Source organism: Rossellomorea arthrocnemi, assembly GCF_904424705.1.
Classification (GTDB): Bacteria; Bacillota; Bacilli; order Bacillales; family Bacillaceae_B; genus Rossellomorea; species Rossellomorea arthrocnemi.
In genome coordinates this window covers 171,943-229,613 of the sequence record NZ_CAJGBF010000005.1, presented here as the reverse complement: position 1 = coordinate 229,613, position 57,671 = coordinate 171,943, and the positions used below count along the sequence as shown (strand labels likewise).

The following is a 57,671-nucleotide window of genomic DNA, read 5'->3' as shown; positions in this document are numbered from 1 at the left end:
CCGATTCAAAATCATCGCCTTCAAGAAATCTTCATAACGGTCGTATTTTGCATCCAAAACTTTATTGAGATCCCGGATCACAAATGGGGCGATCAGTTTGGCCATCGTAGGGGATACAATCGAAAGAAGCAGGTCCTTCTTCGTTTTGTAATGCCGGAAGATGGTCCCTTCAGCGACGCCCGCCTTTTTTGCGATCTGGCTGGTAGAGGTGGAGGCATAGCCTTTTTCAGCGAACATTTCGATAGCTGCCTCCACGATTTTCTGTTGTTTTTCTGTCAGTGTTTCTTCCTGATCGAATAACTGTTTAAATATATTCTTTTCCTCAGACATTTTTAAACCCCTAACTTGTCGTTCTTTCCTAACCTATATTTTACGGTATTTTCGAAGGGCTGCAACATTGAGAACGATAAAGAGCAGAGAAAAACCAATCAGCACTGATAGATTAAAGAGCAAATCCCCAAATGCATATCCCCGAATCATGACATCCCTTAATGCATCAGCCGCATAATAAAGCGGGGTGAAGGGTCCGATCCAGCTCAGCCACTCGGAAATGGTATCTAAATTGAATAGTCCCGAAAAGAAAATCTGAGGAACCACCACAATCGGAATGAACTGCATCATCTGTAATTCATTCTTAGCAAAAGCAGACAGCAATATTCCCAGAGTAAGGGCAGTGAACGATAACAAGACGATGATGATCAATACGTTGAAAAAGCTGCCCTTCATCATCATATCCAGAATATAAATCGAGTACCACGAAATCAAGGACGCCTGGAGGAGCGTCACGATGCCGAAGCCGATGACGTAACTGATGACCATTTCCCAAATTTTAATGGGGGAAGCAAGCAGTCTCTCGAGAGTCCCTGTCGTTCTTTCTCTTAAAAAGGAGACCCCACTGATTAAAAACACAAAGAAGAAGACAAAAAATCCAAGAAGGACAGGTCCAAAGGAGTCAAACATCTCCATGTCCTTACTTCCATGGACATACTTCACTTCATCGGAAAGATTTTGTGAACTGGAAGGAAACAGGGTCTGAATCTTCTTCATAACAGCACCGTTGACAGTGGGATCACTGCCTTCTAGAACAATGGATGGTGACGTGGGATCTTCAAATGAAATATACCCATCCAGTTCTCCACTTTTAGTGTCCTTCAAAGCCTTATCGGTATTGGCATAGGATTGGAAATCCTGTGTATCGAACTTCGCTTCCATTTGTTGCGGCAGATCCACGATGGCAACTTTGGCTTCATAGTCCTCAGAGTTAAACACGAGAGAAAGCATGCTGAGAATCAACAATGGTGCCAGGAACATTAAAGCCAATGTCCGTTTATCACGAAGGAGCTGCTGAAGAATACGGATGACAAATCCTCTAATTCTCAATGGAAACACCTCCATTTTTCAAAAATACATCTTCAATCGAAGAAACTCCGTACGCATCTTTAATCCCGGCAGGTGTGTCGCTGGATATGATCTCTCCATGCTGGAGGAGCCCGAGCTGGTCACACCTTTCTGCCTCATCCATGACATGGGTCGTAATAATCAGTGTCCTGCCTTCTTCTTTGAGCCGGTGGAAGCTATCCCAGATTTCTTTTCGTAAGACGGGATCGATCCCAACCGTCGGTTCATCAAGGAATAGGACTTCAGGGTCATGAAGGAGAGCGATCGCAAGGGAAAGTCTTCGTTTCATCCCACCTGAATATTGATGAACGGGCTTATTCAGGTGTTCCAGAAGATCAACGGTGTTCATCACTTTTTCTATTTGTCCTTTACGTTCGGCTTTTTTTAACCCATAAAGGGATGCCATGAAAGATAAGTTCTCTTTTGCAGTCAGTTCATCGTAAAGGGCATCGGATTGGGCCATATATCCAATGGTGGGGTATAGGTCACTTGCTTTTAATTCGTTTCCTTTGAAAGATACAGTTCCCGACGTGGGCGTTTCAAGTCCGATCATCAGCTTGATGAGCGTTGTTTTTCCTGAACCGGAAGGACCTAATAAACCATAAATATGTCCTTTGGGAATGTGGAGAGTAATATTGTTTAATACGTCCTGTGAGCCAAAAGATTTTGAGAGCGCACTTAATTGGATAATGGAGTCCATGTGAAATCACACCTTTCTAGTGGTAGTGAGTGATTACTCACTTATAATATAAGGTATGTGCGTCTGTTTGTAAAGTGAGTGATCACTCATTATTTTATTCTCTTTGTTTATGGCTATTTTCGCAAACTTTGTTGTTTTTTAATTAGTGAGTGCTAGTTGATTTCCACTCCAGGTGCTCGCTTTCCGCGGGGCGTGAGTTGAGCCTCCTCGGGCTTTGCCCTCCGGGGTCTCAACTTTCCCGCTATTCCCGCAGGAGTCGAGCACCTTCCGTTCCAATCACCTTTCTAAGTGTGTGTGTCTGCAATAGACATATATAAATCCCTTACGTTTTAACTCTAGCTTCTTTCTAAGTATTGAGCGATTCAACGTCCTGCTCTTTCGATTGCCTCGTGTCACTAGTATGTATTTGTTACTCAAATCGCGTTTAACGGCGAGGTGAATTGCGTAGACTCCGGAGGGGATCGGGTGTGCCGATAACGCCAATCGTTTTAGCTGATGAAGAAGTTCGTCCCATTCACCCAACACCGGTTGACATATTTCAAACATCAATTGTTCAAAAAGCAACAATCTTTACGAAAAGAGCCTTGTTTATATATAGAAGAATCTAAATAAAAAAAGAGCATGAGCAATGGCCCAACACTCTTTTTAACTCATTATTCAACCTTGTCATTTTCCCACTGGTAGCTCCAAAATCGTTCGACAGTCACCCATTTTAATGAATCAGGGTCATTCTGCTGAATGCCTTTCTCAAGATCCTTCAGCATCCATGCCGTTTGAGAGATATGAGCCTTCATGGCACCGATTTTCTGATCTTTCACCTGTTTGATATCAACCAGGATATCAGGCTTGCCGAGTACTTCTTCACAATTCTTAGAGAATGCCAGGCAGTGAAGCTTCGGTCTTGATTCTTTAGGAAGGCGTCGAACGGCGCGAACGACGGCTCTTGCGGTTGCCTCGTGATCCGGGTGGACAGAATAGTCGGGATAGAACGTGATGATCAGAGACGGATTTAATTCTTCGATCAGCTCCGTCACCATGTTTGAAAGCTTTTCATCATTTTCAAATTCAAGGGTTTTATCCCGGTATCCCATCATACGCAGATCCTGGATTCCCATCACATCAGCGGCTTTTTGCAGTTCTTTTTTCCGGATTAAAGGAAGGGACTCCCGGGTCGCGAAGGGTGGGTTCCCTAAGTTTCTTCCCATTTCCCCTAATGTGAGACATGCATAGGTGACGGGGGTCCCATTGTTTACGTGTGTGGAAATGGTCCCTGATACACCAAATGCTTCATCATCCGGGTGAGGAAAGATGACAAGTACCTGTCTTTCTTTTTCCATGTTGACCTCTCCTTTATAAATAGGTTCAAGTAGTTTAATTGAAAGGTGTAGGACTGACTTCAAGGGCAACGGCGAGTTTCCCGTCACCACCATGTCCTGCAAGTAACAGACGGCCGTGTTCATCGAATTCATAGTGAGTCAGTCCCTCGGCATAAATCCAGCCGATTTCGATCTTCAGACCGACACGGTAAGGTCCGTCCCCAATGATTTTACCAAGCTCATAATTGACTTTCGCATTGCGGATATAGGCTCCGGCCGAGAAAAAGCCCTCATTGAAGTGTGAAGCGTAGGCTCCATTGGTAGTTTCTAAATGTATATAAACGTCCTGACGGGCAAACTGGGTGATTATCCCCTGCACATCGGCAATCTTGATCGGTTCCATTCTTTTTCCTCCTTAAATACAGAAAAGACTCTTAACCATTATGTACTATCTTACTAAAATTCATGAGTGAATGCGAAAAGTATGATTGGGAAGGGGAAGCTTGGAGAGGGGACTTATTTCTATTCGATTCCGGGAGTTCCGTGGCTCATTATTAAGAGGTCCGTCTCTCAAAAAAGTGCCAGGCACCAAATGGTTGATTGGTGCCTGGCACGAGACCGGTGGTTTATTTTTTATGGCGGTTGTATGCTCCGTGCATGACGGGTCCTACGTATTCGTTCAGTTTGAAGCCGTGTTTGATGGCTGCTGTGACGAATGTTTTGGCGTTTTGTACCGCTTCTTTCACGTCTTGTCCGTTGGCCAGGTTCGCGGTGATGGCTGCTGCGAACGTACATCCGGCTCCGTGGTTATATGTCGTTTCCACTTTTTCCTCTTCAAGCAGGGTGAAATCGTTTCCGTCGTAAAATAAATCAAGGGCTTTGTCATGTTGTAATTGCTTTCCGCCTTTAATAACGACATTTTTCGCACCGAGGTCATGAATTTTCCTGGCCGCTTCCTTCATATCGTCAATTGTTTTGATCGGACCTGTCCCGGCAAGCTGACCAGCTTCGAACAGATTAGGGGTAACAACAGTTGCGCGCTGCAATAAGTGTTCTCTCATGGCATCTGTTGTTTCAGGGTTAAGAACTTCATCTTCTCCTTTACATACCATGACGGGATCGATGACCACTTTATTTAAACCGTATGCATCGATTTTTTTTGCCGCAAGCTCAATGATTTCAACTGTTCCAAGCATTCCGGTCTTCATGGCGTCGATTCCGACAGACAGGACCGTTTCCAATTGCGCTTCAAGAGTATCGATGGATAATGGATGAACATTGTGATGCCAATGGTTGTTCGGATCCATCGTCACAACAGTGGTAAGAGCCGTCATCCCATAAACGCCATGCTCCTGGAATGTTTTAAGGTCGGCTTGGATCCCGGCGCCTCCACTTGTGTCGCTTCCCGCGATCGTGAGTGTTTTTTTCAAAGTCATGGTTGCATTCCTCCTATGAAAATAGTTCGTTATCATCGTAAAAGTCTGACTAAAGAATATAATATCACGTGGGTAAATACAAATCCTTTAGACTTTAGATGACGGCAAAAAAGACGTCGAATGTGAAATCATCGACGTCTTTTCAGTGAGTGTTAAACAAATCTAGAATGGCTTCGCATTATTATCCGTTGCTTCTTTGGAAGCGACGATGACAAGCTTGCCTTTATCCAGTTCTTCTTCATAGGCATCTGCCTCTGCCTGGTTCATCCCTACTGACTTCATTTTCGAACGGAGCTCATCTCCACGGCTGTTGAATACATTCCCCATGGATTCAATGATTCCCTGTTCTTTTATACCTGTGGATTCCGTATGGGTCGCCTCGGTAATGTGCTTAGAGCGATGTTTGTCATGTGCGAAAACATAAATATCATCTTTAGTGAAACCTTCACTTGTGAACATTTCAATTTCTCTCTTAGCCTCTACCACATTTTCAGCTGTTTGAACTTTATACATGATTATTACCTCCCATAATTAATTTAATGTCTTGTCCTTTCTTTTCCCGGTCGTACAAAATTCAAACTTTCCAAAATATAGAAATGCCTTTTGGGAGAATAATTGTTTCCAAGATTCTACATTATTCCTATAATAGAAGAGAGGAAGGTGAAACCATTGACAAGTCAATACAAGAAAATACAAGAAATGGAAGCGATCCTGGCAGATTTGAAAGCGACTGAAAGAGAAACTAGTGCCTCTTTGGCCATTGATAATAGAAGCAGTAGACATTGGGGATTGACACATAAACTCCTATCATTGTGGAAAAGAAGAGTCATATTCATCCTGCTATTGGTCTTGCTGGCGGTGGGAGGAGCCTCTATAGGAGTTTATTCTTGGTTATCCGGCTCTACCTTTACAGAAGAGAAGGGGTCATTTGTCGAACGGATTCAAGAAATGAGCTCACTGGCTACAGCTCAGGGGTTTGTAAAAGCCGTGATCGAGCAGGAGGATAATCAATTGTTCGGGAAAGAGATCAATGCAGATCTTCCGGGAACGAAACGTAAACTTCTGATGGTCGTTCCCGGAACCGTTCTCGCAGGGGTCGATTTACAAGGGATTGATGAGCAGGATATAGTAGTGAATGAAGAGAAGAAAGAGATTCAATTAACACTGCCGCGTGCTGAGATCCTTCAAGAGCCGTCGATTGATACGGACAACATCAAGACGTTTTCTGTAGAAGGGATCTTCAGGAATGATGTGGACTGGAATGAAGGCTTTGCCCTTGCGGAAGTGGCAAAGGATCAAATCAGTGAGGAAGCGATCGAACAGGGAGTTCTTCAAGCAGCTGAGAAAAATGCAAAAAAATCACTGAAGGGTTTCTTTGAACAATTAGGTTATGATGTGACGATTGATTTTCAAAACTAGAAAGGGTGTCTACCAGTGTCGGCAATTTTTCAAAATGATTGGGCACACGTTCTGGAAGATGAGCTTCAGAAGGAGTACTACCATAATTTAAGGAAATGGCTGAAGGATGAGTATGAAACGAACACACCTCATCCTCCCATGTACGATATTTTCAATGCTTTCCACTATACTGCATATGAGGACGTGAAAGTGGTCTTATTGGGACAGGATCCGTATCACGGACCGAATCAGGCAGAAGGGTTAAGTTTTTCGGTGAAGAAAGGGGTTAAAATCCCTCCATCCTTACGAAATATGTACAAAGAGCTTCAAGATGACTTAGGGTGTCCATTTCCCGCCCATGGATCATTGGTAAAGTGGGCTGAACAAGGTGTCCTCTTATTAAATACGGTGCTGACCGTCGAGAATGGCAAAGCCAACTCCCACAGGGGGAAGGGGTGGGAGCGGTTCACCGATCATGTCATCTCTTTATTGAATGAGCGGGAAAAGCCGGTGGTGTTTGTGTTATGGGGGAAGCCTGCCCAGGCGAAGCAGTCGTTGATTGATTCATCAAGGCACTACATTGTCACGGCACCACACCCGAGCCCATTATCGGCCCACCGTGGATTCTTTGGAAGCAGACCTTATTCAAAAACAAACAGGTTTCTTCGGGAGCAGGGGATGAAAGAAATCGACTGGTGCCTGGAGTAATGGGCGAGATGTTTCACGTGAAACACTTAGGGAGGAACATTGTGTGAAAAAGGAAGAAAGGATCAACTGCTTTCAATGTCACTATTTTTACACGACGTGGGAGCAGGCTCATCCGAGGGGATGTAAAGGCTACGGTTTCAAAACAAAAGCGATGCCTTCCATGGTGGTTTTTCAATCCTCAGGAAGTCCGTGTATGAAATTCAAACCGAAACAACGATGATATTTGCGAAATCCTTCAATAAGACTTAGGATAAAGACGTACATATTGTATGAGAGATCTTGTGGAAGGAGTCAACCATTGTGAATATCCCACATCAATCATTAATCAAAAAAATTGAACATGAACTCGGTAAAGCGAAGACGGCAGAAAAATCCCAACAAATCCGGGAGCATGTTTATTCCATAAAGGCACTATGTGAAGTATTGCTGGAAGAAAATAATGTGGCATCTGTCTCACAGACGTTTTCACAACCTCAGCAAACGTATTTTCAGGAATCACAACCGGTCCAAAAGCCCGTTTCCATTCAGAAGGACGAGCCCCTTGAAACGGATGACGGAGCCAACGGCAATTCATTATTTGACTTTTAAACAAGAGTAGGAGGTTCATCATGAAAACATTTATCATTATCGGTGCAATCAATGCCTTTTTATCCGTTGCACTTGGAGCTTTCGGCGCCCACGCCTTGGAAGGGAAGATTTCACAAAAATACATCGATACGTGGAATACAGGGGTTCTCTATCAGATGTTCCATGCAATTGGAATCATCATCGTCGGAGTGCTGATGGGTAATGTTACACCAACATCCCTGCTTTCCTGGTCGGGGTGGCTGATGCTTATTGGAACCGTTCTTTTTTCAGGAAGCCTTTATGTATTGAGCATTTCTGGAATTAAAGTGCTCGGGGCGATCACACCACTTGGAGGAGTCAGCTTCCTCGCAGCTTGGATACTCCTGATTGTATTTGCAGCGAAAACGTTATAAACATGAAAATACCCTGTAAGGAAGTGGGTTTCCTTACAGGGTGTTTTCATTATCGCTGGGAATAGCCTGGCATAGATCCGCCAGCACCGTATGGATATTCATACTCAATTTCTTCATCAAATGTAATGTAATCTAGATAAATCATTGGAATGAGGTACCGTGTCCCGGTTTGAGGATCGCTCAGGATGAGATGATCCCGACCAGCGGCTTCAATGATTCCTTTGAATACTTTCGCATTCCATTCTTGATTGTTTTCAAAGGTAGCATACACTGTCGCTACCTTTCCTTTATTCAACCGAAGAATATTCTCGATATATGACTCCTCAATCGGGAGCATTCCCGGAACATTTTGAGAAGGTGCCGGAGCATTCGTCGGGGAAGGTATTTGATAACCTCCACCACCTTGCTGCTGTGGAAAATACTGTCCCTGACCTTGCCCCCCGCCGTAATACTGGCCATAAGGATTATACGCAGATTGATTATACCCTTGCATATAAGGGTTTGATTGTTGGTTCGCCAAACCGAATACCTCCTTTGAATGATATTAATATACTTTCGGACAATCGCCTTTGGTGGGTTGGTAGAAACAGTGGGACTTGAACCGCCCCGAGTTAGACTGGTTATACCATTGATCCGGGCAGTTGCCGGCAGGCTTAAAGAACCAAAGGGAATAAGATGCGGGGTGGTACCTGCTACCTTTAATGGTCTTCCGCGCCAAATCGATTTCCTTTTGCCGGGCTCGTTGGTAAAAGTACCCTTTTTGGGGTGCCTCGAATCCACCTGGACTTTGATAAACCATATCTTGAATACTAGCTAATTTCTTAAAGTCAAGGCAGTCGGATCGTACACGATTCACACCGACATTCCCGACCATAAGCATGCCTTGCTGTCCATCACCTTCGGCCTCAGCCCTCATCAGTCGAGCCAGAAGTTTCACTTCCTTCTCGTTATAAGGAATAACAGCCATCTTCCCACCTCACTTTAGAAGATGCTATGTCTCACTATTTCATGTCTATGTTGTGGGGGATTAATATATTCTTGTGATTTTTGAAGGAAGGGGGGGGAATGGTTTGTTAAAATAAGTGGTTGTTTTGAAAGTGGACCGTTCCTTTCCGCTTCAGGCACTTGCTTTCCGGCGGGGAGGAAGTCGAGCCTCCTCGGGCTTGCGCCCTGTGGGGTCTCGACCTTTCCTCTATTCCCGCAGGAGTCAAGTGCCTTCCGCTTCAATTCACTCTGTGCTTTTACGTATGTAGTGCTTTCTTTTCCCCTCACACAACTTTACGAAAGGAAGTGACAAAGCTTACAAATGAGGAAAGAAGGTCTGAAAGAAAACATTCGTTCTTCTTCTATAAGAGCCAAAATCGAACACAACGCATTTTGATAATGCTTTTTTCTCATTTTCAAATAAGTACTTATTTTGAATTGCGAATAAGAAACCCATGCTTGAAAAGTTGATTGAAACGTAAGGTGCTCAACTCACGCCCTGCGGAAAGCGAGCAACTGGAGTGGAAATCAACCAACACCATTCTGATAAAAAAACGACAAGCCACAAAGACTTGTCGTTTGTCGTGTATTTAGTTCACTTGAAGGAATTTTGAGATGCCTTCTTCTTTTAACAGGTTTCCTACGTAGAAGGCACCGAATTCACCGAAGCGGGCGCTTACTTCATCAAAACGCATTTCGTACACAAGCTTTTTGAATTGAAGCACATCATCGGCGAATAGGGTAACACCCCATTCGTAATCATCGAAACCAACAGAACCTGTTATGATCTGTTTTACTTTTCCTGCGTATTGGCGACCGATCATTCCGTGGCTTCTCATCATGTCACGACGCTCCTCCATCGGCAGCATGTACCAGTTATCATTACCCTGGCGACGCTTGTCCATGGGATAGAAGCAGATATGGTTCGCTTTCGGAAGGATCGGGTAGATACGTTCCTGTACATATGGATTCTCGTAAGGGTCGCCCTCTGAAGGCATATAGTTACCAAGTTCCACGACAGAAACATAGGAGAATGTCGGGATCGTGAATTCAGCAATTTTCAGTTTGTTGAATTCATTTTCCAGCTCATTTAATTCTTCCATTGTCGGACGAAGGATCATCAGCATGAAGTCCGCTTTTTGACCTACAATCGTGTAAAGAGCATGACTTCCTTCTTTTGCTTCCTGAGTGCTGTTCAATCGATCTAAGAAACGGTGGAATTCTGAAATCGCCGATGCTCTTTCTTCACTCGGAAGCATCTTCCATGAAGTCCAGTCCATCGCACGAAAATCATGCAGGGAATACCAACCATCTAATGTTTGTGCCGGTTCTGCCAACGTAATCACTCCTTAAAGTACTTTTTCCAACTTTACTATATCATAGTTTGACCTAAGAGTAAGATTACAAAACCCAATGTCGCTAAAATGGCACAAATGTTGGATAGGCGGTGGATTTCTGGAACACACTATCTTGGTAGATTGTTATTTAGGCTTAGGGAAGTAGTGGACAGGGTAAAGGAATTATTAGAAAACAAAGACTTTTACAGTGAAACCGGTATCATTTCTCCTTTTCCTTGAATTCCTATATGAGAAGAGTATTCTAAGATTGGATATGTATAAATCAAGGAGGTTCCTCTATTGAGCAACTTATTTACCACATTAACAGATAAAGTAAAAGGCAAAGAATTAAAAATCGTTTTCCCAGAAGGGACAGATGAGCGTATTCTGACAGCGGCATCCCGTTTAGCGAGTGACGGCATCTTAACTCCTATCGTCGTTGGAAACATAGATGAAGTTAATGCGAAAGCGGATCAGCTAGGTGTGAAGCTTGACGGATGTGACGTTGTCGACCCGGCATCATTTTCTGGAATGGACGAGCTGGTGAAAGCCTTCGTCGAACGCCGTAAAGGAAAAGCATCAGAAGAAGATGCAAAGAAAATCCTGTTGGACGGAAACTACTTCGGAACGATGCTTGTTTATACCGGCCAGGCTCACGGTCTTGTAAGCGGGGCAGCGCATTCAACAGCTGACACGGTTCGCCCGGCCCTGCAGATCATCAAAACAAAAGAAGGCGTCCGTAAGACATCCGGTGTCTTCATCATGGTACGTGAAGACGAGAAGTATGTATTCGCAGACTGTGCGATCAACATTTCACCTGACAGCCAAGACCTTGCTGAAATTGCGATCGAAAGTGCGAAAACAGCAGAGATGTTCGACATCGATCCACGCGTTGCGATGCTGAGCTTCTCTACAAAAGGTTCGGCAAAATCACCTGAAACGGAAAAAGTGGTTGAAGCCGTTTCTGCCGCAAAAGAAAATGCCCCGGAACTGACTGTCGACGGTGAATTCCAATTCGATGCTGCCTTCGTCCCGTCTGTAGCGGAGAAAAAAGCACCTGGTGCCGACATCCAAGGCAATGCCAATGTTTTCGTATTCCCAAGCTTAGAAGCCGGAAACATCGGATACAAAATCGCCCAGCGCCTAGGAAACTTCGAAGCGGTTGGACCGATCCTTCAAGGGTTGAACGCACCTGTGAACGATCTTTCACGCGGATGTAACGAGGAAGATGTGTATAAGCTTGCGTTGATTACGGCAGCTCAGGCTCTGTAAACGTTACAGATTTATTGGAAAGCCGGATCCTTTAGGGGTTCGGTTTTTTTAGTGTGTTCAGTTGCCTGTTAAATATCATTCTGATTTTGACAGGTAAATGTCAAGGGATATTCCTCTGTCAAAACAACCGCCATTTTTAACAGGCAAATAAATCACAATATTCACCTGTCAAAAAATCCGCATTTCTTAACAGGCAACCAATCTAAAAGGATTGCCCACCTCTATTTCAGCAACCCCGCCATTCTATGATATAATGGGCTCGCATGTTGTAAGTGAAGGAGAAGCGTTATGGATAAGGAAAAAGCATATGCACTGCTTCGTCAAGAACGATGGAGAGTGATTGATCAGTCGAGTTTAGGACCGATGTTTGGAGCTTTGCAGTCGTTTGCCATGGATGATACATTGTGTACGGCAATTGGAGCAGGTCAGTCTGACCCGACGGCACGCTCATGGGTTCATCATCAAACGGTCGTATTGGGTATACAAGATACAAAGCTGCCGTTCCTTTCTGATGCCTTGAAGGGATTGGAAGAGCAAGGCTATCAATATATTGTACGAAACTCCGGGGGCCTCGCGGTTGTATTGGATGGAGGAGTATTGAATCTATCATTGGTCTTCCCAGATTCTGAAAAAGGGATCGACATAAATCGTGGCTACGATGCTATGTGGTTACTGGTTATGGATATGTTCAAGGACTTTGATGTGGAGATCGAAGCGAAGGAAATCACCCGGTCCTATTGCCCCGGAAGCTATGATCTCAGCATCAATGATCAGAAGTTCGCGGGGATCTCCCAGCGGAGAATCCGGAACGGAGTAGCTGTGCAAGTCTACCTCTGTGTCAATGGAAGCGGTTCTGAGCGGGCGACGCTGATTCAACGGTTTTATGAGACCGGGTTAAAGGATGGGACGACGAAGTTTACGTTTCCTGTCATTGATCCTGAAGTGATGGCTTCTTTATCGGAGCTCCTTGGGGTCGAGTTATCGATTCAAGACGTGATGCTCCGCTTTCTGCAGTCGTTGAAAGGATTCAGCGGTGAATTTTACAGCAGTGCCCTTCAGGGGGAAGAGTACGCCATGTACGACATGTATTACCAGCGGGTTGTTGATCGGAATGAGAAGGTGTTGGGGTAGAAGGATAGGAAGACTGGGCTTCGGTTAATAGGGAGGTCCGGTTTTTTTATTGGGTTAAAAGAGTAAAATACGCAATAGATGAAAAAATGACCCAATCGGGTTCCTTTCCTTAACTAATGAGATATATTATTCATTCACTCACAAAATCTATAAGCTATGTACACTCCATTTCCCATACTAAAAACCAGTACACCCACAGGCATACTGGTTAGGAATCACTCTATTCAGCCACTTTTTCTAAATTACCGTTACGATCCATTTTGAAACGGGGTGCCTTCGCATCGTCCTCATCGAACAGGACCAGCTTTCTGGCACGGTTCATAATTTGCATCAGTGTTTCGTAGTCTTCCTGCATTGTGACGGAGTTGTTTTCAAGGGCTTTGACTTTCTTTTCAAGTTCAGCATTTTCTTTGCGGATGTCGGAAATCTCCTGCTTCAATCTCTGATTCTCAATTTTTACGTAGTCGGAGTTCATGTTGGTTTGAGCGAGGTTCTGCAGGAAGGCAATGACTTTCTCAAGTGTCACTTCACCTTTCAGTCCTGATGGCTTTAGTGTATGGTTTGCTTCAGGTGCCTGCTGTGGAACGTAGATTTGTTCCTCGCTTGCTTCCACTTCATAGTTCTTCGATGCTTCTTCGGTTTCTTTCGTCAGTTGTTCCGTTTCCGGTACGTAATTTTCATACTCGGCGAACTCCATTTCTTCTTCCGCTTCAGACATTGATAGAGACATAGCATCTAAATCTTCGAATGAAGGCGTAGGTGGCTGATACAACAGCTTTTTCTTGCCGCCCTGGTCTTTTCCAAGGATGCGGTGGCGCTGTTTGCGTTGTTTTTTTGCTAGTTGAAGAGCTTTCTCGTATTGGTGTCGCACGACGGCGTTCCAACGGAATCCACATGCGGCGGATGTGCGGTTCAGTTTGTCCCCAACTTCTTCAAAGGCGTTTAATTGTGTGCTGCCTTCACGGACATGGCGCAGAACTGTTTCGGCTAATAATAGATCATTTTCTTCCGTCCAGGCATCCTGTCTTGTTTTCATCATCATTTCATCTCAACTCCCAAAGTTTTCTTAAATGATTCGTTGATTAAAGGATGGACCATTTTCAAGGTTTTTATACGAATATGTTAAAATTATTTTCTGTCTGCTAGTTTCGTTGTATCAGTGATGCTCTCCACAAGATGGAAACGATGTTCACTTGCAAAACATGACAGAAGACTGTATTCTATAACTCGATGTTTCCAACGAATGAAATCCATTTCAATAGATAGAAAGGGTTGTTGACAGATGGCAAACGAATTTCGTGTTTGCGATGATTGTCAGGCCGTTAACCTAAAGACCTTGATTCCAAAATTAAAAGAAATCGACCCGGATGCACCGATCGATATTGCGTGCCAATCCTATTGTGGTCCAGGACGCAAGAAAACATTCGCATTTGTGAATAATCGTCCTGTAGCGGCGTTGACTGAAGATGAACTCATGGAAAAAGTAATCAAGAAAATAAAGAAATAAAGGGAAACTTCCGTGTAGGGAGTTTTTTCTTTTCTGTTTAAAAGACTCTTTAAGCAAAGATTATGGCTTTTGAGGAAGCGAGTGGTGGTTGATTACAGCGAGAGGTGCTCGCTTTTAGCGGCACGTGAGTTGAGCCTCCTCGGGCGGGGTCTCAACTTGTCCAGCTCCGGCGGCTAGGGTCATAAGCTAAATGGTCCAAGAAGGCAAAGAACGCCTTCTTAGCCCATTTAGCTTATGCTTGTCGGGACTGAATGAGCCGCCTCCGCTTTTCTGCCTTCCCCCCGCAGGAGTCGAGCACCTTCCGTTCCAATCAACTGACTATGTATGGTTTCTTTATTTGTGTGAAAATATAACTTTAAAAAAATTGAATTGCTTCATTTGAAGTCTATTAAAGAAATTAGTGTCTCGACTGATTTTAATCTTTTAGCTCTATCACGCCAAAACTTTTAAGAGGGAGAGGGGAACGGCGCAGACTCCTGCGGAAAACGGGCGTGCCGAGACCCCGGAAGCGAAGTTGCAGAGGAGGCTCGGTCGAACGTCCGCGGAAAGCGAAGCAGTTCCCCTCTCCCTCTAGTACATTCTGGTGGACAGAGCATGGAAATCATAGTCTTTGTAAAAACTAACAACAATGTTTAATTGAAAAGAGCAGTAAAAAAAGTTTGTACAAAAACGGAAAAGGAAACTAGATAAGGGGTAGAGAAATAATGAGGAGAGGTTTTTTGTCAAGTGTTTAACTTTTTTTGAAGGAATTGGAACAGTTGGGACTGATCATTCAGAAGCCAAATACCTATTTTTTTCGACAAATTTCGAGATGAATACCAGGACACAAGTCGCTATAATAGAAATATGCTAGTTTAGGAAGAGGGTAGAAGATGGAGTATGCCAAGCAGAAATTACATGAAGAAAAAGTATTTAAAGACCCTGTTCATCGATATGTTCATGTAAGGGATCGCGTGATTTGGGATTTAATTGGGACAAAAGAGTTCCAGCGACTCCGCAGGATCAGACAGCTGGGAACTACCTACTTGACCTTTCATGGAGCGGAACACAGCCGTTTCAATCATTCCCTTGGCGTATATGAGATCATCCGCCGCATCGTGGATGACGTTTTCGTCGGCCGTCCGGAATGGAATCAGGATGAACGATTACTGTCCTTATGTGCTGCGCTACTGCATGATCTCGGGCACGGACCGTTTTCCCACTCATTTGAAAAAGTGTTTCACCTCGATCACGAGCATTTCACTCAAGCCATCATCTTAGGGGATACAGAGGTGAATGGAGTTCTCAGAAAAGTGGGGCCGGATTTTCCGAAGCATGTAGCCGAAGTGATTGCGAAGACGTACAAAAACAAATTGGTCGTCAGCCTCATTTCGAGCCAGATCGATGCGGATCGTATGGATTATTTGCAGCGCGATGCCTATTTTACAGGAGTGAGCTACGGGCATTTCGATATGGAACGAATTCTTCGCGTGATGAGACCCCGTGAGGACCAAGTAGTGATCAAACAGAGCGGGATGCATGCAGTGGAAGATTACATTATGAGCCGCTATCAGATGTACTGGCAGGTTTATTTCCATCCGGTCACCCGAAGTGCAGAAGTGATCCTGACGAAGATTCTACATAGGGCGAAGGAGCTTCATGAAGAATTTTATTCCTTTAAGCAAAGTCCGATCCATTTCTATTCCCTGTTTGAGGAAGAGGTGTCCCTTGAGGATTATTTAAAGCTGGATGAAGCGGTCATCATGTACTATTTCCAAACATGGCAGGAAGAAGAGGATCCGATTTTACGGGACCTTTGTGAGAGGTTCATGAACCGGAATTTATTTAAGTATGTGGAATTCGATCCGGCCAAGGAATATAAGAAGCACAGTGAACTGGAAGCCCTGTTTAAAAAAGCGGGGATCGATCCCGACTATTATTTAGTGGTGGACTCATCTTCAGACCTTCCATACGATTTCTACAGGCCAGGTGAGGAAGAAGAACGACTCCCGATTCATCTGTTAATGAAAAATGAGGAACTGCGTGAACTTTCAAGGCAGTCGGATATCGTCGATTCCATCTCCGGAAAGCGACGGACCGATCACAAATTATACTATCCAGTGGATTTACTATATGACGAATCGACGAAGAAGAATATTAAGAGACAAATAAGGAATATTCTGGAACTGACATAGACGACGCACAAACGTGGATCTGAAATAAGCAATACTAGGAGTAGGAGATGACGTACATTGTTGAAAGATCATGCAAAACTGATGAGTGCCTTCTTAGCCTCGGGTGAAGTGGTGGGAAGGAAAAAGCTTCAGAAGATGATATTCATCGCCAAGAAGCTTGAATTCCCATTTCAGGAAAAATTTCAATTTCATTTTTATGGCCCGTATTCTGAAGAACTGACGCTGCGGGTGGAGGAGCTATGCAATATGGGCTTCATCTCGGAAATGAAAGAGAAAAAAGGTGGGTACTATCAATACCGCTACACCGTTACGAAAGAAGGAGAGGACTTCCTGGAACTTTATGAAAAGGATATGCCTTACCTGAAAGATTGCCTCACGGATATGAACATTCAATCGGCACGCTTTTTAGAGCTTGTTTCGACAGTCTTATATTTTGATAACCTTCCAAAAGAAGAAGTCGTGGAGAAAGTATTCACACTTAAGAGTAAGCAGAAATATACAGAAGAAGAGATTGACGAAGCCTTCGCCTACATCGAAGGATTAAGAATGAAAAAAATCGTTCAGTAGAGAACGTTCTTATATGATTGTGGGGATCATCCGAACCGGATGATCCCTTTTCCATAAAAATAAGTCACCGATAAGCTCAACGTTTCATCTGTTTACTTTGGAGCTTGATCCATTTTTTCGATGATTTGATCAAGCTTTTCTTCAATTTGTTTGTCTTGTTTCCGCTGCTCGAGCCTTCTGTTTCGAAACCCTTTCGCTACGATGAAAGCGGTCACCACAATAGCTAACAGGAAAGCCATCATGAACAGTTGGAAGAGTACATCGCCGAGGTTGATGTCCATTTTACTTCATCCTTTCCATAGGTGTATGGTATATCGTATTCTTCAGATGCAAATGGTACCCATTTTTTGTATTCAAATAGGCGCCGGGAGCAGGACGCGAAGTGAATCAAAGGGGAGAAAATAAGACAAGCCGGTTAAAAGGCAGAGAACACCAATTTATCCGGCTTATCTTATGGTTGTGCCTACTGGTCGCTGAGTCTCTTGCCACCGACTGCATAGTGACCTTTTGTCATTTCTTCAATGAAGACAACGATTTTTTCTTCAGGTGCTCCCGTTGTTTCGCTGACGGCTTCGGTTACTTTTTCGACGAGGGCACGCTTTTGTTCTTCTGAACGTCCTTCGAGCATTTTTACGGTGATATAAGGCATTATGGTTCGCTCCTTGCTTTTGGATTTGGTACAATCTGTGGTAGGCTCGTACATATCTGCCCCCCATTTAAATGTACTGGGTAGGGGATGAGAGAGCAAGTTTGGTATGATGGAAAGAGGAATAGTTTTCTTAGAGTCGTCATGCATGCAGGAATTTTTCTGTATACTATGGAATAAGGAAGTAAAACATTTTTTAAAGGAGTACATACTTTTGGATATATTAAGCTCTCTTTTTGAGTCCATTTCCGTCTTTCGTTTGGAAGAGCTCCCATTTGTCGTCATTGCCCTCGTCATGGCTTTTACGGTTCATGAGTTTGCCCACGCCTTTGTGGCATACAAATTCGGGGATACGACAGCGAAGGATCAAGGAAGACTCACATTAAACCCGATTCAACACCTGGACCCCCTGGGGACCATTTTAATATTAATCGCGGGGTTTGGCTGGGCGCGTCCCGTGCCGGTCATGAGGTCCCGGTTCAAGAATCCCCGTTTGGCGGGAGTGCTGGTATCGGTTGCAGGTCCACTGAGTAATTTTTTACTGGCATTCATTGCATTTGGATTTTTCTATTTCTTTGTAGGGGTGACGGGTGGAGTCGGAGTTCCTCCATTTGTCATTGACCTTTTGCAGATGATCGTTTACTTGAACGTATTGTTGTTTGTCTTCAATCTACTGCCATTTCCGCCACTGGATGGGTACCGGATCATAGAGGATCTGTCCCCGAATCATGTCAGGGCGAAACTGTCCCAGTATGAGCAATACGGCGTTTTACTATTTTTAATTATTGTGATCACCCCCCTGGACGAATACACGATCTGGCCATTATTACAGAGCGGTATGACAGCAACAAACCAGGCATTCAGTGCGATATTCACGACTGTTTTTTCAATCTTTAGCTAGAAGGAGTGAAGTTTCATGGAAAAGAAAAAAAACATTGGATTCAATATCATCAAAAGTGATCCCACTGACGGCCACGGCGGCTACGGAGTAGGATCATTGAGCCTTGACAATGTTTCCCCTGTGATGATTGATGTGGAAGAAGGAGAAGCGACGATCGAGATCGGTGCCTTGCATGCGAGAAGTCCCATCGAAAAAGGGATCAAATTCACAAATAACCGTGAGGACTCGGCTGGCGGTAAGACGTACTGGCTGATATGGGTGACCATCGACCGGATGGAAAACGGCCCGTATTATGCAGGTGTAACAGCGTGTGAGCTCGTCGTAAACCGTGAGAAGCGCAGGGGCTACAAGTCCATGCCGGAGCACGTGAATAATATGGATAAATCCATCAAGCGGAAGATCGTCCTTGATCATTTGGACGACAAATCCAAAGGAATTCTGATGGATTTCTTAAAGAAGCATGATGCCGGTATGTGGGAACGCTCAATGGATGAGCTAAAGGAAGCCTTAAAAATATAAAAATGTCGTTTTGTGAACAAACTGTGACACTTTTTTGAATATGTCGTTCACATCTTGCCCTTATGGAAGAAAAAAAGTACACTTAAATCACAGTTTGCACATAAACTAGGACATGAAAAACCTCGGGTTCGCACAAACCCGAGGTTTTTCGTTTTTTTTATAGATATATAGTGTGTGATTTGGGGTTGGTGCAGCCAAGTAGGAATCCGATATGCCACTTTTGGGTGAACTCTTTCCGCTTTTCTGTTTGTCTAGCTCCAGCGGCTAGAGGCTCGAGGTCATAAGCCAAACCTGCCACAAAGGCAAAGGGCGCCTTTCCGGCAGGTTCGACTTATGCTTGTCGCCTCTTCCCAAGCCGCCTCCGCTTTTCTGTTTGTCCAGCTCCAGCGGCTAGAGGCTCGAGGTCATAAGCCAAACCTGCCACAAAGGCAAAGAGCGCCTTTCCGGCAGGTTCGTCTTATGCTTGTCGCCTCTTCCCAAGCCGCCTCCGCTTTTCTGTTTGTCCAGCTCCGGCGGCTAGTCCCTCGAGGTCATAAGTCAAGAACGTCAGAAAGGCAAAGAGCGCCTTTCCAACGTTCTCGCCTTATGCTTGTCGGGCCTGAACAAGCCGCCTCCGCTTTTCTGTTAAAAAATCCAATCTTTCACTTTGTCATACCAAGATTTTTTTTCTTGTTCCTGTGGTTTTTCTTTCGGCGCTTCTTTTTCACCCAAGTGTTCATGGCAGTATTCTGTCGGTTCGGTTCCTTTAACGAAGTAGGTGAAGCGCTGTACGGGACAGTCTTCTGTGGCGAGCAGTCCGTTGTGGGGATTTACGGCTACGCCGACGACGCCTTTTGTTGGTTTGAAGTTTTTGACGGGTTCATCCTTTAGCGCTTCTTCCATGAAGTGTACCCAGATTTTTTTGGCATAGTATTTATCGTCCACGAGGGAGATTTCCTTTTCTCTATCGTATCCGGTCCACACACCAGCAGTCAGTTGGGGTGAGTATCCGATCATCCAGTTATCCGTATTGGTGGTACCAGATTTGCCTGCATATGGACGTGTCGCATCTTTACGGATTTGGATTCCTGTTACTGTCGAGTAATCATTGAGCTTAGGATCGAATATCCCGGTCAGCATATGGGTCATGACGTAGGTAAGGTCGGGGTCCAGCACCTGCTCTTTTTTCGTTTCCTTTTCATAGATGACGTTACCTGACCAGTCTTCCACCTTTGTAATAAAAACGGGCTTCACTTTGTAGCCGCCGTTGGCAAAGATGCTGTATGCGTTGACCATATCGATGACTCTTGCACCGGATGTACCGAGTGCAGATGAAGGGTACTTTTTCACTTTCGTCGTTAATCCGAACTTCTCTTTTGCCGCTTTCGTCAAGGTGTCCTGACCGATGAAGAGGTGTGTCTTTACGGCGTATACGTTATCTGAAAGAGCGATGGCTTGGGCCAGGGTGATGTCACCACCTGCATATTTATTGTTGTAATTATGAGGGGTGTACGACTTCCCGTTATCGAAGGTGAAAGACGTCAATTCGCTCTTCATCGTCGTGGCAGGCGTAAAGCCCTGCTTTAAAGCCGAATAGTAAAGAAGCGGCTTGATGGTTGATCCAGGTTGTCTGATGGCCTGAACTGCGCGGTTAAACGGACTTTCTTCATAATCCCGTCCCCCTACAAGAGCCGTTACATATCCATTTTTCGGGTTCATGGATACGAAGCCCAATTGAATATCAGATTCTTCGGAGATCTGTTCCTTTACCACTTTTTCGGCGACTTTTTGATGATCAGGGTTGAGAGTTGTATAAACCTTCAAACCGCCCATTTCGATTGTACGTTCTGCAATACCCAGGTCTGAACGGAGGATACTTTTCACAACATCTTGAAAATAAGGAGCGGTCTTCACCTTTTGGTGGGCGTGTTCCCCCGTGATGCGAATCGGTGCTGCTTTAGATGCAACCTGCTGCTCTTTTGAGATATAGCGGTCTTCGGTCATGGACTGGAGTATCAGTTCCTGACGCTTCTTGGCGTTTTCCATATGGGTGACCGGTGAATAATAGGACGGTGCTTTCGGTATCCCGGCGAGCATGGCGGCTTCTGAAACCGTCAATTGATTGGCGTCCTTGCCGAAATAATATTGACTCGCTGCCTGGACCCCGTATGCACCGTGTCCATAATAGATGGTATTTAAATAGCCTTCTAGAATGTCCTTCTTGGAGTAGTTCATTTCAATCCTGATCGTGTAGAGGGCTTCGGAAATCTTTCTCTTCCATGTCTTATCATGAGATAAAAATAGATTGCGAGCATACTGTTGTGAAATGGTGCTTGCTCCCTGCACCTTCGACATGGCTTTAACGTCGGCAATGACTGCTCCTGCCATCCGCTTCAGGTCAAAGCCGTAGTGCTGGTAGAAGCTTTTATCTTCAATGGAGATGGTCGCTTCAATGAGAGCAGGGGAAATGTCGTTCAGGCCTACCCAGTAACGCTTCTCGCCTGTATTCGTTTCTCCAATGACAGATCCATCCTCACCGTAGATCAGAGTAGATTGAGGGACGGCAAGGGGAGGTGGCCCCTGGACCTTGGCGTAGATTAAGATTCCCATGATCCCGACCAATAAGAGGACCGTAACCAAGAGTGCCCCAACCACTGCAAATCTCGCATATTTTTTTGTCTTCTCCATTCGAGCCATCAGTTCCATACCTCTCCCTACTTTCCCTACAGAGGCCCGCATGTTTTGAGGGACGGACCTTGAATTTTTTATATTGGTCATGAATGAACAGCGTGTAGTATTAGTATGAAAAGTTTTACGAGATTTTAAACGTCAAAGGTTTAGAAAAAATTTCACTTGAAATTTTGCTAGATTCCACTATACTTTTTCTCATGTTTGTATTTATCATGATAGGGAAGGATAAAAATGACGTCCGTTGCGGATGTTCTTATAAATAGGAGTAAAACCCGTTATGACAGGCTTTCGCTCAAAAGAGTGACCTGTTTTGCCCTGAGTTGAACGTGGGAAAACTCAAACTAGCGGTATATGATTTTTTACAGCGAAGAGCGGCAACAGAGAAAAAAACGATAAAAAATGAAAACCAGAAGGGAAGTTGAAACAATGAGTGGACTTTGGTACACAGAGAAACAAACAGAAAACTTCGGGATTACGATGAAAATCAAGAAGACTTTACATACAGAGCAAACGGATTTTCAATATCTTGAAATGGCTGAGACAGAAGAATGGGGCAATATGCTGTTCCTTGATGGAATGGTGATGACAAGCCAAAAGGATGAGTTCGTTTATCACGAAATGGTCGCGCACGTTCCATTATTTACTCACCCTAACCCTGAGAACGTATTAGTCGTGGGCGGTGGAGACGGCGGCGTCATTCGCGAAGTGTTAAAGCACCCAAGCGTGAAAAAAGCGGTTCTTGTAGAGATCGATGGAAAAGTGATTGAGTACTCGAAGAAGTATCTGCCTGAGATTGCTGGAGAGTTGGAAAATGAGCGCGTGGACGTGCAAGTGGACGATGGTTTTATGCACATCGCGAAAAGTGAAAACGAATATGACGTAATCATGGTGGATTCCACTGAGCCTGTAGGACCAGCGGTAAATCTATTCACGAAAGGATTCTACGCAGGAATCTCGAAAGCATTGAAAGAAGACGGAATCTTTGTCGCACAGTGTGATAATCCTTGGTTCAAAGCAGATCTTATTCGCCAGGTACAAAGTGATGTAAAGGAAATCTTCCCTATCACCCGCCTGTACACAGCGAATATCCCGACATACCCAAGCGGCCTGTGGGCTTTCACCATCGGTTCCAAAAAGCACGACCCGATCGAAGTGCCGGAAGAGCGTTTCCATGACATCGAAACCAAATACTATACACCGGAACTGCACAAAGCAGCATTCGCCCTACCTAAGTTCGTTAAAGACCTGACAAAATAAATTTGAGGGACGGACCTCAAATTTCAGCGTAAAATCGTTTAAATTCAAGGAGGGACGGACCTGAACCAAGGTCCGTCCCTCTAAAAGAGAGGTTGAAGAATATGCGTTTTGATGAGGCTTATTCAGGTAATGTGTTTATTAAGAGTCATCCTTCTTATGAGGATAGCCAGGTGGTTCTTTACGGTATGCCGATGGATTGGACGGTCAGCTATCGTCCGGGTTCCCGTTTCGGCCCTGCCCGTATACGCGAGGTGTCGATCGGTTTAGAAGAGTATAGTGCGTACCTGGACCGCGAGCTTGAAGAAGTGAAATATTACGACGCCGGTGACATTCCACTGCCATTCGGTAACCCGCAGCGGAGCATTGATATGATTGAAGATTTTATCGACGGTCTTCTTGGGGAAGGGAAAATCCCATTCGGTATGGGTGGGGAACATTTGGTGTCTTGGCCGGTCATGAAAGCTGTTGCGAAAAAATACCCGGACCTTGCCATCATCCATATGGATGCCCATACAGACCTTCGTGAAGAGTACGAAGGGGAACCATTATCTCACTCGACTCCGATCCGCAAGATCGCTGAGCACATCGGACCGAAGAACGTCTATTCATTCGGGATCCGTTCCGGGATGAAAGAAGAATTCCAATGGGCGAAGGAAAACGGCATGCATATTTCAAAGTTTGAAGTGCTGGAGCCGTTGAAGGAAATTCTTCCCGAACTTGCAGGGCGCCCTGTCTATGTAACGATTGATATTGATGTATTGGACCCGGCTCACGCTCCAGGAACAGGAACTGTGGACTGTGGCGGAATCACATCCAAGGAATTACTGGCATCCATCCATGCCATAGCCCACTCTGATGTGAATGTGGTAGGAGCGGACCTTGTGGAGGTAGCGCCGATCTATGATCCATCTGAACAAACAGCGAATACAGCAAGCAAGCTGATCCGTGAAATGCTTCTTGGCTGGGTGAAATAAACGCCCAAAGCCTCTTCTATTTGCAGAAGAGGCTTTTCTTTTACCATAAATCCGCTTACATACCTCCAATAAATGAAAACTCACCCTGTTCCATTGCAATTTCTCACAATACTTCTTATACTTAATTAGTTAGAAGGAAGGGACGTCTATAAGAGGGACGGACCTATCACTTGATCGGACCCTAAAAAGAAAAGGATGTGAGTGGTTTGACGGCAAAAGCAGAATCTACCCCTGTCAAAGTTCACTTGAAAACCAGAATCACTATCGGAGAGGAAAGTGACTCTTTTGAATTGGTATCATTTGGTCGATACTATGAAAAAGGGGATGCCATTTTTCTAAAATACGATGAAGTTCAAGAGGAAGGGACCACTCATACCATCGTCAAAGTCACAGATCGACAGGCCCTCATCCTCAGGAGCGGGGCAGTCAAAATGAGGATGGCCTTCAACGAGCTCGAGGAACAGAACGGATCCTACGAGAGCCAGCTCGGTACCCTCTTACTTACAACGAAAACCAAAACACTTTCACATACACAGAGTGACTCCAAGCTAGAAGGGGATTTCAACCTTTCTTATGAGTTAAAGATGCAGGACAGCCCGGTTGGGGATTATGTTATGTCCATTCACTATAAGGAGGAAGCATAACGATATGAATATCGTCGAAAAAGTACAAGAAAACCTGAAAGCCGAAATCAAAGCAGCGGTCCTGAAAGCGGGACTCGCAACAGAGGATCAGATCCCGGATGTCATCCTGGAGATACCGAAAGAAAAATCACACGGAGATTATTCAACAAATATGGCGATGCAGCTTGCCCGTGTCGCGAAAAAAGCGCCACGAATGATCGCGAATGACATCGTCGCTAACTTCGACCAGTCTAAAGCATCCATTGAAAAAATGGAGATTGCAGGCCCTGGATTCATCAATTTCTATATGAACAATGAATACCTGACAGACTTAATCCCGATGATTCTGGATCAGGATCAGGAATACGGAGAATCAAACGCTGGAAATGGTGAAAGAGTAAACGTTGAGTTTGTATCTGCCAACCCGACAGGTGACCTTCACCTTGGTCACGCCCGTGGAGCTGCAGTAGGTGATTCCCTATGTAACGTCCTTGAAAAAGCAGGGTATAAGGTAACCCGTGAATACTACATCAACGATGCCGGAAACCAGATCCATAACCTGGCGATTTCTGTTGAAGCCCGTTATTTCCAAGCCCTCGGAGAAGACAAAGCGATGCCTGAAGACGGATATCATGGAGCGGACATTATCGGTATCGGGAAGAAATTGGCTCAAGAATACGGCTCGAAATATGCTGAGGTAAGTGAAGAGGAGCGCTACAAGTTCTTCCGTGAATACGGCTTGAAGATCGAAATGGCCAAGCTTCAAAAGGATCTGGAAATGTTCCGCGTTCCTTTCAACGTGTGGTATTCTGAAACATCCCTTTATGAAAATGGGAAAATCGATGCTGCCTTGAAAACGTTGAGAGATAACGGTCATGTATACGAAGAGGACGGTGCGACCTGGTTCCGTTCAACAGAGCTTGGTGATGACAAGAACCGTGTTCTCATCAAGAATGACGGCACGTACACATACCTGACTCCTGATATTTCCTACCACCAGGACAAATTCGAGCGTGGACATGATGTACTGATCAATATTTGGGGTGCAGACCATCACGGATACATCCCCCGTATGAAAGCGGCCATCGAAGCACTGGGCTTTGATCGTGATAAATTGGAAGTAGAAGTGATTCAACTCGTACACCTTTATAAAAATGGTGAAAAAATGAAGATGAGTAAGCGTACAGGGAAGGCAGTTACGTTGCGTGAACTTGTAGAAGAGGTAGGCCTTGATGCGGTCCGCTATTTCTTCGCGATGAGAAGCGCCGATACGCATATGGACTTTGATCTGGACTTAGCGGTATCCCAGTCGAATGAAAACCCTGTGTACTACGCTCAATATGCCCACGCGCGTATTTGCAGTATTCTTCGCCAGGCAGAAGAGCAGGGACTTGCTTCAGAAGACAAGATCAACTTGAAACTGATCGGTACGGAAAAAGAAGTGGACTTATTGAAAAAATTAGGTGAATTCCCGCAAATGATTGCCGATGCAGCTGAAAAACGCACACCTCACCGTGTAGCAAACTATATCAACGACTTGGCATCTGCTTTCCACAGCTTCTACAATGCCAACAAGGTACTCGATGAAGAAAATCGTGAACTGACGACAGCACGTCTCGCTTTAGTGAAAGTCGTACGTGTCACGTTACAAAACGCTCTCGCCTTAATCGGTGTAGCAGCTCCGGAAAAAATGTAAACACAAAAGGTCCGTCCCTCAAAAGGGTGGACCTTTTTCTTATAATTCTCCTGCTTTAACGTATAATAATGGAAGACGAATGGAGGAGAAGAATGTTATGAAAACTGTAGTGTTGGCCATTGTAACCGGGTTTTTAGTTGGGTTTATCTTCGCTTTATTTAAGCTGCCGATACCGGCACCGCCTGCCCTTGCAGGAATTGCAGGAATCGTTGGAATCTATCTTGGGTTTAAAGCCTTTATGGCGATTCAGCCCTGGATCGAATCGGTCTTCAAATAAAGTGTACATATGAAAAACAATCCCCCTAAAGTAGACGGAATTAAATGTGGAACACTTGATGAAAAAAGTCGATCGCATAGGGGATAATCATCAGAAACACGTAAAAAAAGAATTCTGAAGCGGAAATGGACGTTTATTAAAGTTGCTTTCGTAGCGGATGGATTCAGTTTCTATATAAATGAACACACACTCCCAGTGAGTTAGAGTGGTACTTACTGCAACAAAACAAAAAGAAGACGAACACCAAAATGTCCATCTTCTTTATTTACCACTCCAAAGCTCCGCCACTGACCCGCTTCACCCCACGGATGGAAGAGAGATCTTCAATAAGCTTCAGCATGGCCAGGTCCTTGTGCTTGGCTTCGATCATAAAATCCACGTCCTGATTGAAGGTCTTCAGAGTTTTGAAGAATCCTTCCACAAAATCCGGATCTACCTTGTCAGCATGTGAGCGGAAAGCTTTTTCGGATTTGGGGGAGGAGATATGTATTTTCGGAACTAAATCTCTCCTGTCCCATGTGGCGAAAATATTTTCAAGATAATCCTCAAGAGGCTTTTTACTTGGGTTGGCCATGTGATGGTGAATGTCCAGGACCATGGGGACGTCCTCTTTTTGACAAACGTCCAATGTTTCTTCGACCGTATAGGTTTTGTCGTCATTTTCCAACGTCATGACCTCTTTCACATTACCCGGAAGGTTCTTCAGATTCTCATGAAAACGGACTAAGGTTTCTTCCTTATCCCCATAGCTTCCGCCAATATGAATGTTAATGACGGAATCCTTCTCGATTCCCATATACTCAAGCATCCGGTAGTGATACACCATATCTTTTACGGCATTGTCTGTCACATGCTGCTTGGGACTCGTGAACAGGGTGAATTGGTTGGGGTGAAAGCTTGCCCTGATTCCAAACATTTTGATCAGATCTCCAAGTTCTTTCCACTCCCTCTTGAATGGGGAGTAGAAGTCCCACGCCACTTCCGGGTGGGTGGCAAGGGGAACGAGGGAACTGGATAATCTGTACAGTTTAATTTCGTGGGCCGCGCACAGATACAGGATGCGTTTCGTATGTTCCAGGTTTAACCTCGTCACTTCCTTCAGGCGATCCATACGCTCGTTCTTAGGTAATTCAGTATATCGTTTATAAGTCATCGTTTTAGCAGGGCTTGCATCCCATAAAGAAAGGGAGTTAGCCACGAAACCGAGTCGGACTTTCATGCGTCATCCCCCTAAAGTAAGATTGAAATGGAGGAAGCGATGCGTTCCTTTAATCGGGTGAGCATGGAAACCGAAGAGAGGTCGCTTTCGCTTAATAGATCAGATGCCTCCATGTCTTTTTCCATTTCCCTTTTCAACGTTTTGATAAATCCTTTGTCGTAAATCAGATTGTTGATTTCTAAATTGATAAAGAAGCTTCGTTTATCAAAATTTGCTGTGCCGATATCACAGAAGTGGTCATCGACGACCATTACTTTCGCATGGTAAAAGCCGTTCATGAATTGATATACTTCTGCTCCTTTTGCGAGGAGAGGTCTCAAATATGGAAAAGCAGCTTCCTTCACTAACAGATGATCGGCATTATTTGGAATAATGATTTTCAGTTTGACGCCTCTATCCAGTGCACTACAAAGGGCATCCATCAATATCGGAGTGGGAATAAAGTATGGGGTTCCGATAATGATTTCCTTTTGTGCTTCATCGATGAAATTTCCAAAGAATTCTTCGATGTTGATCCCTTCTGTTGGAAAGATCTGATGTTCTATGTTTCCTTTTTCAGCAGGGGGAAAATACTTCGCTTCGTCCTTTAAATCTTTATGTGTAGTTCGAAACCAGTCTATGCAGAACTCTGTCTGTAAATCGTGGACACCCTCTCCTACCAGGTGGAGGTGATAATCCCTCCAAGGGGAGAGTTCGGGCTTCTCATTTTCATCGATATATTCCTTCCCGATATTATATCCGCCCAAATAACCGATCTTACCATCGATAACGGTAATCTTCCGGTGATTACGCTGCTGAGAGGAAAAGAACAGATAGGGAAGTTTGACTATCTGGGAGAAATCAACCTCGACACCAGCATGACGAAGTTCCTTTACCTTCGATTTAGGAAGGTTGTGACTGCCGATCTGATCCATCAACAGTCGGACCTCAATGCCTTCTTTGGCTTTACCTTTGAGTAACTCCAGGAACCTGAGGGCAAAATGGTCATCCTGCACAATATAAAAGGATACATGAATAGAAGACCTGGCTTCTTTCATCTCTTTGAACATTTGATCAAAAAGCTCAGGTCCCCTTGAAAACAATCGAATAGTACTATTCCGTTTTTCGTAATCTCTTCTTGTCCGGGTCCGGATAAAATGACTTCTTCCCAATTTGAAGTCGAGCATTAGCCATCCGATAACAGCGGCAAGGATTAACAGCAGAATTAACCACCACATAAAATCACTCTCTCATTTGCATTGTCTTTAGTATGTCCCGAATTTTATGTACTTTTGCATCCTTTTCTTCTTTTCCCTCGTAAGTCCTTTTGAAACCTGTGGGGGGTACAAATAGTCCTGTTTCTTTTTATGAACTGAATGATCATTCATGAAAAGGTTTTCATTTTTCTTGGGAAAAACCATTGACTGAATGCTCATTCATAATATAATGGAGATAAGAACTATTCAGAATATTAATTTGGTTTGTAAAAGTTTGAACAAAGGGGAAGTTCAATTCAGACCAAATAAGGGGGAGTGTTGTCTATGAATGGGTTACTCATTCTCAATTGGGTTGCGTTTATACTCGTGACCGTTTATGCACTTAGTCTGTTTGTGTATGTAGTAAAGACGAGAATTGAATATATTAAGCTCGGGAAAAAAGTGGAATTCGATAAACGCTTCAAAGAGCGATTCCAGAAAATCCTGGTCAATGTCTTCGGGCAGAAAAAACTTTTGAAAGATAAGAAAAGTGGAGCGATTCACGTGATGTTTTTCTACGGATTCATCCTGGTGCAATTCGGGGCCATCGACTTTATCTGGAAAGGACTTGCTCCGGGAAGTCACTTACCATTAGGTCCATTATATTCTGGATTCACGTTCTTCCAGGAGCTTGTCACACTCATGATCCTGGTAGCTGTCGTCTGGGCATTCCATCGCCGATATGTGGAAAAACTGGTTCGCTTAAAGCGGGGCTTTAAGTCAGGACTGGTTCTCTTATTCATCGGTGGACTAATGCTGTCCGTTCTTGTAGGAAACGGAATGGGACTTATCTGGCACGGAGAAGAACTTGCCTGGACAGAGCCTGTTGCGTCACTGATTGCAGGGGCATTTGGAGGCATTGGAGAAACGGCTTCCATCGCCATTTTCTATGTGGCATGGTGGATTCACTCACTATTCTTACTGGCATTCCTTGTGTATGTGCCGCAATCCAAGCATGCACATTTAATCGCAGGTCCTGCCAATGTTTATTTCAATCGCTTAGACAATCCTGGGAAGCTTAAGCCGATCGACTTTGAAGATGAATCAGCCGAAAGCTTCGGTGTGGGAAAAATAGAAGAATTTACACAACACCAAATGATCGATTTCTATGCTTGTGTAGAATGTGGTCGTTGTACAAATATGTGTCCGGCAACAGGAACAGGGAAAATGCTTTCCCCGATGGATCTCATCGTCAAGCTTCGTGATAACCTGACCAATCATGGTGCAGTCGTTACACAGAAGAAGCCTTGGGTTCCGACATTTGCATTCAATGGCACAAAGGGGAATCAGTTGGCAATGGCAAGTGCCACTCAAGCAGCAGAAGAAGCAGCTGCTGGTGCTGCATACAGCCCGAGCCTGATCGGCGATGTCATCACTGAAGAAGAGATATGGGCATGTACTACTTGCCGTAACTGTGAAGATCAATGCCCCGTTATGAACGAGCACGTAGATAAGATCATTGATCTTCGTCGCTACCTGGTTCTGACAGAAGGAAAGATGGATGCGGATGCACAGCGTGCCATGCAAAACATCGAGCGTCAGGGAAATCCTTGGGGATTAAACCGTAAAGAACGTGAAAACTGGCGTGAAGCGAGAGAGGATGTCACCATTCCTACGGTAAAAGAAATGAAAAAAGCAGGGGAAGAATTTGAATTCCTTTTCTGGGTGGGATCTATGGGGTCATTTGATAACCGCAGCCAAAAAATCGCGTTATCCTTTGCCAAGCTGATGAACGAAGCAGGCGTGAAATTCGCAATCCTTGGAAATAAAGAAAAGAACTCCGGTGATACACCGCGCCGACTTGGAAACGAATTTCTGTTCCAGGAGCTTGCCGGTCAAAATATCGCAGAGTTTGAAAAGCATGAAATCAATAAGATTGTGACGATTGATCCTCATGCCTACAACATTTTCAAAAATGAGTATCCGGACTTTGGTCTGGAAGCTGAAGTGTACCACCATACCGAACTTCTGCATCAGCTGGTACAGGAAGGGCGCCTGAAACCGCAATACGAAGTGAACGAAACGATCACCTTCCATGACTCCTGTTATCTGGGACGTTACAACGAAGTATATGACCCACCGCGTGAAATCCTGAAATCAATCTCCGGCGTGAAATTGATTGAAATGGAACGAAACCGCGAAAAAGGCATGTGCTGTGGTGCAGGTGGAGGACTTATGTGGATGGAAGAAGACGCAGGTCACCGGGTCAACGTTTCCCGTACCGAGCAGGCACTGGCTGTCAGTCCATCGGTTATCAGCTCAGGCTGCCCATACTGCCTGACCATGCTGTCGGATGGAACGAAAGCGAAGGAAGTGGAAGAAAATGTTTCCACTCTGGATGTGGCAGAAATTCTCGAGAAAGCTGTTTGTGGTGATCCAAAGGACCAGTCGGCTGCTTCGTGAAAAATAGTATCAGATTAATAATGAATCGTCCGCACATTTGATAGGAACATTCAGGAGTAAAACAAAATAGTCTCTATTTCGTTTTACTCCTATTGTTTTTCTACAATAGTAAATATAATAGAAAAATAAAAACTTTCTAAAAAATCAATGCGTTCGACCTGAATATGGAGTACAATAAAGATATATAAGGGACAAAAACTGTCCCTTCTCTTATGCGGAACAGGTGAGCGAGCGTTCAGTCGAAAAAATTTTAGGTGAAATTGAAAGCGTATACAATGTTGCTTTTGTCGAATCAAATCTTTCACATATAAAGGAGAGCGATTGTGATGGGGAAAACGGTTATTTTAGATGGAGCCAGAACGCCTTTCGGTAAATTTGGAGGAAGTCTGAGCAGTTTTTCAGCTTCTGAACTCGGAGGCTTTGCTGTGAAGGAAGCCTTGAAACGAGCCGGTGTAAGTGGAGAAGAGGTAGAAGAAGTTATCCTCGGATCTGTTTTACAAGGGGGACAGGGGCAAATCCCATCCCGACAGGCATCTCGCCACGCAGGGTTACCTTGGAATGTCAAAACAGAAACGATCAATAAAGTTTGTGCGTCAGGAATGAGGAGCGTCACACTCGGAGATCAGATCATCCGTGCAGGCGATGGTGAAGTCATCGTGGCAGGCGGAATGGAATCCATGTCCAATGCACCTTACATCCTGCCAAAAGCTCGATGGGGATTTAAGATGGGAGACTCACAGGTGAAGGACTTGATGGTTCACGACGGATTGACATGCAGCTTCAACAACGTCCACATGGGAACGTACGGAAACGAAACAGCGAAAGAATTCGAACTATCAAGAGAAGAACAGGACAGGTGGGCGTTAAGAAGTCATGAACGCGCTGTAAAAGCGACAGAAGAGGGCCTGCTTGGTGAAGAAATCGCTGCTGTGGAGGTTCCCCAACGCAAAGGGGATCCGGTTGTCTTCTCGAAAGATGAAGCACCTCGTAAAGAAACATCCATCGAGGCGTTGGCTAAATTAGGCCCTGTCTTTGGATCAGAGGGAACGATCACAGCAGGGAACGCACCGGGAGTCAATGACGGAGCGGCTGCCATGGTCCTCATGAGCGAAGAAAGAGCCTTGAAGGAAGGGAAACAGCCGTTGGCGACGATCCTTGGCCACACTGCGATCGCCGTTGAAGCAAAAGATTTTCCGCAAACACCGGGACTTGTTATTAATGAGCTTCTCAAGAAAACAGGGAAATCCCTTGAAGAAATCGACCTGTTTGAAATCAATGAAGCATTCGCAGCCGTTGCCTTGACAAGCGGGAAGATCGCAGGTTTGGATCCTGAGAAAGTCAATGTGAACGGTGGAGCGGTGGCACTGGGTCACCCGATTGGGGCAAGCGGAGCACGCATCATCCTGACGCTCGCATATGAGCTGAAACGACGCGGAGGCGGTGTAGGAATTGCTTCGATCTGCAGTGGAGGCGGTCAAGGGGATGCGATTATGATTGAGGTAGCAAAGCAGTAGAGTTTTGGATCGAGGGTCTCGATTATACATGATGCATGGATGCCTGCAGACGATAAAGGTTCAGCTGCTGAATTCGCCGTTTGTTACAACAGGTGAATGACTTCAAATAATCAGCAGCTGACCATCACAAAGTCAAACTTCACGTAAAACCGACTAGATTACTAGTTTTAATCGTAGCAAAGGGGAGAACAAAATGAACATCAAAAACATAATGGTCATCGGCGCAGGGCAAATGGGCTCAGGAATCGCTCAAGTTTGTGCGCAGGCCGGATTTAACGTATATCTGAACGATTTGAAAGAAGAGCTTGTTCAAAAGGGAATCGGCGTCATCAAGAAGAATCTGACGCGCTCCGTAGAAAAAGGGAGAATGACGGAAGAAGATAAAACCGCGACCGTGGACCGTTTGACGGCTTCAACGAATATTCACGATGCCAAGCACGTGGACCTTGTCATCGAAGCAGCCGTTGAGAATATGGACATCAAAACAAAGATCTTTGCTCAATTAGATGAGATCACACCAGAGCACACCATTCTGGCTTCTAACACTTCTTCTCTTCCGATCACCGAAATTGCCGCAGCGACAAAACGTCCAAAGCAAGTGATCGGAATGCACTTCATGAACCCGGTGCCGGTGATGAAATTGGTTGAAATCATCCGTGGCTTGGCAACGACCGATGAAGTCTATCAGGTGATTGAAGATATGACGAAATCTCTCAATAAAGTGCCGGTTGAAGTAGAAGACTTTCCGGGATTCGTTTCAAACAGGATTCTGATGCCGATGATCAATGAAGCGATCTATACCCTTTATGAAGGAGTGGCTGGCAAAGAGGCAATTGATGAAGTGATGAAGCTCGGTATGAATCATCCGATGGGACCTCTTACGTTAGCAGACTTCATTGGACTCGATACATGCCTGTACATCATGGAAACCCTGCACGAAGGCTTTGGAGATGATAAATACCGCCCATGTCCACTGCTTAGAAAGTATGTGAAAGCAGGCTGGCTGGGACGTAAAACGGGCCGTGGCTTTTATTCATACGAGTAATAACGACGAACATCAGGGAGGAAACAGTCATGGAGTTACGATTCACGGAAGAACAGCAGATGATGAGAAAGATGGTCAGGGATTTTGCCGAAACGGAAATCCAGCCGTTTATAGAGAAGATGGAAGAAGGACAGTTTCCTAGAGAAATTTTAAATAAAATGGCTGCCCTTGGTTTGATGGGAATCACGACTCCTGAGAAATATGGCGGTTCTGAGATGGATTTCACCTCGTATATCATAGCCATCCATGAGTTGTCGAAAGTAAGCGCCACCATCGGGGTGATTTTATCTGTTCATACGTCAGTAGGAACGAACCCCATCCTTTATTTCGGGAATGATGACCAGAAGCGAAAATATCTCCCTAAACTTGCTTCAGGACAATACCTGGGTGCTTTCTGCCTGACAGAACCAAGTGCAGGCTCCGATGCGAAGAGCCTCAAATCCCGTGCTGAAAAGCGTGGTGACCACTATGTGTTGAACGGATCGAAAGTCTTCATTACGAATGGTGGCGAAGCCGATACGTATATTGTATTTGCAACCACAGATCCGACGAAAGGCAGCCGGGGGGTCTCTGCCTTTATCGTAGAGAAAGATACATCTGGTCTTGTAATCGGAAAAGACGAACATAAGATGGGCCTTCACGGTTCCAGGACTGTTCAACTGACTTTTGAAGATATGAAAGTCCCGGCAGAAAATCTTCTGGGTGAAGAAGGGGAAGGCTTTAAGATCGCCATGGCCAACCTTGAAGTGGGCAGGATCGGTATCGCCGCACAAGCCCTTGGAATCGCGGAAGCAGCATTTGACTATTCAACGGCTTATGCAAAGGAGCGGGTGCAATTCGGTAAACCGATTGCCGCCCAGCAAGGAATCGGATTTAAGCTTGCCGATATGGCGACGGCCGTTGAAAGCTCGAAACTTCTTGTGTACCGGGCGGCGAATCTCCGTTCGAACAACATTTCCTGTGGAAAAGAAGCAAGTATGGCAAAGCTGTTTGCTTCGAAAACAGCTGTTGAAGTGTCGACGGAAGCGATTCAGGTTTACGGTGGATATGGATATACAAAGGAATATCCCGTTGAGCGCCTGTTCCGTGATGCGAAGGTGACGGAGATTTATGAGGGAACGAGTGAGATTCAGCGAATGGTGATTGGGAAGAATTTGTTGGTTTAGGAAGGGGTTAGTTTGACCCGCTGGAGGGGTGTAGTCGTACATACATTCTGAAGCGTGTCATGCACCCGATATAGATTGAGATGTTTAGTGGCGTAAAGGGGTTTGTGGCATTGCTTGCTTTTTGAGGGTGCCAGACCCGGACAAATTTAGTTATGGGGGAATTACGATGAATTTTAGATTATCGGAAGAGCATGAAATGATACGGAAGATGGTGCGTGATTTTGCGCGGAATGAGGTGGCTCCTACTGCTGCTGAGCGTGATGAGGAAGAGCGCTTTGATATGGATTTATTCAAGAAAATGGCGGAGCTTGGATTGACGGGGATTCCTTGGCCGGAAGAGTATGGCGGCATCGGGAGTGATTACTTAGCGTATTGCATCGCCGTTGAAGAGCTTTCAAGAGTGTGTGCGTCTACGGGGGTAACCCTTTCGGCCCATACTTCCCTTGCAGGATGGCCGGTATATAAATTTGGTACAGAAGAACAAAAGCAGAAGTACCTTCGTCCAATGGCCCAAGGTGAGAAAATCGGGGCTTACGGATTGACTGAGCCAGGTTCGGGATCCGATGCTGGCGGTATGAAAACGACGGCTCGTTTAGAAGGAGACCATTACGTATTGAATGGCTCTAAAATTTTCATCACAAACGGTGGAATCGCTGATACGTATATCGTATTTGCTTTGACAGATCCTTCCCAGCGCCAACGTGGAACCAGTGCGTTCATCGTAGAGGCAGACTTCGAAGGATTCTCTGTAGGAAAGAAAGAGAAGAAGCTCGGGATTCGGTCATCTCCAACCACTGAGATCGTATTTGAAGATTGTAAGGTACCAAAAGAGAACATGCTTGGGAACGAAGGCGATGGATTCAAGATTGCCATGATGACACTTGATGGCGGTCGTAACGGGATTGCCGCTCAGGCGGTGGGGATTGCCCAAGGGGCTCTGGATGCGTCTGTCGAGTATGCAAAAGAACGCGAGCAGTTCGGTAAGCCGATTGCAGCGAATCAAGGGATTTCATTCAAGATCGCTGATATGGCAACGTCCATCGAAGCTTCCCGTCTACTAACCTATCAAGCTGCCTGGTTGGAATCAGAAGGTCTTCCGTACGGAAAAGAATCGGCGATGTCGAAGCTGATGGCCGGAGATACAGCGATGAAGGTGACGACAGAAGCAGTTCAGATCTTTGGCGGATATGGTTATACGAAGGATTATCCTGTGGAGCGTTATATGCGTGATGCGAAGATCACTCAGATTTATGAGGGAACGCAGGAAATTCAGAGATTGGTTATTTCGCGGATGGTGACGAAGTAAGGGATTGGTTTAGAAGGATTTCTTTATGGGGATGTTGTGGTAGGTTTTGAAGCGTGTCAGGCACCCGATTGGTTCTGTGATGTTTCGTGGCGTAAAGGGGTTTGTATGATGCAATCTCTTTTTGGGTGCCAGACCCGGTATGTAGGATGAATAGGTTAAGAGAGATAGATAACCATCTGCTTTGTTGGGGGATGAGGCGGGTGATTTGGGATTAGGGGTCAATGGGAGAAATGGATAGTAAAGGCGGTCGGTTGTTTTGAATAAGAAGAGGGAAGTTCATGCTTCGGTTAAGGATGAGCGTTTAGTGGAAAAACGGCGTGATCAGATGATTCGTGGAGCCGTCTCTCTATTTAAACAAAAGGGGTTTCACCGCACCACGACTAGAGAGATCGCAAAGGCCGCCGGATTCAGTATCGGAACGCTATACGAATATATCCGAACAAAGGAAGATGTCCTGTATTTAGTGTGTGACAGCATTTATGAGCAGGTTCGATTGGAGCTTGAGGAGCTGGACGTAGGAAAAGGGACGCTAGAGAGCTTAAGGCTCGGAATCGCCCATTATTTTCAGGTGATGGACCGGATGCAGGATGAAGTGCTCGTCATGTATCAAGAAGCGAAATCTTTGTCAAAGGATGCCCTTCCGTATGTACTGCGCAAGGAACTTGAAATGGTGGGGATGGTGGAAAATCTCATCAAAGGCTGCGTGGAGAGCGGGAAGCTTGAGCTTGATGAAGATCAGTGCCATATGCTGGCTCAGAATGTATTCGTTCAGGGACAGATGTGGGGATTCCGTCGGTGGGCGATGCAGAAACGTTTTACACTTGAGGAATACATCAATCTTCAAATCGAACTCACTTTTTCAGGCATCATCGGATTTGAAAAACAAGGGAGAACAGGGGGAGTAATATGAGCACGGTTGAGATTTATAAGCCAAAGCACCATGTTCGTTTTGTCACGGCATCGAGCCTGTTTGACGGACATGATGCGTCGATCAACATAATGCGTCGGATTATCCAGGCAAGTGGAGCAGAGGTGATCCACTTAGGTCATAACCGTTCTGTAGAGGAAGTCGTCAATGCCGCTATTCAGGAGGATGTTCAGGGGATTGCGATTTCGTCCTATCAGGGTGGACACGTAGAATACTTCAAATATATGTACGACCTTTTGAACGAAAGAGGGGCATCCCATATCCGTATTTATGGCGGAGGCGGCGGAGTGATCATCCCACGTGAAATCAAGGAACTTCACGAATACGGGATCGCCCGCATCTTTTCACCTGAAGACGGCCGTACGCATGGTCTTCAGGGTATGATTAATAACATGATTGAAGAATGTGATTTCCCCACTATTAAGGGAAGCGTCAATCAAGAAGTTGAAAAGCTGTCGACTGGAAATGTGAACACGGTTTCGAAGCTGATTTCACTCGCCGAGTACCAAGTGGGGGCGAATGAAGAAGTGGCTGCAACCGCTCAAACCGTTTTCTCTGAAATCAAAAGCCTAGTAAAAAAAGCACCTGTGTTAGGGATTACAGGGACGGGTGGAGCAGGGAAGAGCTCTTTGACGGATGAGCTGATCCGTCGTTTCATCAATGAACTTCCTGAAAAGAAAATTGCGATATTGTCTATCGATCCAACGAAACAAAAGACGGGGGGCGCCCTATTGGGTGACCGTATCCGCATGAATGCGATCTTCAATCCACGTGTCTATATGCGCAGTCTGGCTACCCGTGGATCGAAAACGGAGCTTTCCCTGGCCATCAAGGATGCGATCAACGTAGTGAAGGCTGCAGGGTATGATCTGATCGTCGTAGAAACAAGCGGGATCGGACAGGGGGATGCGGAAATCGCTGAAATCTGTGACATGTCCATGTACGTCATGACAAGTGAGTTTGGTGCTCCGTCCCAGCTTGAGAAAATCGATATGATTGATTTTGCCGACTTGATCGTCATCAATAAATTTGAGCGAAAAGGCTCAGAGGATGCAAGACGTCAGGTGCAAAAGCAATACCAGCGCAGTCACTTGCTTTTTGATAAGGATTTAGATGAGATGCCGGTATACGGAACGATTGCGAGTCAGTTCAACGATCCGGGAACGAATGCCTTGTTTGCGGCGATCATCGAAACCGTGAACACGAAAATGGAGTTGGACTGGAAAACAAGCTTCTCCAAAGACGTGGATGTAGAAAAGCAAAACGTCATCATTCCAAACAATCGCCGTTACTATCTTCGTGAAATAGCAGAAACTGTCCGTAACTATCATAAAAAAGCCGAAGAGCAAGTGAACCTCGCCCGTCGCCTGTTCCAGCTTGAAGGGGCAATCGAAGCGGTTACTGAAAAAGAGACGAATGAGAGTGTCGTCACATCCCTTCAAACCTTAAAAGAAGAAGTCGAAAATAAACTGACAGCAGAATCAAAACAGATATTACAAAAGTGGGATAATCTCAAAGATACCTACAGCAAAGATCAGTTTGTCACGAAAGTCCGGGATAAAGAAATTGTCACTGAATTAAAGACAAAAAGCTTATCGGGACTTGATATCCCTAAGGTTTCCCTTCCAAAATACAAAGATTACGGTCAAATATTGGATTGGGTCTACAAAGAGAACGTTCCAGGTTCTTTCCCATACACAGCGGGAGTATTCCCATTCAAGCGCAAAGGGGAAGATCCAAAGCGTCAGTTTGCAGGAGAAGGCACGCCTGAACGGACAAATCGCCGCTTCCATTACCTGTCGAAGGATGATGATGCGAAACGACTGAGTACGGCCTTTGATTCGGTAACGCTATATGGTGAAGACCCGGATCTCCGTCCGGACATTTACGGGAAAGTCGGAGAGAGCGGCGTGAGCATCTGTACATTGGAAGACATGAAGAAGCTGTATGCAGGTTTTGATCTGTGCGCGCCTTCTACGTCGGTATCCATGACGATCAATGGTCCTGCACCGATCATCCTTGCCATGTATATGAACACGGCGGTTGATCAGCAGATACGCATGAAGGAAGAGGAGCTTGGACGTGTCCTCTCGGTGGAAGAATATATAGAAGTGAAGGAACAAACGCTTCAAGTCGTCCGTGGAACCGTTCAGGCAGATATTTTAAAAGAAGATCAGGGACAGAATACGTGTATCTTCTCAACCGAATTTGCCCTTCGCATGATGGGGGATATCCAGCAGTATTTCATTGATCACAAAGTACGAAACTATTACTCTGTATCGATTTCAGGTTATCATATCGCCGAAGCGGGAGCCAATCCAATTTCTCAGCTTGCCTTCACATTGGCGAACGGGTTCACGTATGTGGAATATTATTTAAGCCGTGGAATGGATATCAATGCCTTTGCACCAAACTTATCGTTCTTCTTCTCGAACGGCCTCGATCCGGAGTATACGGTGATCGGCCGGGTGGCACGCCGTATTTGGTCAACGGTTATGAGGGATAAATATGGTGCGAATGAACGCAGTCAGAAATTGAAGTATCATATTCAAACATCCGGGCGTTCCCTTCATGCCCAAGAGATTGATTTCAATGACATCCGTACAACGCTTCAAGCGTTGATGGCCCTGCAGGATAACTGTAACTCCCTGCATACTAACGCCTATGATGAAGCTATTACGACACCAACGGAGGAATCCGTCCGCCGTGCCATGGCAATCCAGATGATCATCACGAAGGAACACGGATTATCCAAAAATGAAAATCCCCTTCAAGGGTCATTCATCGCAGAAGAGCTGACCGATCTGGTAGAAGAAATGGTCCTCACAGAATTCGACCGCTTAAATGATCGCGGAGGCGTTCTCGGATCGATGGAAACTCAGTATCAACGCGGGAAGATACAAGAGGAATCCATGTTCTACGAAATGAAGAAACATTCCGGGGAACTGCCGATCGTAGGAGTGAACACGTACCTGAATCCAAATCCACCTTCAGAAGAAGACATGGACAGCATGGAACTGGCACGTGCAACGAAGGAAGAAAAAGAAACACAAATTCAAAACCTGCGCGCATTCCAATCACAAAACAAAGATCAAACCGAAGAAGCCCTCACCCGCTTAAAACAAGCAGCCGTGGGCGGAGGAAACATCTTTGAAGAGCTTATGGAAACAGTAAAAGTCGCAAGCCTCGGCCAAATCACACGGGCCCTTTACGAAGTAGGCGGACAGTATCGTCGTAATATGTAACAAATAAAAGGAAGATGAGACTACTGTAGAAGTGCAGTGGTCTCTTTTTTACAGTGGGCTAATCTAATAATGGATGATCATGGTGCATAGTAATGATGATAGTGTGTTATTTTTTCATTCAGGCAATCAACAGAGCATATCTCATAAAAGAATAAAAGAAACAACAACAAGTTTAAAAACGCACCAAATCGTCTATCCTTTAAACGATATCAACCAATTTTTAACACGATCTTAATAGTTACAGGGTAAGATTTCCTATATAATAAGAATTGTCAGATAAGTGAAAAGGGAAGTACGATACATACGTTTGGATGTGAGACTGTGAAGACCATTTTACGATACATACTAGTAATCATCATCATATATGCCGCCTTTCTTTTATATCAGTTTCAATTAGGTGCCATCCCATTTTTCCTGCTCTCTTTTTATCTATTCTATGAAGCGTTCAAGGTGATTCGGAACGGACAAAAAGAGCAAAAACTGGGAAATGGCAGACCTTCATGAATCCAGCTGTGAAAAAAATACGAGAAAAACCAGATATGTATAGCATAAAGTGATTTATATTGTTTATAATGTTGAATATGGTTAAAATTGATAATGGAGAATTTTTGCCCTTTTTTACTCTACTTAGTAGAGTGTGAAATAGAGAAAGGAAGTGCGTAAAGTGAGTCTTAAGCAATTATCCAAAGAAGAATTGCGTCAAACGTCATTCATTGAGCTGGCACATGAAATTTTAGTAGAGAAGAAACAAGCGATGGCATTTGAAGAGATCGTGAAGGAAATTAAAGGTTTGCTAGGGATCTCTGATAAAGAGGTTCGCAAGCGTTTACTTCAATTCTACACAGACCTGAATATTGACGGACGATATATTGCCATGGGGGATAACCGTTGGGGATTAAGAGAATGGTACCCGGTTGATCAAATCGAGGAAGAGACCGTCCCAACGATGAAATCCAGCAAAAAGAAAAAAGCGAAGAAAAAAGACGAAGATCTGGATCTGGATGATTTTGATGATCTGGACGACGAAGATCTGGATTATGATGATCTTGATGATACAGACGATGATGATGATCTTACAGATGACGACGATGTGGATGTTGACGCTGCAGATGAAGATCTGGAGATTGATGAAGACGATGAGGAAGAGCTCGAAATCGATGAATTCGAAGAAGTCGAAGATGATGACGAAGACGAAGAAGATGAATCAGAAGAAGAGGAAGAGAAGTAATCTCACTCGAATCAGTACAGCTCCCGTTGGGTTAAGGCCTTCAGGGGGCTTTTTATTTATGAAAAATAATTGAAAATTCGATCCTTATTCTATGCTTGACTTCTTCCCTTCATGGAGGTAGTATTTTATTTGGGCTCCCTAAAAAGGGACGAATAACGTATATCACGCTCCCCTTACATGATTGTAAGCGGGGCGTTTTTTGTTTTTATAAGAAGAATGCTTTGGCATGAGAAGGTTTTATGTGTGACGGATCGATTCTTTAAAGACCCCTTACATCTTTACGTATCTTGATAATAAGAGGCTGTCTTTTAGCTGGTTTATGCAGATGAATTTATTTTAGGAGAATGGACTTGTCCTTCTTTGAACAAGATAAATTCATGACATAACTACAATAGACACCCTCTACTTTTTTTGAACCAAACTTACTTTAAAGGGGGACATATACATGACTAAGTATATTTTCGTAACAGGCGGCGTAGTGTCGTCACTAGGGAAAGGGATCACAGCAGCGTCCCTTGGAAGACTATTGAAAAACCGCGGGGTGAGCGTCACAATCCAGAAGTTCGATCCATACATCAACGTGGATCCGGGAACGATGAGCCCCTATCAGCACGGTGAAGTATTCGTAACCGATGATGGCGCGGAAACAGATCTTGACTTAGGTCACTATGAGCGTTTCGTTGATATTAACCTGACGAAATACAGCTCTGTTACAACAGGTAAAATCTATTCTACCGTTCTTAAAAAAGAGCGTCGTGGAGACTATCTTGGAGGAACTGTACAAGTTATTCCACATATCACCAATGAAATCAAAGAACGTGTTTACCGTGCCGGACGCGAAACAAATTCAGATGTCGTGATCACAGAAATCGGTGGAACGGTTGGTGATATCGAATCCCTTCCCTTCCTTGAAGCGATTCGCCAGATCAAGAGCGATGTAGGCCGTGACAATGTCATGTATATCCATTGTACGCTCATCCCTTACATCAAGGCAGCGGGTGAAATGAAGACTAAACCGACACAGCACAGCGTGAAAGAGCTTCGCAGTCTGGGTATCCAGCCAAATGTCATTGTTGTGCGTACAGAAATGCCGATGACTCAGGATATGAAGGATAAAATTGCGTTATTCTGTGATATCGATAAAAATGCTGTCATTGAAGCAATGGATGCAGATACACTTTACTCTGTGCCACTTGCTCTTCAAGATCAAAAGCTGGATGAAATCACATGTCAGCACTTGAAGCTGAACTGCCACGAAGCAGATATGACTGAGTGGAATGAACTCGTTGACCGCGTGAAAAACCTTTCCCGCAAAACGAAGATTGCCTTAGTAGGGAAATATGTTGAATTACAGGATGCGTATATTTCCGTAGTGGAAGCCCTTCGTCATGCTGGTTACCATTTCGACAGCGACATTGAAGTGAAATGGTTGAACTCTGAGCTTGTCGATAGTGGAAATGTAGCAGAAAAACTGGCAGATGTAGATGGAATTCTTGTACCGGGCGGTTTCGGTGATCGTGGGGTAGAAGGGAAAATCGCTGCTACTCAATATGCACGTGAAAACAAGGTTCCTTTCCTTGGAATCTGCCTTGGAATGCAGCTTGCATCCGTAGAATATGCCCGTAACGTCCTTGGACTTGATGGGGCTCACTCGGCTGAGTTGAATCCTGAAACGCCTTATCCTGTCATTGATCTTTTACCTGAACAAAAGGACATCGAAGATCTTGGGGGGACACTTCGTCTCGGACTGTATCCATGTAAGCTGACAAAAGGCTCAAAAGCCTATACAGCCTACGATGGAGAAGTGGTTTACGAGCGTCACCGCCACCGCTTTGAATTCAACAATCACTATCGTGAGCAAATGGAAAAAGCCGGCTTCATCTTCTCAGGCACAAGCCCGGATGGCCGTCTTGTGGAAATCATCGAGCTGAGCGATCACCCATGGTTCGTTGCATCTCAATTCCACCCTGAATTCACTTCACGTCCAACACGCCCGCAGCCTCTATTCCGAGACTTCGTGGAAGCGTCACTTGCGTATGGTGAGAAATAAAATGTATTTTTGGAATTGCTCTCCCTGGTTTGGGAGGGCTTTTTTTTAATTCCGTTCATCATCTTCGACAAAAAAGCCCATCCCCAAACGGGAACGGGCCTAATTGTCTACTCCTCATACTCCTCTAACATCTCACGAATCACAAACCCCAATGCAAAATAAAGATAAAGGGCAGCCATGCTGGAAGGGAAGCTCACACGCTCACCGATTTCATCACCGGGGAGCATTCCTTTGATCACCTTCGTGTCCAAATGTACATCGGCTGTGTCGAGTAACGTTTCTTCTCCCTCGATCAATCCCGATACCGCTACGAAGGGGATGTCTTCAGACGCCAGCTTCTTCCCGAACGCAACGGCATCTTCATCAGTAGAAAAACGGGTAACGATCAGTACGCGATCCGCCTCTGTCAGCTCAACGGAAGAATCATACCGTTTAGCAGATGGAAGCGGTTCTGCACCGAACAGAGCCTCAGCGGTTACGGCTTCCATTTCCCCGTATGATTTAATGTAGATGCTTCCCTGACCGATTGCGGCCTGGGCAAGCATACGTGCCCCGTCTTCAATTTCAAATTCCTGCTTATCATAAATCCGTTTAAACAGTCCTGTTAACTGTGTGGTGAACATTTTAATCATAAAATTCAATCTCCTTCCATATTCATCTTCGACATTTTTCATGATAACGCTTATTATAAAGGGGAAAAAGGTCTCAAGTAAAATATTGAGAGGAAGCAGGATTTTTTACAGAAAAAGAGAATAAGTAATAAATATACAATTATTTACCGCCGGAATACATAATCTACTATAGTGCAAAGGGGACTGGGATATATGAATGAGAAAATTCTGATTGTAGACGATCAATTTGGTATTAGAATTCTATTAAATGAAGTGTTACAAAAGGAAGGCTACCAAACATTTCAAGCTGCGAACGGAATACAGGCTCTTGAAATCGTAGATAAGCATTCCCCTGATCTGGTTTTACTGGATATGAAAATTCCTGGAATGGATGGGATTGAAATCCTGAAACGGATGAAGCAGAAGGATGCAGATATCCGTGTGATTATCATGACGGCATACGGAGAACTCGACATGATCCAGGAGGCAAAGGACTTGGGAGCGCTTACTCATTTTGCGAAGCCTTTTGATATTGACGATATCAGACAGGCAGTCAAACAGTATATTCCAGTTTGATAGTTGTTGTTTGAATAGTGAAAATAGTAGTATTTTTAACATTTCACCTCTGCAGTTGGTAAAATCAATTCTGTTTTGGTATGATACAAGTGAAATTGTAAACAATGTCACAAGGTGCTATAAATAACACCACCATTTATACCAAAATGGTTCACTGACTGAATAAAAGGAGGAAATAACTATGCCTTTAGTTTCAATGAAAGACATGCTTATTCAAGCAAAAGAAAAAAGCTATGCGGTAGGTCAATTCAACCTGAATAACCTTGAGTTCACTCAAGCGATCCTGCAAGCAGCTGAAGAAGAAAAATCACCTGTCATCCTTGGTGTATCTGAAGGTGCTGCCCGTTACATGAGCGGCTTCAAAACAGTTGTGAAAATTGTTGAAGGTCTTATGGAAGACTTAAACATCACAGTTCCTGTTGCGATCCACCTTGACCACGGTTCAAGCTATGACAAATGTAAAGAAGCAATCGATGCAGGTTTCACATCTGTTATGATCGACGCTTCTCACGGTCCTTTCGAGGAGAACATTGAAATCACTTCTAAAGTGGTTGAGTATGCTCACTCTAAAGGCGTTTCTGTTGAAGCTGAACTTGGAACAGTCGGTGGACAAGAAGATGACGTAGTGGCAGACGGTGTTATTTATGCAGACCCTAAAGAGTGTCAAGAATTGGTAGAGCGTACGGGTATCGATACTCTTGCACCTGCTCTTGGTTCTGTTCACGGTCCTTACAAAGGTGAACCAAACCTTGGGTTTAAAGAGATGGAAGAAATCGGAGCAGCTACTGGTGTTCCATTAGTGCTTCATGGCGGAACTGGAATCCCTACAAAAGATATCCAAAAAGCGATTTCTTACGGTACGGCTAAAATCAACGTAAACACTGAAAATCAAATTGCTTCTGCTAAAGCGGTACGCGAAGTGCTTGCAGCTGATACAGAAGTATATGATCCACGTAAATATATGGGACCTGCTCGTGAAGCGATCAAAGCGACGGTTGCTGGTAAAATGCGCGAATTCGGTTCTTCTAACCAGGCGTAATATAGACAGGTAATGTATGGAAAGTCCGTCTCGATAGATTAGCGGCTTTCCTTATGTGGTAGAAAAAGAATGAAGCTGTAGGATGGGACTGCACCAGGAGAGGGTTGATACCTTTTGGGTCAGTCCCTTCCGTTCATTAAAAGATGATTGAAAATTTTGTCGAAAATGGGGTAGAGAAAATGAAGTTTTTCATAGATACAGCAAACATGAGTGAAATCAAGGAAGCATTTGAATGGGGTATTCTATCAGGAGTGACGACGAATCCGTCGCTTGTAGCGAAAGAAAAAGACGTAACATTTGAAGATCGGTTAAAAGAAATCACAGATTTAGTCCCTGGTTCTGTAAGTGCTGAAGTTATCGCCACAGATGCGGAAGGTATGATCAAAGAGGGCAGGGAGCTTGCAAAGATAGCGCCAAATATTACAGTGAAGCTGCCAATGACCCCAGATGGTCTGACGGCTGCATCTACTTTTGCTAAAGAAGGGATCAAGACAAATGTCACGCTGATTTTCAGTGCAAACCAAGCGCTTTTAGCGGCTCGTGCCGGAGCGACATATGTGTCACCTTTTTTAGGAAGGTTAGATGATATCGGTCATGACGGTCTGGAACTGGTCTCCCAGATTGCTGAGATCTTTGCCATACACGGTCTGGAAACGGAAATCATCGCGGCTTCGACACGCCATCCGCAGCATATTACGGAAGCGGCATTAAGAGGGGCTCACATTGCAACCGTTCCTCTTAAAGTATTAAAGCAATTGTTCAAGCATCCATTAACCGATAAAGGGATCGATGCGTTTCTGAATGATTGGAACAACCGCTGATAGTAGGATAATCGGTCTAAAGGAAAAAAATTCGGTTATCCTATACATGTTTTGACGAATTATGTATACACTAGTAGACAATACTTCTTAGAACGTCTTCTGTTGGAAAAATAATCCTTTTTGTTTTTGGTGTGGTGAATTCCCCATCAATGAACAGTGGAAGGGAGTTTAATATGGAAAAGCTAAAAATTGCAGGAGGTTATCCCCTTGAAGGAACCATTAAAGTCAGTGGGGCCAAAAACAGTGCGGTAGCCTTGATCCCGGCAACCATTCTTGCTGATTCGCCAGTCACAATCGAAGGGTTACCAGACATCTCAGATGTAAGGACGCTGAAAGATCTCTTAGAAGAGATCGGTGGTTCAGTCACATTGGAAGATGGGGATATGAGTGTAGATCCAAGTCAAATGGTGTCCATGCCCTTACCAAGCGGGAAGGTGAAAAAGCTTCGTGCTTCCTATTATTTAATGGGGGCGATGCTGGGACGTTTCAAAAAAGCGGTCATCGGGCTGCCAGGTGGATGTCATCTCGGTCCACGTCCGATCGACCAACATATTAAAGGATTTGAGGCCCTTGGAGCAGAGGTGACCAATGAACAGGGTGCAATCTACCTGCGCGCAGATGAATTAAGGGGTGCCCGGATTTACCTTGATGTTGTCAGTGTTGGTGCCACGATCAACATCATGCTTGCAGCGGTCCGTGCAAAAGGAAGAACGATTATTGAGAACGCAGCAAAAGAGCCTGAGATCATTGATGTCGCAACTTTATTAAGTAATATGGGTGCGAAGATCAAGGGAGCCGGTACCGATGTCATCCGGATAGATGGGGTGGATGAGCTTCACGGCTGCCGTCATACCATCATACCTGACCGTATCGAAGCAGGTACCTTTATGATCCTTGCCGCCGCAGTTGGAAAAGGTGTTCTCGTCGACAATGTCATCCCGTTACATATGGAATCGGTCATTGCCAAACTCCGTGAAATGGGAGTGCCTGTTGAAACGAATGACGACCAAATCTATATCGGCAGAGCGGACAAGCTTAAATCGGTGGATGTAAAAACGCTGGTTTATCCAGGATTCCCAACCGATCTGCAACAGCCGTTCACGACGTTATTGAATCGTGCAGAAGGCTCTGCCGTCGTAACGGATACCATCTATTCAGCCCGTTTCAAGCATATCGATGAGCTGAGAAGAATGAATGCAACGATCAAAGTCGAAGGACGCTCCGCCATCGTCAACGGTCCTGTCCAATTGCAGGGTGCCAAAGTGAAGGCAAGCGACCTCCGTGCAGGAGCCGCCCTTGTCATCGCCGGCTTAATGGCCGAAGGAGTTACCGAAGTAACCGGTCTCGAACACATCGATCGCGGATACAGCGATCTGGTTGCCAAACTCGAAGGCCTTGGTGCCACCATCTGGCGCGAAAAAATGTCCGCGGAAGAATTGGAACAGATGAAGTCGTAGGGCATTAAGTAAAACGTTTATTGAATTTTGAGAGAGCTTTATTTTCTCTCATTTATAAATAGTAGACAATCAACCACTGCTCGCTATTAGGAACAGTTTTAGAGAACTATTTACTCTATTACCAGGAATTAATGCTAACTCGTGCCATTATGTCCTACTTTTTTCGAAAAAAAGTCTCTCAAACCGCCTTAATGTGTTACAATAAATCTGTCAATATGTTATACAATTTAAGAATATTGTAAAACAAAAGGGAACCCGGGAGGCTATATACATGGAAAGAAGTTTATCAATGGAGCTAGTTCGAGTAACAGAGGGGGCTGCCCTTGCATCAGCCCGCTGGATGGGTCGCGGAAAGAAGGATGAAGCAGATGACGCTGCAACTTCCGCCATGCGCGATGTGTTCGATACCGTACCGATGAAGGGAACGGTTGTCATCGGTGAAGGGGAAATGGATGAAGCTCCAATGCTTTATATTGGTGAAAAATTAGGGACAGGCTACGGACCGCGTGTCGATGTAGCTGTCGATCCGTTGGAAGGAACGAACATCGTTGCTTCCGGAGGCTGGAATGCACTGGCGGTACTCGCGGTGGCAGACCACGGAAACCTACTGAATGCACCGGATATGTATATGGATAAAATCGCAGTTGGACCGGAAGCGGTCGGGGAAATCGACATCAACGCTTCCGTCATCGATAATCTCAAAGCCGTTGCGAAGGCGAAGAACAAGGACATTGAAGACGTTGTAGCGACTGTCTTGAATCGTCCCCGTCATGAACACATCATCCAGCAGCTGAGAGAAGCGGGTGCCCGCATCAAGCTGATCAATGATGGTGATGTGGCAGGTGCCATGAATACAGCATTCGATCATACGGGTGTCGATATTCTGTTCGGATCCGGTGGTGCGCCTGAGGGAGTTCTTGCAGCCGTTGCTTTGAAATGCTTAGGCGGAGAAATTCAAGGAAAGCTTCTGCCACAGAACGATGCAGAGCTGAAGCGTTGTATCAGTATGGGGCTTGATGTGGACAAGATCCTTCGAATGGAAGACCTGGTATGCGGTGACGATGCCATCTTTGCTGCAACAGGTGTAACAGATGGAGAACTATTGAGAGGGATCCAACTCAAAGGAGCATACGGTCTGACTCATTCAGTTGTCATGCGTGCGAAATCAGGTACCGTCCGATTCATCGACGGACGCCACAGTCTTCAAAAAAAGCCAAACCTGGTCATGAAATAATAGACAGATCCAAATTGAGAGAGAAACCAACTCTTCTTATATAAGAGAAAGGGACGGGCAGAGCACCTGCCCGTTCCCGCTCTTATCACTCACTTTTTTCTTCATAGGTGAAAAAATGCTGCCTATCTACAAAAATACCTTCCTTTTTTTACCCAGACATTGATTCTTGATTGAAAGTATGGTTACAATAGATAAGGTTTTTATCTTCAGCATTTTTTCTTTATTTTTATGCTTCAACTTATTTCTTCATTTCTAGAAAAAACTACCCGATTTTGGCTCTTTTCTGAAAGAGAGACAATTATTAGTGAGAGAGATTATTAAAAAGTTGATTTGTGAGCGGAAGGTGCTTGACTCCTGCGGAAAAAGTGGGACAGGTGAGACCCCACATGTGCCGAGGAGGCTCACCGCCCACCCCGCGGAAATCACCACTACTCTCTTGTGGAAAATATCAACAAAGATTTATTTTAAAGTAGGACAAATTAATAAAGCGTGGTGTCATAATGGAAGAGTTAACAATTTCTAGCTTAGAAAATATGAAGCTGAAAGAGCTTTACGAGCTAGCCAAACAATACAAAGTTTCTTATTATAGTAAATTAACAAAAAAAGAATTAATATTCGCTATCCTTAAAGTTCGTGCAGAACAAGAAGGCTTTTTCTTCATGGAAGGTGTCCTTGAGATCATCCAATCAGAAGGATTTGGTTTCTTGCGACCGATCAACTATTCTCCGAGCTCTGAGGATATTTATATTTCTGCATCACAAATTCGTCGTTTTGATTTACGTAACGGGGATAAAGTTTCGGGGAAAGTACGTCCGCCGAAAGAAAACGAGCGTTATTTCGGATTGCTTCATGTTGAAATGGTGAACGGAGAAGAGCCGGATTCTGCGAAAGAGCGCGTGCATTTTCCCGGCTTGACGCCTTTATACCCTGACCGTCAAATGAAGCTTGAAACGACACCGAATAAAATTTCCACCCGTGTCATGGATCTTATCGCACCAGTCGGTTTTGGACAACGTGGCTTAGTCGTAGCCCCGCCAAAAGCCGGTAAGACGATGCTGATCAAAGAGATCGCCAATTCGATTACAACCAATCATCCGGAAGCGGAATTAATCATCCTTCTAATTGATGAGCGACCAGAGGAAGTAACGGATATCGAACGCTCCGTAGAAGCGGAAGTCGTTAGCTCTACATTTGATGAAGTGCCTGAGAACCACATCAAAGTGGCAGAGCTTGTTCTTGAGCGCGCCATGCGGTTAGTGGAACACAAGCGTGATGTCATCATTCTTATGGATAGTATCACTCGTCTGGCTCGTGCGTATAACCTGGTCATTCCTCCAAGTGGACGAACACTTTCCGGTGGTATTGACCCTGCAGCATTCCACCGTCCGAAGCGATTCTTCGGGGCTGCCCGTAATATTGAAGAGGGTGGAAGCTTGACTGTTCTTGCAACGGCCCTTGTCGATACAGGATCCCGCATGGATGATGTCATCTATGAAGAATTCAAAGGAACCGGAAATCTTGAACTTCACCTTGACCGTTCTCTTGCAGAACGACGCATTTTCCCGGCCATCGATATCCGTCGTTCCGGAACGCGTCGTGAAGAACTTCTCATCAAACCTGATCATCTTGAAAAACTGTGGGCAATCCGCAAAGCCATGTCGGATCAGCCTGATTTCGCCGAAAAACTGATGCGTAAGCTGAAGCAATCAAAGACGAATGAAGAGTTTTTCAATGTGTTGACAGAAGAGTCCAAGAAGCGTTAATCTAGTAATCGAATGATATTTTGAAGTAATGGATGTCGGAAACTTCCAATTTTACAGGTTGCAAATATTCCTTGTCCTTGTTATAATAGTGTCAATGTGTTTTTAAAAAACTGGATGTGGTAAGGGGCTGGCTATAACTCTCATGCTTATGCTCATATCACATATATCTTCGTAATAAATTACTCTGTTTCAGATGATTCAGGGCGGAAGGAGATGAAAGTAATGAAATCAGGAATTCATCCTAAGTACAACACGATCAAAGTTAGCTGTGCTTGCGGTAACGAATTTGAAACTGGTTCTGTAGCGGAAGAAATGCGCGTTGAGGTATGTTCTGAATGCCATCCATTCTACACAGGCCGTCAGAAATTCGCTGACGCTGGTGGACGTGTTGACCGTTTCAACAAAAAATACGGTCTTAAAAACCAACAACAATAATGAAGAGCCAGAAGGCCGCATCGAACTCCTTTGTGCTTAGGTACGAATGATTCGGGTCGCTCCTTCTCTTCTATTAGAAAAACAGGCAAGGATCTTCATGCTTGCCTGTTTTTTATTTCGTTTAAAGCAAATGGTTGAAGAAATAGAGGCAGTTCCAATTGAGCTGTGCCTCTTTTTTTCTGCCAAATTACCGGATTCTGAGCATTATTCCCGTACATAAAGGAATGCTTTATACTAAAGACTAGTCCGTTTTCACTAACAGCCAGGCTGTTTTTTATAGATCATTGTGTAAGGAAGGAGAGGCGCTTTCGTGTATGTCATGAAACAAACGGGTTGGGTAGAAGTCATTTGCGGCAGCATGTTCTCAGGGAAATCCGAGGAACTGATCCGCCGGGTCCGACGCACTCAATTTGCCAAACAAGAAATTGCTGTGTATAAGCCAAAACTAGATAATCGCTATAGCGATGAGTCGGTTGTATCTCATAATGGTACCTCTGTTATCGCCAAAGCAGTTGAGGAATCAAGCATAATCCTTGATGACCTGAATCCAGAGGTGGATGTCGTTGCAATCGATGAGGTTCAATTTTTTGACGAAGGCATCGTCGAAGTTGTCCAGAAATTAGCAAATAGCGGTTACCGTGTCATTCTCGCAGGTCTTGACCAGGATTTCCGTGGGGAACCATTCGGACCGATGCCAGACTTGATGTCCATTGCTGAACAAGTGACCAAGCTTCAAGCTGTTTGCGCCGTCTGCGGCTCTCCGGCAAGCCGGACTCAGCGCCTGATCAATGGTGAACCGGCTTGTTACGATGATCCTGTCATCCTCGTCGGGGCATCCGAGGCCTATGAGCCAAGATGCCGCCATCATCATGAAGTACCGACTGGGATGAGTGTGACTCCGGATATGGTGAAGGAAGTATAAATTTCTTTTGAACAAAGTCTCAGGTTTGGGGCTTTGTTTTTTTTATGGGCAAATTAGGTTGCTTGACTAAAATTTTGCCGGTTTGATTCAAAACAGGAAGATTCTTTGTATCTTTTTCTTATATGAAGCAGTGATTTAGTCACGTTAAGATTAGATGTTGTATACTCAAAGCCGTCTGCAGAGACCGGATTTGCGTCATTTTTTTATTATTTGCGTATTTTTACATATATTCCCTCTGAGCTCATCGACATCTCAACCCAGACCAGTGCATAACCACCACCCTCCAGGAAAACCTACTATCAGGAGGTGTGAAAGCATGAAAAAAATACTGTTAGCTTTATCTTTTACTGTTTTCTTTCTTTTGATTACAGCGTGTGGTGTGAATCAGGAGTCGGAATACGGAGTGCATAATGATAGTGGCGGAACCCGTTTCATTGATAACCGTAAGTCGGAGATGGATAAGCGCCAGGATGAAAGTGTACGGGAAATCACCGATCAAAATCCCAATTTCCCTAACCTGACGGATTCACCAGGTACGACATCCACGACAACGGGTGTTTATGAAGACAAAGCCCGTGAAGTGGTAAGGGAGAATTCTAAATTCCAGCCGGATGAAGTATGGATTAATGGTAATCAAATGTGGGTGACGGCTCATACGAAGAAAGAGATGAACATGGCCGAAACGGATAAAGAGGAAGCCATGTTAAAGGACAAATTACAAAAAGCAATTCCCCGATATGATATCAATGTAAAAATCACCGAGAGATAAGGTAGTGGGGGAAGCCCTGTCCGCTTCCCCTTTACATACATGCTCCCCTCATCCCCATTCCCGATCTTCCTTGTGTTTCCATACACCATATAATATAATTAGACTGTTATGGATTAAAATTTGAGGTGAATAGCTGTGTTCGATCGTTTACAAGCAGTGGAAGATCGCTATGATAAGTTAAATGAACTATTGAGTGATCCAGAAATTGTGAATGACCCAAAGAAGCTAAGAGATTATTCAAAAGAACAATCAGACATCCAAGCTACGGTAGAAGCATATCGAGAATATAAAGAATTGACCGGACAGTATAAAGACGCGAAGGCGATGCTGGATGATAAGCTTGATGCTGATATGCGTGAAATGGTGAAAGAAGAAGTTTCCGAGCTTGAAGAGCAAATCGAAGCGTTGGAAGCCCGACTGAAGATATTATTGATTCCCAAAGACCCGAACGATGATAAGAACGTAATCATGGAGGTTCGTGGTGCTGCAGGTGGAGATGAAGCTGCTCTGTTTGCCGGTGACTTATACCGCATGTATAGTCGCTTTGCGGAAGCCCAAGGCTGGAAGATTGAAGTCATGGAAGCGAACTCCACTGGTGTCGGTGGGTACAAAGAGATCATCTTTATGATCAACGGAAATGGTGCATTTTCCAAAATGAAATATGAAAACGGGGCACACCGTGTGCAACGTGTACCTGAAACTGAATCCGGCGGTCGTATTCATACGTCGACGGCAACGGTTGCCTGCCTGCCTGAAGCAGAAGAAGTCGAAGTGGATATCCACGATAAAGATATCCGTGTCGATACATTCGCATCCAGCGGCCCGGGAGGACAAAGTGTTAATACCACCATGTCTGCCGTGCGTCTAACGCATATCCCGACAGGTGTTGTAGTATCATGCCAGGATGAAAAATCACAAATCAAAAACAAAGAGAAAGCAATGAAAGTATTGCGTGCTCGTGTGTACGATAAATTCCAGCGTGAAGTCCAAGCAGAATACGATGCGAATCGTAAATCTGCCGTTGGTACCGGTGACCGTTCCGAGCGTATCCGTACGTATAATTTCCCACAAAACCGCGTCACGGATCACCGCATCGGCTTGACGATCCAGAAGCTTGATCAAATCCTTGAAGGAAAGATGGATGAAGTCATTGATGCATTGATCATCGAAGATCAATCCAAACTTCTGGAAAGATTGGAAGAATAGTCATGGTAACGGTATTTGAAGCCCTGAAATGGGCTTCTTCTTTTTTAGTCGAACATGGCCGTGATGAAAATGTGGGAGAAATCTACTTGCGGCATTTAGCAGGATTGTCACGGTCACAGCTGTTGGCTGAACAGAGGAGGTCCGTCCCTCAAGAGAAATGGGAAGAGTTTCGGGCGGGGATCCGGAAACATGTAGGTGGGGTACCGATCCAGTATATCATCGGGACTGAGGAGTTTTATGGCCGGGAATTTGTGGTGAATGAGCATGTGCTGATTCCAAGACCGGAAACGGAGGAGCTCATTTATTATGGGGTGGAGAAGATAAAGAAGCTGTTCCGTACTGTAGACAAACCCTTGCAGGCTGTCGATGTCGGGACGGGAAGCGGTGCGATTGCAGTGACGTTGAAACTGGAATCAGACCGGCTTCCTATTGAGATGATGGCCGTCGATATTTCTCCAGAAGCACTGGCTGTTGCCAAGGATAATAGTGCGAGACTCGGAGCGGATGTCCGCTTCTTTGAAGGAGATCTGTTGAAGCCATTGATCGAAGACGGAGTGAAGCTGGATATTCTATTATCCAACCCGCCCTATATCCCACTGACGGATCGCGAGTCCCTATCAGATGTCGTGATCGGACACGAACCTGAACTCGCTCTGTTTGGCGGGGAAGACGGCTATGATCTGTATAAACGCTTTATGGATGAGCTGCCTCTTGTCATGAAAGAAAAATGCCTGATCGGTTTCGAAGTCGGAGTGGGTCAGGGAGAAACAGTTGCGGACTTGCTGCGCGCGACCTTCCCTGATGCGGAAACAGAAGTTGTTCATGACATCAATGGGAAGGATCGTATGGTGTTTTGTGAGAGAAATTAAAGATTTTCGCCCTCGATTTTAGTGATCGGGGGTGTTTTTACGAGAATGGCTCAGTTTTTGAGTTTTGTGACCAGGTAAAGAGTCAGGGTTCTATCCGCCACCCTTAACGTCACCACGCTTATATTCAACTTTCCCCCATTTATTTTCAAAACGGACCCCACAACAATTATTCCGAACAAAAATGTTATTTTACTAGTTTAAGATTTCTCCCTTTTGACCAGACTGTTTTACTGAGGGGGAGAGGAAATGAAAACAAAACATACAGTGCTATTGTATATCTTGATTCTATCATTAGGAACGATTCTAAGTTTATATATACCGAAGCAGGAAATGGCGGCTCAGGAAACGATGGTCATCCCGGAGGAAGCGATTCGACTGCGGATCCTGGCCAATAGTGATCTGGATCAGGATCAGAACGTGAAAAGACTCGTTCGGGATGAAGTCAATAAAGAGATTACAAAGTGGGTATCGACTTTAACATCACAGGATGAAGCGAAATCAGTCATCAAAGAAGGATTGCCGGAGCTTCAGAAAATTGCGGAAGAAGTAGTGGCGACAGAGGGAATGGATCAATCAGTAAAAGTAGAGTTTGGAAAAGTGGACTTTCCTACTAAGCTTTATGGTCAATACCTTTATCCGGCAGGTGAATATGAAGCGGTACTGATTACTTTGGGGAAAGGAGAAGGGGCAAATTGGTGGTGCGTTCTGTATCCACCGCTGTGCTTCCTTGATTTCTCCACTGGAAATGCCGTAAGAAGCACCGGGTTTGAAACGAAAGTGGAGGCAAGCGGTAATGAGGTAACCGAAGTGGATCCTGAAGAAACGGTAGAAGACGATCTGAAGGCGGAAAACGTGGAGCCTGCTGAAGAAGAGGTCACTGCGTATAAACAAGTGGAAGTAGAGGCAGAAGAAGCCGGGGCAATGGAAGAGGACGAACAGGTAGAAGTGATGAATGAAAAAGAAGGCACAAAACAGGAAGAACCGGTCTTTGTGGAAGATAAGGAAGAAGAAGTCGAGGTTCGATTTTTCGTAGTAGATTTATTCAAAGGCTTATTCAATAACTGAAGAGAGAAGCTTCATCCACCAGAGATGAAGCTTTTTCTATTTGAAAGAAAGTCTATCTTTCTAGCATTTTATGTTCTATTCTTCTTCTCTCATCATACATTGATACTAGAGGATGAGAGAAAAGGGAGGATGAGAGGATGTTGAAAGTAATTCGTCAGGCAAATAGTGAGGATATTCATGAAGTCGTGGCCTTCTTGATGAAAGCAGGATTAAGCACGGAAGGCGTTAAACATAGCATTGATTGCTTTTTAGTAGTGGAAGACTCGGAAAACCGGTTGATTGGAACGCTTGGAATCGAAGTGCAGGAGAAGATCGGACTCCTGAGGTCACTTGTCGTCACTTCCTCGTTTGAAAGTGAAGAGTTATTTGCTCTCTTCCAGGAGATTTTAAAGCTTGCGAAAGAAAAAGACCTGAAACGCCTTTACTTGATCTCCAATCGAAAAGCGTCACTCGCATTTTTTGATCTGTTAGGTTTTCAACAGGAAACAGAGCCTGTTGTGGATGAGTTGGAGAATTTTATTCATGCAAAAAAGTTATCCACTGTGGATAACTGCATCACTATGAAATTGGATTTATAGATATTTCGACAAAAAGTGTATAGATGGAAATGGATAAAATAATGGACTGAATCATTTTTATATAAAATGGTTCGGTTTTTTGTTTTTGGAATTCGACAAAATGCGGGAGTCTGATAACTATTTCTTTTTTCAGAATTATTCACACCATCCACAGGTTTATCCACAATACTCGACGTTTTATTTACGGTTTGTGGATAATACTTGAGAATTTATGGGGTTTCTTTTATACTTTCAAAAGAAACAGAGTGTGCAACGCTTGTTAATTCAGTATTTATACACATGAAATGAACAGATTTAGCTTATGTAAATAAAGGTGGATGACATAAATGATGAAACACTGGATTGTGGAAAGTGATGTGGATAAAAACAAAAGTTATCCACAAATTGTGGACGCGGCGAAGTTTCTTCAACAGAATGAAGTGGTTGCGTTCCCGACAGAGACCGTTTACGGACTGGGTGCGAATGCAACATCGGATGCTGCTGTAGAGAAAATTTTCAAAGCGAAAGGCAGACCAT

At 44.6% G+C, this 57,671-nt stretch carries 59 protein-coding genes (2 of these 59 only partly in view); 42 read left to right on the top strand and 17 right to left on the bottom strand.

The features are described 5' to 3' along the window. The 3 genes in view from BAA9072_RS09950 to BAA9072_RS09940 are tightly spaced (at most 33 nt apart) and all read right to left on the bottom strand, a layout consistent with a single transcriptional unit that may run on beyond the window. On the bottom strand, positions 1 to 330 hold the 5' portion of the coding sequence (locus tag BAA9072_RS09950; protein ID WP_201714524.1) for a TetR/AcrR family transcriptional regulator. It extends 318 nt beyond the left edge of the window; 330 of the gene's 648 nt are visible here — the first part of the coding sequence; the start codon lies at positions 328 to 330; its stop codon lies off the left edge, out of view. 33 nt (positions 331 to 363) lie between these two features. After that, entirely contained in the window at positions 364 to 1,380 is a 1,017-nt protein-coding gene (locus tag BAA9072_RS09945; protein WP_201714523.1) for an ABC transporter permease, read from the bottom strand. Next, positions 1,370 to 2,098, bottom strand: coding sequence for an ABC transporter ATP-binding protein (locus tag BAA9072_RS09940; RefSeq protein ID WP_201714522.1), 729 nt, complete (start codon positions 2,096 to 2,098; stop codon positions 1,370 to 1,372). The genes BAA9072_RS09945 and BAA9072_RS09940 overlap by 11 nt, the downstream gene beginning before the upstream one ends. Before the next feature lie 467 nt (positions 2,099 to 2,565). On the opposite strand from BAA9072_RS09940, the gene BAA9072_RS09935 reads away from it, so the two are divergent. Beyond that, positions 2,566 to 2,706: a hypothetical protein gene (locus tag BAA9072_RS09935; protein WP_201714521.1), complete on the top strand. Its 141-nt coding sequence runs from the start codon at positions 2,566 to 2,568 to the stop codon at positions 2,704 to 2,706. Between the two features lie 45 nt (positions 2,707 to 2,751). Here the strand turns inward: BAA9072_RS09935 and bshB2 are convergent, their stop codons facing one another. From bshB2 to BAA9072_RS09915, 4 genes are all read right to left on the bottom strand, one after another. Further along, positions 2,752 to 3,435: a bacillithiol biosynthesis deacetylase BshB2 gene (gene bshB2, locus BAA9072_RS09930; protein ID WP_201714520.1), complete on the bottom strand. Its 684-nt coding sequence runs from the start codon at positions 3,433 to 3,435 to the stop codon at positions 2,752 to 2,754. Between the two features lie 34 nt (positions 3,436 to 3,469). Next, positions 3,470 to 3,817 carry a YojF family protein gene (locus BAA9072_RS09925; protein ID WP_201714519.1) on the bottom strand — a complete coding sequence of 116 codons (348 nt, stop codon included), beginning with the start codon at positions 3,815 to 3,817 and terminating at the stop codon, positions 3,470 to 3,472. Positions 3,818 to 4,040: 223 nt separating this feature from the next. After that, entirely contained in the window at positions 4,041 to 4,850 is an 810-nt protein-coding gene (gene pdxK, locus BAA9072_RS09920; RefSeq protein WP_201714518.1) for a pyridoxine/pyridoxal/pyridoxamine kinase, read from the bottom strand. Between the two features lie 162 nt (positions 4,851 to 5,012). Continuing rightward, positions 5,013 to 5,363 carry a general stress protein gene (locus BAA9072_RS09915; protein WP_201714517.1) on the bottom strand — a complete coding sequence of 117 codons (351 nt, stop codon included), beginning with the start codon at positions 5,361 to 5,363 and terminating at the stop codon, positions 5,013 to 5,015. A 147-nt stretch (positions 5,364 to 5,510) separates the two neighbouring features. Here BAA9072_RS09915 and BAA9072_RS09910 point away from each other — a divergent pair, with 147 nt between their 5' ends. From BAA9072_RS09910 to BAA9072_RS09890, 5 genes are all read left to right on the top strand, one after another. Beyond that, positions 5,511 to 6,269, top strand: a complete 759-nt coding sequence (locus tag BAA9072_RS09910) for a DUF4230 domain-containing protein (RefSeq protein WP_230980815.1) — start codon at positions 5,511 to 5,513, stop codon at positions 6,267 to 6,269. Positions 6,270 to 6,284: 15 nt separating this feature from the next. Next, the gene (locus BAA9072_RS09905; protein WP_201714516.1) at positions 6,285 to 6,956 is read left to right on the top strand and encodes a uracil-DNA glycosylase; all 672 of its coding nucleotides are present in this window, start codon (positions 6,285 to 6,287) and stop codon (positions 6,954 to 6,956) included. A gap of 43 nt (positions 6,957 to 6,999) precedes the next feature. After that, positions 7,000 to 7,176 (top strand): uracil-DNA glycosylase, encoded by a 177-nt coding sequence (locus BAA9072_RS09900; RefSeq protein WP_201714515.1) that lies wholly within the window; start codon positions 7,000 to 7,002, stop codon positions 7,174 to 7,176. Between the two features lie 80 nt (positions 7,177 to 7,256). After that, a complete protein-coding gene (locus BAA9072_RS09895; RefSeq protein ID WP_201714514.1) occupies positions 7,257 to 7,544 on the top strand; it encodes a YwdI family protein in 288 nt (95 codons plus the stop codon). Between the two features lie 20 nt (positions 7,545 to 7,564). Then, the gene (locus BAA9072_RS09890) at positions 7,565 to 7,936 is read left to right on the top strand and encodes a DUF423 domain-containing protein (RefSeq protein ID WP_201714513.1); all 372 of its coding nucleotides are present in this window, start codon (positions 7,565 to 7,567) and stop codon (positions 7,934 to 7,936) included. A gap of 49 nt (positions 7,937 to 7,985) precedes the next feature. On the opposite strand, the gene gerQ is transcribed toward BAA9072_RS09890, so the two are convergent. The 3 genes from gerQ to hemQ all read right to left on the bottom strand — a co-directional run bounded on the left by gerQ (position 7,986) and on the right by hemQ (position 10,257). Further along, the gene (gerQ, locus tag BAA9072_RS09885) at positions 7,986 to 8,429 is read right to left on the bottom strand and encodes a spore coat protein GerQ (protein ID WP_201714587.1); all 444 of its coding nucleotides are present in this window, start codon (positions 8,427 to 8,429) and stop codon (positions 7,986 to 7,988) included. A 51-nt stretch (positions 8,430 to 8,480) separates the two neighbouring features. Continuing rightward, positions 8,481 to 8,903 (bottom strand): cell wall hydrolase, encoded by a 423-nt coding sequence (locus tag BAA9072_RS09880; RefSeq protein ID WP_201714512.1) that lies wholly within the window; start codon positions 8,901 to 8,903, stop codon positions 8,481 to 8,483. Between the two features lie 607 nt (positions 8,904 to 9,510). Then, on the bottom strand, positions 9,511 to 10,257 hold the full coding sequence (gene hemQ, locus BAA9072_RS09875) for a hydrogen peroxide-dependent heme synthase (RefSeq protein WP_201714511.1): 747 nt from the start codon (positions 10,255 to 10,257) through the stop codon (positions 9,511 to 9,513). 300 nt (positions 10,258 to 10,557) lie between these two features. On the opposite strand from hemQ, the gene pta reads away from it, so the two are divergent. Both pta and BAA9072_RS09865 read left to right on the top strand, forming a co-directional pair. Further along, the gene (pta, locus tag BAA9072_RS09870) at positions 10,558 to 11,529 is read left to right on the top strand and encodes a phosphate acetyltransferase (RefSeq protein ID WP_201714510.1); all 972 of its coding nucleotides are present in this window, start codon (positions 10,558 to 10,560) and stop codon (positions 11,527 to 11,529) included. 288 nt (positions 11,530 to 11,817) lie between these two features. Then, the gene (locus BAA9072_RS09865; protein ID WP_201714509.1) at positions 11,818 to 12,660 is read left to right on the top strand and encodes a lipoate--protein ligase family protein; all 843 of its coding nucleotides are present in this window, start codon (positions 11,818 to 11,820) and stop codon (positions 12,658 to 12,660) included. Between the two features lie 220 nt (positions 12,661 to 12,880). On the opposite strand, the gene BAA9072_RS09860 is transcribed toward BAA9072_RS09865, so the two are convergent. After that, positions 12,881 to 13,696, bottom strand: a complete 816-nt coding sequence (locus tag BAA9072_RS09860) for an RsfA family transcriptional regulator (protein ID WP_330999279.1) — start codon at positions 13,694 to 13,696, stop codon at positions 12,881 to 12,883. A gap of 246 nt (positions 13,697 to 13,942) precedes the next feature. Here BAA9072_RS09860 and BAA9072_RS09855 point away from each other — a divergent pair, with 246 nt between their 5' ends. The 3 genes from BAA9072_RS09855 (at position 13,943) to BAA9072_RS09845 (ending at position 16,908) form a co-directional block, all read left to right on the top strand. Next, positions 13,943 to 14,167 carry a DUF1450 domain-containing protein gene (locus BAA9072_RS09855; protein WP_201714508.1) on the top strand — a complete coding sequence of 75 codons (225 nt, stop codon included), beginning with the start codon at positions 13,943 to 13,945 and terminating at the stop codon, positions 14,165 to 14,167. Between the two features lie 872 nt (positions 14,168 to 15,039). Further along, positions 15,040 to 16,341 (top strand): HD domain-containing protein, encoded by a 1,302-nt coding sequence (locus tag BAA9072_RS09850; RefSeq protein ID WP_201714507.1) that lies wholly within the window; start codon positions 15,040 to 15,042, stop codon positions 16,339 to 16,341. Between the two features lie 57 nt (positions 16,342 to 16,398). Next, the gene (locus tag BAA9072_RS09845) at positions 16,399 to 16,908 is read left to right on the top strand and encodes a YwgA family protein (protein WP_201714506.1); all 510 of its coding nucleotides are present in this window, start codon (positions 16,399 to 16,401) and stop codon (positions 16,906 to 16,908) included. 92 nt (positions 16,909 to 17,000) lie between these two features. On the opposite strand, the gene BAA9072_RS09840 is transcribed toward BAA9072_RS09845, so the two are convergent. Beyond that, a complete protein-coding gene (locus tag BAA9072_RS09840) occupies positions 17,001 to 17,189 on the bottom strand; it encodes a DUF4083 family protein (protein WP_201714505.1) in 189 nt (62 codons plus the stop codon). A 182-nt stretch (positions 17,190 to 17,371) separates the two neighbouring features. Continuing rightward, entirely contained in the window at positions 17,372 to 17,557 is a 186-nt protein-coding gene (locus BAA9072_RS09835; protein WP_034765056.1) for a 2-hydroxymuconate tautomerase, read from the bottom strand. Between the two features lie 292 nt (positions 17,558 to 17,849). On the opposite strand from BAA9072_RS09835, the gene BAA9072_RS09830 reads away from it, so the two are divergent. Together BAA9072_RS09830 and BAA9072_RS09825 are read left to right on the top strand one after the other, a co-directional pair. After that, positions 17,850 to 18,455, top strand: a complete 606-nt coding sequence (locus BAA9072_RS09830; RefSeq protein WP_230980819.1) for a site-2 protease family protein — start codon at positions 17,850 to 17,852, stop codon at positions 18,453 to 18,455. A 15-nt stretch (positions 18,456 to 18,470) separates the two neighbouring features. Then, positions 18,471 to 18,974, top strand: coding sequence for a YwhD family protein (locus BAA9072_RS09825; RefSeq protein ID WP_201714503.1), 504 nt, complete (start codon positions 18,471 to 18,473; stop codon positions 18,972 to 18,974). Positions 18,975 to 19,598: 624 nt separating this feature from the next. On the opposite strand, the gene BAA9072_RS09820 is transcribed toward BAA9072_RS09825, so the two are convergent. Beyond that, positions 19,599 to 21,659: a transglycosylase domain-containing protein gene (locus BAA9072_RS09820; RefSeq protein ID WP_201714502.1), complete on the bottom strand. Its 2,061-nt coding sequence runs from the start codon at positions 21,657 to 21,659 to the stop codon at positions 19,599 to 19,601. A 411-nt stretch (positions 21,660 to 22,070) separates the two neighbouring features. On the opposite strand from BAA9072_RS09820, the gene speE reads away from it, so the two are divergent. The 5 genes from speE to BAA9072_RS09795 all read left to right on the top strand — a co-directional run bounded on the left by speE (position 22,071) and on the right by BAA9072_RS09795 (position 26,471). Continuing rightward, entirely contained in the window at positions 22,071 to 22,901 is an 831-nt protein-coding gene (gene speE / locus BAA9072_RS09815) for a spermidine synthase (RefSeq protein WP_060674316.1), read from the top strand. Positions 22,902 to 23,002: 101 nt separating this feature from the next. After that, positions 23,003 to 23,875, top strand: coding sequence for an agmatinase (gene speB / locus BAA9072_RS09810; RefSeq protein ID WP_201714501.1), 873 nt, complete (start codon positions 23,003 to 23,005; stop codon positions 23,873 to 23,875). A gap of 206 nt (positions 23,876 to 24,081) precedes the next feature. Then, a complete protein-coding gene (locus BAA9072_RS09805; RefSeq protein ID WP_201714500.1) occupies positions 24,082 to 24,519 on the top strand; it encodes a DUF1934 domain-containing protein in 438 nt (145 codons plus the stop codon). A gap of 4 nt (positions 24,520 to 24,523) precedes the next feature. Further along, positions 24,524 to 26,194 (top strand): arginine--tRNA ligase, encoded by a 1,671-nt coding sequence (gene argS, locus BAA9072_RS09800; protein WP_201714499.1) that lies wholly within the window; start codon positions 24,524 to 24,526, stop codon positions 26,192 to 26,194. A 97-nt stretch (positions 26,195 to 26,291) separates the two neighbouring features. Next, positions 26,292 to 26,471 carry a XapX domain-containing protein gene (locus BAA9072_RS09795; RefSeq protein WP_032086963.1) on the top strand — a complete coding sequence of 60 codons (180 nt, stop codon included), beginning with the start codon at positions 26,292 to 26,294 and terminating at the stop codon, positions 26,469 to 26,471. 265 nt (positions 26,472 to 26,736) lie between these two features. Here BAA9072_RS09795 and uvsE read toward each other — a convergent pair whose 3' ends face one another. Then, positions 26,737 to 27,690, bottom strand: coding sequence for a UV DNA damage repair endonuclease UvsE (uvsE, locus tag BAA9072_RS09790; protein WP_201714498.1), 954 nt, complete (start codon positions 27,688 to 27,690; stop codon positions 26,737 to 26,739). Between the two features lie 11 nt (positions 27,691 to 27,701). Further along, positions 27,702 to 28,907 carry a cardiolipin synthase gene (gene cls / locus BAA9072_RS09785; RefSeq protein ID WP_201714497.1) on the bottom strand — a complete coding sequence of 402 codons (1,206 nt, stop codon included), beginning with the start codon at positions 28,905 to 28,907 and terminating at the stop codon, positions 27,702 to 27,704. A gap of 303 nt (positions 28,908 to 29,210) precedes the next feature. On the opposite strand from cls, the gene BAA9072_RS09780 reads away from it, so the two are divergent. From BAA9072_RS09780 to BAA9072_RS09735, 10 genes are all read left to right on the top strand, one after another. Continuing rightward, positions 29,211 to 31,328, top strand: a complete 2,118-nt coding sequence (locus BAA9072_RS09780; protein ID WP_201714496.1) for a 4Fe-4S dicluster domain-containing protein — start codon at positions 29,211 to 29,213, stop codon at positions 31,326 to 31,328. A gap of 326 nt (positions 31,329 to 31,654) precedes the next feature. Next, on the top strand, positions 31,655 to 32,842 hold the full coding sequence (locus BAA9072_RS09775) for an acetyl-CoA C-acetyltransferase (RefSeq protein ID WP_201714495.1): 1,188 nt from the start codon (positions 31,655 to 31,657) through the stop codon (positions 32,840 to 32,842). Positions 32,843 to 33,035: 193 nt separating this feature from the next. Next, entirely contained in the window at positions 33,036 to 33,887 is an 852-nt protein-coding gene (locus BAA9072_RS09770) for a 3-hydroxybutyryl-CoA dehydrogenase (protein ID WP_201714494.1), read from the top strand. A 29-nt stretch (positions 33,888 to 33,916) separates the two neighbouring features. Further along, the gene (locus tag BAA9072_RS09765; RefSeq protein WP_201714493.1) at positions 33,917 to 35,053 is read left to right on the top strand and encodes an acyl-CoA dehydrogenase; all 1,137 of its coding nucleotides are present in this window, start codon (positions 33,917 to 33,919) and stop codon (positions 35,051 to 35,053) included. Between the two features lie 166 nt (positions 35,054 to 35,219). Then, a complete protein-coding gene (locus BAA9072_RS09760) occupies positions 35,220 to 36,359 on the top strand; it encodes an acyl-CoA dehydrogenase (RefSeq protein WP_201714492.1) in 1,140 nt (379 codons plus the stop codon). Positions 36,360 to 36,615: 256 nt separating this feature from the next. Beyond that, positions 36,616 to 37,269, top strand: coding sequence for a TetR/AcrR family transcriptional regulator (locus BAA9072_RS09755; RefSeq protein ID WP_230980814.1), 654 nt, complete (start codon positions 36,616 to 36,618; stop codon positions 37,267 to 37,269). Next, positions 37,266 to 40,532, top strand: a complete 3,267-nt coding sequence (gene icmF, locus BAA9072_RS09750; protein ID WP_201714491.1) for a fused isobutyryl-CoA mutase/GTPase IcmF — start codon at positions 37,266 to 37,268, stop codon at positions 40,530 to 40,532. Before BAA9072_RS09755 ends, icmF begins: the two co-directional genes overlap by 4 nt. A gap of 321 nt (positions 40,533 to 40,853) precedes the next feature. After that, positions 40,854 to 41,036, top strand: a complete 183-nt coding sequence (locus BAA9072_RS09745) for a hypothetical protein (protein ID WP_201714490.1) — start codon at positions 40,854 to 40,856, stop codon at positions 41,034 to 41,036. A 160-nt stretch (positions 41,037 to 41,196) separates the two neighbouring features. Continuing rightward, positions 41,197 to 41,760 (top strand): DNA-directed RNA polymerase subunit delta, encoded by a 564-nt coding sequence (rpoE, locus tag BAA9072_RS09740; RefSeq protein ID WP_201714489.1) that lies wholly within the window; start codon positions 41,197 to 41,199, stop codon positions 41,758 to 41,760. A gap of 445 nt (positions 41,761 to 42,205) precedes the next feature. Further along, entirely contained in the window at positions 42,206 to 43,810 is a 1,605-nt protein-coding gene (locus BAA9072_RS09735; protein WP_201714488.1) for a CTP synthase, read from the top strand. Between the two features lie 107 nt (positions 43,811 to 43,917). Here BAA9072_RS09735 and BAA9072_RS09730 read toward each other — a convergent pair whose 3' ends face one another. Further along, positions 43,918 to 44,442 carry a DUF2529 domain-containing protein gene (locus BAA9072_RS09730; RefSeq protein ID WP_201714487.1) on the bottom strand — a complete coding sequence of 175 codons (525 nt, stop codon included), beginning with the start codon at positions 44,440 to 44,442 and terminating at the stop codon, positions 43,918 to 43,920. A gap of 192 nt (positions 44,443 to 44,634) precedes the next feature. Here BAA9072_RS09730 and BAA9072_RS09725 point away from each other — a divergent pair, with 192 nt between their 5' ends. From BAA9072_RS09725 to BAA9072_RS09660, 14 genes are all read left to right on the top strand, one after another. After that, the gene (locus BAA9072_RS09725; RefSeq protein ID WP_201714486.1) at positions 44,635 to 44,997 is read left to right on the top strand and encodes a response regulator; all 363 of its coding nucleotides are present in this window, start codon (positions 44,635 to 44,637) and stop codon (positions 44,995 to 44,997) included. A gap of 181 nt (positions 44,998 to 45,178) precedes the next feature. Further along, entirely contained in the window at positions 45,179 to 46,036 is an 858-nt protein-coding gene (locus tag BAA9072_RS09720) for a class II fructose-bisphosphate aldolase (protein WP_201714485.1), read from the top strand. Between the two features lie 179 nt (positions 46,037 to 46,215). Beyond that, on the top strand, positions 46,216 to 46,857 hold the full coding sequence (fsa, locus tag BAA9072_RS09715; RefSeq protein WP_201714484.1) for a fructose-6-phosphate aldolase: 642 nt from the start codon (positions 46,216 to 46,218) through the stop codon (positions 46,855 to 46,857). Positions 46,858 to 47,030: 173 nt separating this feature from the next. Further along, complete coding sequence (locus BAA9072_RS09710) at positions 47,031 to 48,314, top strand: UDP-N-acetylglucosamine 1-carboxyvinyltransferase (protein WP_201714483.1); 1,284 nt, start codon at positions 47,031 to 47,033, stop codon at positions 48,312 to 48,314. 271 nt (positions 48,315 to 48,585) lie between these two features. Continuing rightward, positions 48,586 to 49,548, top strand: a complete 963-nt coding sequence (glpX, locus tag BAA9072_RS09705; protein ID WP_201714482.1) for a class II fructose-bisphosphatase — start codon at positions 48,586 to 48,588, stop codon at positions 49,546 to 49,548. 500 nt (positions 49,549 to 50,048) lie between these two features. Further along, a complete protein-coding gene (gene rho, locus BAA9072_RS09700; protein WP_201714481.1) occupies positions 50,049 to 51,311 on the top strand; it encodes a transcription termination factor Rho in 1,263 nt (420 codons plus the stop codon). Between the two features lie 222 nt (positions 51,312 to 51,533). Next, entirely contained in the window at positions 51,534 to 51,746 is a 213-nt protein-coding gene (gene rpmE, locus BAA9072_RS09695; protein ID WP_034765123.1) for a 50S ribosomal protein L31, read from the top strand. Between the two features lie 310 nt (positions 51,747 to 52,056). Continuing rightward, positions 52,057 to 52,668, top strand: a complete 612-nt coding sequence (locus BAA9072_RS09690; RefSeq protein WP_201714480.1) for a thymidine kinase — start codon at positions 52,057 to 52,059, stop codon at positions 52,666 to 52,668. A gap of 316 nt (positions 52,669 to 52,984) precedes the next feature. Continuing rightward, a complete protein-coding gene (locus BAA9072_RS09685; RefSeq protein ID WP_201714479.1) occupies positions 52,985 to 53,437 on the top strand; it encodes a hypothetical protein in 453 nt (150 codons plus the stop codon). 135 nt (positions 53,438 to 53,572) lie between these two features. Further along, positions 53,573 to 54,643 (top strand): peptide chain release factor 1, encoded by a 1,071-nt coding sequence (gene prfA, locus BAA9072_RS09680; protein ID WP_098438713.1) that lies wholly within the window; start codon positions 53,573 to 53,575, stop codon positions 54,641 to 54,643. A 2-nt stretch (positions 54,644 to 54,645) separates the two neighbouring features. Continuing rightward, positions 54,646 to 55,512, top strand: a complete 867-nt coding sequence (gene prmC / locus BAA9072_RS09675) for a peptide chain release factor N(5)-glutamine methyltransferase (protein ID WP_201714478.1) — start codon at positions 54,646 to 54,648, stop codon at positions 55,510 to 55,512. A gap of 246 nt (positions 55,513 to 55,758) precedes the next feature. After that, entirely contained in the window at positions 55,759 to 56,577 is an 819-nt protein-coding gene (gene spoIIR / locus BAA9072_RS09670; RefSeq protein WP_201714477.1) for a stage II sporulation protein R, read from the top strand. Positions 56,578 to 56,714: 137 nt separating this feature from the next. Further along, positions 56,715 to 57,155, top strand: coding sequence for a GNAT family N-acetyltransferase (locus BAA9072_RS09665; protein ID WP_201714476.1), 441 nt, complete (start codon positions 56,715 to 56,717; stop codon positions 57,153 to 57,155). A 326-nt stretch (positions 57,156 to 57,481) separates the two neighbouring features. After that, positions 57,482 to 57,671: the 5' end (the start) of an L-threonylcarbamoyladenylate synthase gene (locus BAA9072_RS09660; RefSeq protein WP_230980813.1), read on the top strand. The gene runs 851 nt beyond the window's last position; the window shows 190 of its 1,041 coding nt (coding positions 1-190); the start codon lies at positions 57,482 to 57,484; its stop codon lies off the right edge, out of view.

What these genes read in the sequence shown, in the direction of transcription:
- BAA9072_RS09830 (WP_230980819.1), top strand. Translation starts at nt 17,850, where the DNA reads ATGGCTTTTACGGTTCATGAGTTTGCCCACGCCTTTGTGGCATACAAA.
- BAA9072_RS09850 (WP_201714507.1), top strand. Translation starts at nt 15,040, where the DNA reads ATGGAGTATGCCAAGCAGAAATTACATGAAGAAAAAGTATTTAAAGAC.
- BAA9072_RS09860 (WP_330999279.1), bottom strand. Translation starts at nt 13,696, where the DNA reads ATGAAAACAAGACAGGATGCCTGGACGGAAGAAAATGATCTATTATTA.
- BAA9072_RS09840 (WP_201714505.1), bottom strand. Translation starts at nt 17,189, where the DNA reads ATGGACATCAACCTCGGCGATGTACTCTTCCAACTGTTCATGATGGCT.
- icmF (WP_201714491.1), top strand. Translation starts at nt 37,266, where the DNA reads ATGAGCACGGTTGAGATTTATAAGCCAAAGCACCATGTTCGTTTTGTC.
- BAA9072_RS09775 (WP_201714495.1), top strand. Translation starts at nt 31,655, where the DNA reads ATGGGGAAAACGGTTATTTTAGATGGAGCCAGAACGCCTTTCGGTAAA.
- BAA9072_RS09825 (WP_201714503.1), top strand. Translation starts at nt 18,471, where the DNA reads ATGGAAAAGAAAAAAAACATTGGATTCAATATCATCAAAAGTGATCCC.
- BAA9072_RS09925 (WP_201714519.1), bottom strand. Translation starts at nt 3,817, where the DNA reads ATGGAACCGATCAAGATTGCCGATGTGCAGGGGATAATCACCCAGTTT.
- bshB2 (WP_201714520.1), bottom strand. Translation starts at nt 3,435, where the DNA reads ATGGAAAAAGAAAGACAGGTACTTGTCATCTTTCCTCACCCGGATGAT.
- BAA9072_RS09765 (WP_201714493.1), top strand. Translation starts at nt 33,917, where the DNA reads ATGGAGTTACGATTCACGGAAGAACAGCAGATGATGAGAAAGATGGTC.
- speB (WP_201714501.1), top strand. Translation starts at nt 23,003, where the DNA reads ATGCGTTTTGATGAGGCTTATTCAGGTAATGTGTTTATTAAGAGTCAT.
- BAA9072_RS09710 (WP_201714483.1), top strand. Translation starts at nt 47,031, where the DNA reads ATGGAAAAGCTAAAAATTGCAGGAGGTTATCCCCTTGAAGGAACCATT.
- uvsE (WP_201714498.1), bottom strand. Translation starts at nt 27,690, where the DNA reads ATGAAAGTCCGACTCGGTTTCGTGGCTAACTCCCTTTCTTTATGGGAT.
- speE (WP_060674316.1), top strand. Translation starts at nt 22,071, where the DNA reads ATGAGTGGACTTTGGTACACAGAGAAACAAACAGAAAACTTCGGGATT.
- argS (WP_201714499.1), top strand. Translation starts at nt 24,524, where the DNA reads ATGAATATCGTCGAAAAAGTACAAGAAAACCTGAAAGCCGAAATCAAA.
- BAA9072_RS09855 (WP_201714508.1), top strand. Translation starts at nt 13,943, where the DNA reads ATGGCAAACGAATTTCGTGTTTGCGATGATTGTCAGGCCGTTAACCTA.
- BAA9072_RS09915 (WP_201714517.1), bottom strand. Translation starts at nt 5,363, where the DNA reads ATGTATAAAGTTCAAACAGCTGAAAATGTGGTAGAGGCTAAGAGAGAA.
- rpmE (WP_034765123.1), top strand. Translation starts at nt 51,534, where the DNA reads ATGAAATCAGGAATTCATCCTAAGTACAACACGATCAAAGTTAGCTGT.
- BAA9072_RS09835 (WP_034765056.1), bottom strand. Translation starts at nt 17,557, where the DNA reads ATGCCTTATATCACCGTAAAAATGCTCGAAGGACGTTCAGAAGAACAA.
- BAA9072_RS09720 (WP_201714485.1), top strand. Translation starts at nt 45,179, where the DNA reads ATGCCTTTAGTTTCAATGAAAGACATGCTTATTCAAGCAAAAGAAAAA.
- BAA9072_RS09760 (WP_201714492.1), top strand. Translation starts at nt 35,220, where the DNA reads ATGAATTTTAGATTATCGGAAGAGCATGAAATGATACGGAAGATGGTG.
- BAA9072_RS09820 (WP_201714502.1), bottom strand. Translation starts at nt 21,659, where the DNA reads ATGGAACTGATGGCTCGAATGGAGAAGACAAAAAAATATGCGAGATTT.
- BAA9072_RS09725 (WP_201714486.1), top strand. Translation starts at nt 44,635, where the DNA reads ATGAATGAGAAAATTCTGATTGTAGACGATCAATTTGGTATTAGAATT.
- BAA9072_RS09735 (WP_201714488.1), top strand. Translation starts at nt 42,206, where the DNA reads ATGACTAAGTATATTTTCGTAACAGGCGGCGTAGTGTCGTCACTAGGG.
- glpX (WP_201714482.1), top strand. Translation starts at nt 48,586, where the DNA reads ATGGAAAGAAGTTTATCAATGGAGCTAGTTCGAGTAACAGAGGGGGCT.
- spoIIR (WP_201714477.1), top strand. Translation starts at nt 55,759, where the DNA reads ATGAAAACAAAACATACAGTGCTATTGTATATCTTGATTCTATCATTA.
- BAA9072_RS09770 (WP_201714494.1), top strand. Translation starts at nt 33,036, where the DNA reads ATGAACATCAAAAACATAATGGTCATCGGCGCAGGGCAAATGGGCTCA.
- gerQ (WP_201714587.1), bottom strand. Translation starts at nt 8,429, where the DNA reads ATGCAAGGGTATAATCAATCTGCGTATAATCCTTATGGCCAGTATTAC.
- cls (WP_201714497.1), bottom strand. Translation starts at nt 28,907, where the DNA reads ATGTGGTGGTTAATTCTGCTGTTAATCCTTGCCGCTGTTATCGGATGG.
- BAA9072_RS09685 (WP_201714479.1), top strand. Translation starts at nt 52,985, where the DNA reads ATGAAAAAAATACTGTTAGCTTTATCTTTTACTGTTTTCTTTCTTTTG.
- BAA9072_RS09795 (WP_032086963.1), top strand. Translation starts at nt 26,292, where the DNA reads ATGAAAACTGTAGTGTTGGCCATTGTAACCGGGTTTTTAGTTGGGTTT.
- prmC (WP_201714478.1), top strand. Translation starts at nt 54,646, where the DNA reads ATGGTAACGGTATTTGAAGCCCTGAAATGGGCTTCTTCTTTTTTAGTC.
- BAA9072_RS09780 (WP_201714496.1), top strand. Translation starts at nt 29,211, where the DNA reads ATGAATGGGTTACTCATTCTCAATTGGGTTGCGTTTATACTCGTGACC.
- rho (WP_201714481.1), top strand. Translation starts at nt 50,049, where the DNA reads ATGGAAGAGTTAACAATTTCTAGCTTAGAAAATATGAAGCTGAAAGAG.
- BAA9072_RS09665 (WP_201714476.1), top strand. Translation starts at nt 56,715, where the DNA reads ATGTTGAAAGTAATTCGTCAGGCAAATAGTGAGGATATTCATGAAGTC.
- BAA9072_RS09730 (WP_201714487.1), bottom strand. Translation starts at nt 44,442, where the DNA reads ATGATTAAAATGTTCACCACACAGTTAACAGGACTGTTTAAACGGATT.
- BAA9072_RS09940 (WP_201714522.1), bottom strand. Translation starts at nt 2,098, where the DNA reads ATGGACTCCATTATCCAATTAAGTGCGCTCTCAAAATCTTTTGGCTCA.
- pdxK (WP_201714518.1), bottom strand. Translation starts at nt 4,850, where the DNA reads ATGACTTTGAAAAAAACACTCACGATCGCGGGAAGCGACACAAGTGGA.
- BAA9072_RS09880 (WP_201714512.1), bottom strand. Translation starts at nt 8,903, where the DNA reads ATGGCTGTTATTCCTTATAACGAGAAGGAAGTGAAACTTCTGGCTCGA.
- BAA9072_RS09890 (WP_201714513.1), top strand. Translation starts at nt 7,565, where the DNA reads ATGAAAACATTTATCATTATCGGTGCAATCAATGCCTTTTTATCCGTT.
- fsa (WP_201714484.1), top strand. Translation starts at nt 46,216, where the DNA reads ATGAAGTTTTTCATAGATACAGCAAACATGAGTGAAATCAAGGAAGCA.
- BAA9072_RS09865 (WP_201714509.1), top strand. Translation starts at nt 11,818, where the DNA reads ATGGATAAGGAAAAAGCATATGCACTGCTTCGTCAAGAACGATGGAGA.